The organism is Microbacterium sp. LWH11-1.2 (assembly GCF_038397745.1).
GTDB lineage: Bacteria > Actinomycetota > Actinomycetes > Actinomycetales > Microbacteriaceae > Microbacterium.
Genome location: NZ_CP151636.1, coordinates 1,130,940 through 1,185,828 on the forward strand (window position 1 = coordinate 1,130,940; position 54,889 = coordinate 1,185,828).

At 69.7% G+C, this 54,889-nt stretch carries 57 protein-coding genes and 1 pseudogene (2 of these 58 only partly in view); 32 read left to right on the top strand and 26 right to left on the bottom strand.

Features of this window, described 5'->3' with window-relative positions:
• On the top strand, positions 1-81 hold the end of the coding sequence (locus MRBLWH11_RS05295) for a GAF domain-containing protein (protein WP_341947005.1). It extends 1,251 nt beyond the left edge of the window; only the last 81 of its 1,332 coding nucleotides appear in the window; its start codon lies off the left edge, out of view; the stop codon is at positions 79-81.
• Positions 82-103: 22 nt separating this feature from the next.
• On the opposite strand, the gene MRBLWH11_RS05300 is transcribed toward MRBLWH11_RS05295, so the two are convergent.
• Positions 104-970 carry an alpha/beta hydrolase gene (locus tag MRBLWH11_RS05300; protein ID WP_341947006.1) on the bottom strand — a complete coding sequence of 289 codons (867 nt, stop codon included), beginning with the start codon at positions 968-970 and terminating at the stop codon, positions 104-106.
• 191 nt (positions 971-1,161) lie between these two features.
• Here MRBLWH11_RS05300 and MRBLWH11_RS05305 point away from each other — a divergent pair, with 191 nt between their 5' ends.
• Entirely contained in the window at positions 1,162-2,712 is a 1,551-nt protein-coding gene (locus MRBLWH11_RS05305) for an aldehyde dehydrogenase family protein (protein WP_341947007.1), read from the top strand.
• A gap of 82 nt (positions 2,713-2,794) precedes the next feature.
• Positions 2,795-3,187: a DUF779 domain-containing protein gene (locus MRBLWH11_RS05310; protein WP_116633380.1), complete on the top strand. Its 393-nt coding sequence runs from the start codon at positions 2,795-2,797 to the stop codon at positions 3,185-3,187.
• 261 nt (positions 3,188-3,448) lie between these two features.
• Here the strand turns inward: MRBLWH11_RS05310 and MRBLWH11_RS05315 are convergent, their stop codons facing one another.
• Complete coding sequence (locus tag MRBLWH11_RS05315) at positions 3,449-4,570, bottom strand: hypothetical protein (protein ID WP_341947008.1); 1,122 nt, start codon at positions 4,568-4,570, stop codon at positions 3,449-3,451.
• On the bottom strand, positions 4,567-5,553 hold the full coding sequence (locus MRBLWH11_RS05320; protein WP_341947009.1) for a hypothetical protein: 987 nt from the start codon (positions 5,551-5,553) through the stop codon (positions 4,567-4,569). Before MRBLWH11_RS05320 ends, MRBLWH11_RS05315 begins: the two co-directional genes overlap by 4 nt.
• Before the next feature lie 70 nt (positions 5,554-5,623).
• Here MRBLWH11_RS05320 and MRBLWH11_RS05325 point away from each other — a divergent pair, with 70 nt between their 5' ends.
• From MRBLWH11_RS05325 to MRBLWH11_RS05335, 3 genes are read left to right on the top strand one after another with little or no spacing between them, the layout of a single operon-like run.
• On the top strand, positions 5,624-6,637 hold the full coding sequence (locus tag MRBLWH11_RS05325) for a hypothetical protein (RefSeq protein WP_341947010.1): 1,014 nt from the start codon (positions 5,624-5,626) through the stop codon (positions 6,635-6,637).
• A complete protein-coding gene (locus MRBLWH11_RS05330; RefSeq protein ID WP_116633384.1) occupies positions 6,634-7,230 on the top strand; it encodes a GNAT family N-acetyltransferase in 597 nt (198 codons plus the stop codon). The genes MRBLWH11_RS05325 and MRBLWH11_RS05330 overlap by 4 nt, the downstream gene beginning before the upstream one ends.
• A 22-nt stretch (positions 7,231-7,252) precedes the next feature.
• Positions 7,253-7,609, top strand: a complete 357-nt coding sequence (locus MRBLWH11_RS05335; RefSeq protein ID WP_341947012.1) for a hypothetical protein — start codon at positions 7,253-7,255, stop codon at positions 7,607-7,609.
• A gap of 1 nt (position 7,610) precedes the next feature.
• Here the strand turns inward: MRBLWH11_RS05335 and MRBLWH11_RS05340 are convergent, their stop codons facing one another.
• Entirely contained in the window at positions 7,611-8,198 is a 588-nt protein-coding gene (locus MRBLWH11_RS05340) for an Lrp/AsnC family transcriptional regulator (protein WP_279303198.1), read from the bottom strand.
• 151 nt (positions 8,199-8,349) lie between these two features.
• Between MRBLWH11_RS05340 and MRBLWH11_RS05345 the strand changes: the two genes are divergently transcribed.
• Genes MRBLWH11_RS05345 through MRBLWH11_RS05365 form a run of 5 tightly spaced genes read left to right on the top strand, consistent with a single transcriptional unit; the run spans position 8,350 to position 13,603 of the window.
• Positions 8,350-9,936 (top strand): ABC transporter substrate-binding protein, encoded by a 1,587-nt coding sequence (locus MRBLWH11_RS05345; protein ID WP_341947013.1) that lies wholly within the window; start codon positions 8,350-8,352, stop codon positions 9,934-9,936.
• Between the two features lie 11 nt (positions 9,937-9,947).
• Positions 9,948-11,009, top strand: a complete 1,062-nt coding sequence (locus tag MRBLWH11_RS05350) for an ABC transporter permease (RefSeq protein ID WP_116633388.1) — start codon at positions 9,948-9,950, stop codon at positions 11,007-11,009.
• Entirely contained in the window at positions 11,006-11,914 is a 909-nt protein-coding gene (locus tag MRBLWH11_RS05355) for an ABC transporter permease (protein ID WP_116633389.1), read from the top strand. The genes MRBLWH11_RS05350 and MRBLWH11_RS05355 overlap by 4 nt, the downstream gene beginning before the upstream one ends.
• The gene (locus MRBLWH11_RS05360) at positions 11,911-12,771 is read left to right on the top strand and encodes an ABC transporter ATP-binding protein (protein ID WP_341947014.1); all 861 of its coding nucleotides are present in this window, start codon (positions 11,911-11,913) and stop codon (positions 12,769-12,771) included. The genes MRBLWH11_RS05355 and MRBLWH11_RS05360 overlap by 4 nt, the downstream gene beginning before the upstream one ends.
• The gene (locus tag MRBLWH11_RS05365; protein WP_341947015.1) at positions 12,764-13,603 is read left to right on the top strand and encodes an ATP-binding cassette domain-containing protein; all 840 of its coding nucleotides are present in this window, start codon (positions 12,764-12,766) and stop codon (positions 13,601-13,603) included. Before MRBLWH11_RS05360 ends, MRBLWH11_RS05365 begins: the two co-directional genes overlap by 8 nt.
• A 22-nt stretch (positions 13,604-13,625) precedes the next feature.
• On the opposite strand, the gene MRBLWH11_RS05370 is transcribed toward MRBLWH11_RS05365, so the two are convergent.
• On the bottom strand, positions 13,626-14,273 hold the full coding sequence (locus MRBLWH11_RS05370; RefSeq protein ID WP_341947016.1) for a hypothetical protein: 648 nt from the start codon (positions 14,271-14,273) through the stop codon (positions 13,626-13,628).
• Between the two features lie 129 nt (positions 14,274-14,402).
• Here MRBLWH11_RS05370 and MRBLWH11_RS05375 point away from each other — a divergent pair, with 129 nt between their 5' ends.
• Positions 14,403-14,996 carry an RNA polymerase sigma factor gene (locus tag MRBLWH11_RS05375; RefSeq protein ID WP_341947017.1) on the top strand — a complete coding sequence of 198 codons (594 nt, stop codon included), beginning with the start codon at positions 14,403-14,405 and terminating at the stop codon, positions 14,994-14,996.
• The gene (locus tag MRBLWH11_RS05380) at positions 14,980-16,104 is read left to right on the top strand and encodes a hypothetical protein (RefSeq protein ID WP_341947018.1); all 1,125 of its coding nucleotides are present in this window, start codon (positions 14,980-14,982) and stop codon (positions 16,102-16,104) included. Before MRBLWH11_RS05375 ends, MRBLWH11_RS05380 begins: the two co-directional genes overlap by 17 nt.
• Positions 16,105-16,184: 80 nt before the next feature.
• Here MRBLWH11_RS05380 and MRBLWH11_RS05385 read toward each other — a convergent pair whose 3' ends face one another.
• Positions 16,185-16,889: a hypothetical protein gene (locus MRBLWH11_RS05385; RefSeq protein ID WP_341947019.1), complete on the bottom strand. Its 705-nt coding sequence runs from the start codon at positions 16,887-16,889 to the stop codon at positions 16,185-16,187.
• A gap of 184 nt (positions 16,890-17,073) precedes the next feature.
• Here MRBLWH11_RS05385 and MRBLWH11_RS05390 point away from each other — a divergent pair, with 184 nt between their 5' ends.
• From MRBLWH11_RS05390 to rplI, 7 genes are all read left to right on the top strand, one after another.
• Entirely contained in the window at positions 17,074-18,117 is a 1,044-nt protein-coding gene (locus MRBLWH11_RS05390; protein WP_341947020.1) for an iron-siderophore ABC transporter substrate-binding protein, read from the top strand.
• A complete protein-coding gene (locus MRBLWH11_RS05395) occupies positions 18,114-19,145 on the top strand; it encodes an iron chelate uptake ABC transporter family permease subunit (RefSeq protein WP_341947021.1) in 1,032 nt (343 codons plus the stop codon). Before MRBLWH11_RS05390 ends, MRBLWH11_RS05395 begins: the two co-directional genes overlap by 4 nt.
• Positions 19,142-20,170, top strand: coding sequence for an iron chelate uptake ABC transporter family permease subunit (locus tag MRBLWH11_RS05400; protein WP_341947022.1), 1,029 nt, complete (start codon positions 19,142-19,144; stop codon positions 20,168-20,170). The genes MRBLWH11_RS05395 and MRBLWH11_RS05400 overlap by 4 nt, the downstream gene beginning before the upstream one ends.
• 131 nt (positions 20,171-20,301) lie before the next feature.
• Entirely contained in the window at positions 20,302-20,670 is a 369-nt protein-coding gene (rpsF, locus tag MRBLWH11_RS05405) for a 30S ribosomal protein S6 (protein ID WP_042541520.1), read from the top strand.
• A gap of 5 nt (positions 20,671-20,675) precedes the next feature.
• The gene (locus tag MRBLWH11_RS05410; protein ID WP_116633398.1) at positions 20,676-21,188 is read left to right on the top strand and encodes a single-stranded DNA-binding protein; all 513 of its coding nucleotides are present in this window, start codon (positions 20,676-20,678) and stop codon (positions 21,186-21,188) included.
• Positions 21,189-21,265: 77 nt separating this feature from the next.
• Entirely contained in the window at positions 21,266-21,520 is a 255-nt protein-coding gene (gene rpsR / locus MRBLWH11_RS05415; protein ID WP_017829850.1) for a 30S ribosomal protein S18, read from the top strand.
• Between the two features lie 11 nt (positions 21,521-21,531).
• Entirely contained in the window at positions 21,532-21,984 is a 453-nt protein-coding gene (gene rplI, locus MRBLWH11_RS05420) for a 50S ribosomal protein L9 (protein WP_116633399.1), read from the top strand.
• Between the two features lie 344 nt (positions 21,985-22,328).
• Here rplI and MRBLWH11_RS05425 read toward each other — a convergent pair whose 3' ends face one another.
• Together MRBLWH11_RS05425 and MRBLWH11_RS05430 are read right to left on the bottom strand one after the other, a co-directional pair.
• Positions 22,329-24,008 carry a hypothetical protein gene (locus MRBLWH11_RS05425; protein ID WP_341947024.1) on the bottom strand — a complete coding sequence of 560 codons (1,680 nt, stop codon included), beginning with the start codon at positions 24,006-24,008 and terminating at the stop codon, positions 22,329-22,331.
• Positions 24,009-24,112: 104 nt separating this feature from the next.
• Positions 24,113-25,102 carry a hypothetical protein gene (locus tag MRBLWH11_RS05430; RefSeq protein WP_341947025.1) on the bottom strand — a complete coding sequence of 330 codons (990 nt, stop codon included), beginning with the start codon at positions 25,100-25,102 and terminating at the stop codon, positions 24,113-24,115.
• 521 nt (positions 25,103-25,623) lie between these two features.
• Between MRBLWH11_RS05430 and dnaB the strand changes: the two genes are divergently transcribed.
• Both dnaB and MRBLWH11_RS05440 read left to right on the top strand, forming a co-directional pair.
• On the top strand, positions 25,624-26,997 hold the full coding sequence (dnaB, locus tag MRBLWH11_RS05435) for a replicative DNA helicase (protein ID WP_116633405.1): 1,374 nt from the start codon (positions 25,624-25,626) through the stop codon (positions 26,995-26,997).
• An 81-nt stretch (positions 26,998-27,078) separates the two neighbouring features.
• The gene (locus tag MRBLWH11_RS05440; protein WP_341947026.1) at positions 27,079-29,538 is read left to right on the top strand and encodes an ATP-grasp domain-containing protein; all 2,460 of its coding nucleotides are present in this window, start codon (positions 27,079-27,081) and stop codon (positions 29,536-29,538) included.
• A gap of 14 nt (positions 29,539-29,552) precedes the next feature.
• Here MRBLWH11_RS05440 and MRBLWH11_RS05445 read toward each other — a convergent pair whose 3' ends face one another.
• The gene (locus MRBLWH11_RS05445) at positions 29,553-30,257 is read right to left on the bottom strand and encodes a spermidine synthase (RefSeq protein ID WP_341947027.1); all 705 of its coding nucleotides are present in this window, start codon (positions 30,255-30,257) and stop codon (positions 29,553-29,555) included.
• Positions 30,258-30,351: 94 nt separating this feature from the next.
• Between MRBLWH11_RS05445 and MRBLWH11_RS05450 the strand changes: the two genes are divergently transcribed.
• Positions 30,352-30,651 (top strand): DUF1330 domain-containing protein, encoded by a 300-nt coding sequence (locus MRBLWH11_RS05450; protein ID WP_341947028.1) that lies wholly within the window; start codon positions 30,352-30,354, stop codon positions 30,649-30,651.
• A gap of 2 nt (positions 30,652-30,653) precedes the next feature.
• Here MRBLWH11_RS05450 and MRBLWH11_RS05455 read toward each other — a convergent pair whose 3' ends face one another.
• A complete protein-coding gene (locus MRBLWH11_RS05455) occupies positions 30,654-31,247 on the bottom strand; it encodes a TetR/AcrR family transcriptional regulator (protein ID WP_116633419.1) in 594 nt (197 codons plus the stop codon).
• Between the two features lie 32 nt (positions 31,248-31,279).
• Here MRBLWH11_RS05455 and MRBLWH11_RS05460 point away from each other — a divergent pair.
• Positions 31,280-32,143 (top strand): annotated as a pseudogene (locus MRBLWH11_RS05460) (DMT family transporter); the annotation flags it as partial.
• Between the two features lie 51 nt (positions 32,144-32,194).
• Here MRBLWH11_RS05460 and MRBLWH11_RS05465 read toward each other — a convergent pair.
• From MRBLWH11_RS05465 to MRBLWH11_RS05475, 3 genes are all read right to left on the bottom strand, one after another.
• Positions 32,195-33,085 carry a PhzF family phenazine biosynthesis protein gene (locus MRBLWH11_RS05465; protein WP_341947029.1) on the bottom strand — a complete coding sequence of 297 codons (891 nt, stop codon included), beginning with the start codon at positions 33,083-33,085 and terminating at the stop codon, positions 32,195-32,197.
• Between the two features lie 61 nt (positions 33,086-33,146).
• On the bottom strand, positions 33,147-33,491 hold the full coding sequence (locus MRBLWH11_RS05470) for an L-rhamnose mutarotase (protein ID WP_341947030.1): 345 nt from the start codon (positions 33,489-33,491) through the stop codon (positions 33,147-33,149).
• An 18-nt stretch (positions 33,492-33,509) separates the two neighbouring features.
• Entirely contained in the window at positions 33,510-34,529 is a 1,020-nt protein-coding gene (locus MRBLWH11_RS05475; protein WP_341947032.1) for a LacI family DNA-binding transcriptional regulator, read from the bottom strand.
• A gap of 159 nt (positions 34,530-34,688) precedes the next feature.
• On the opposite strand from MRBLWH11_RS05475, the gene MRBLWH11_RS05480 reads away from it, so the two are divergent.
• The 4 genes from MRBLWH11_RS05480 (at position 34,689) to rhaS (ending at position 39,407) form a co-directional block, all read left to right on the top strand.
• A complete protein-coding gene (locus MRBLWH11_RS05480) occupies positions 34,689-36,224 on the top strand; it encodes a sugar ABC transporter ATP-binding protein (RefSeq protein ID WP_341947804.1) in 1,536 nt (511 codons plus the stop codon).
• Positions 36,221-37,255, top strand: coding sequence for an ABC transporter permease (locus MRBLWH11_RS05485; RefSeq protein ID WP_341947033.1), 1,035 nt, complete (start codon positions 36,221-36,223; stop codon positions 37,253-37,255). Before MRBLWH11_RS05480 ends, MRBLWH11_RS05485 begins: the two co-directional genes overlap by 4 nt.
• Positions 37,252-38,301 (top strand): ABC transporter permease, encoded by a 1,050-nt coding sequence (locus MRBLWH11_RS05490; protein ID WP_341947034.1) that lies wholly within the window; start codon positions 37,252-37,254, stop codon positions 38,299-38,301. The genes MRBLWH11_RS05485 and MRBLWH11_RS05490 overlap by 4 nt, the downstream gene beginning before the upstream one ends.
• A gap of 62 nt (positions 38,302-38,363) precedes the next feature.
• A complete protein-coding gene (gene rhaS / locus MRBLWH11_RS05495; protein ID WP_341947035.1) occupies positions 38,364-39,407 on the top strand; it encodes a rhamnose ABC transporter substrate-binding protein in 1,044 nt (347 codons plus the stop codon).
• 222 nt (positions 39,408-39,629) lie between these two features.
• On the opposite strand, the gene MRBLWH11_RS05500 is transcribed toward rhaS, so the two are convergent.
• The 10 genes from MRBLWH11_RS05500 to MRBLWH11_RS05545 all read right to left on the bottom strand — a co-directional run bounded on the left by MRBLWH11_RS05500 (position 39,630) and on the right by MRBLWH11_RS05545 (position 48,848).
• Positions 39,630-40,349, bottom strand: coding sequence for a creatininase family protein (locus MRBLWH11_RS05500; protein WP_341947036.1), 720 nt, complete (start codon positions 40,347-40,349; stop codon positions 39,630-39,632).
• On the bottom strand, positions 40,346-41,326 hold the full coding sequence (locus MRBLWH11_RS05505) for an aldo/keto reductase (protein ID WP_341947037.1): 981 nt from the start codon (positions 41,324-41,326) through the stop codon (positions 40,346-40,348). Before MRBLWH11_RS05505 ends, MRBLWH11_RS05500 begins: the two co-directional genes overlap by 4 nt.
• A 131-nt stretch (positions 41,327-41,457) precedes the next feature.
• Positions 41,458-42,315, bottom strand: a complete 858-nt coding sequence (locus MRBLWH11_RS05510) for a helix-turn-helix transcriptional regulator (RefSeq protein ID WP_341947038.1) — start codon at positions 42,313-42,315, stop codon at positions 41,458-41,460.
• A 42-nt stretch (positions 42,316-42,357) separates the two neighbouring features.
• A complete protein-coding gene (locus tag MRBLWH11_RS05515) occupies positions 42,358-43,605 on the bottom strand; it encodes a cytochrome P450 (RefSeq protein ID WP_341947039.1) in 1,248 nt (415 codons plus the stop codon).
• A gap of 12 nt (positions 43,606-43,617) precedes the next feature.
• On the bottom strand, positions 43,618-44,790 hold the full coding sequence (locus tag MRBLWH11_RS05520; RefSeq protein ID WP_341947040.1) for an FAD/NAD(P)-binding oxidoreductase: 1,173 nt from the start codon (positions 44,788-44,790) through the stop codon (positions 43,618-43,620).
• Positions 44,790-44,987, bottom strand: a complete 198-nt coding sequence (locus MRBLWH11_RS05525; RefSeq protein ID WP_341947041.1) for a ferredoxin — start codon at positions 44,985-44,987, stop codon at positions 44,790-44,792. Before MRBLWH11_RS05525 ends, MRBLWH11_RS05520 begins: the two co-directional genes overlap by 1 nt.
• 132 nt (positions 44,988-45,119) lie before the next feature.
• On the bottom strand, positions 45,120-45,743 hold the full coding sequence (locus MRBLWH11_RS05530; protein ID WP_341947042.1) for a cyclodeaminase/cyclohydrolase family protein: 624 nt from the start codon (positions 45,741-45,743) through the stop codon (positions 45,120-45,122).
• 85 nt (positions 45,744-45,828) lie between these two features.
• The gene (locus tag MRBLWH11_RS05535) at positions 45,829-47,238 is read right to left on the bottom strand and encodes an HNH endonuclease signature motif containing protein (RefSeq protein WP_341947043.1); all 1,410 of its coding nucleotides are present in this window, start codon (positions 47,236-47,238) and stop codon (positions 45,829-45,831) included.
• A 61-nt stretch (positions 47,239-47,299) separates the two neighbouring features.
• A complete protein-coding gene (locus MRBLWH11_RS05540; protein WP_341947044.1) occupies positions 47,300-48,034 on the bottom strand; it encodes a GPP34 family phosphoprotein in 735 nt (244 codons plus the stop codon).
• On the bottom strand, positions 48,024-48,848 hold the full coding sequence (locus MRBLWH11_RS05545) for a MerR family transcriptional regulator (RefSeq protein ID WP_341947805.1): 825 nt from the start codon (positions 48,846-48,848) through the stop codon (positions 48,024-48,026). Before MRBLWH11_RS05545 ends, MRBLWH11_RS05540 begins: the two co-directional genes overlap by 11 nt.
• 169 nt (positions 48,849-49,017) lie before the next feature.
• Between MRBLWH11_RS05545 and MRBLWH11_RS05550 the strand changes: the two genes are divergently transcribed.
• Positions 49,018-49,653: a small multidrug efflux protein gene (locus MRBLWH11_RS05550; RefSeq protein ID WP_341947045.1), complete on the top strand. Its 636-nt coding sequence runs from the start codon at positions 49,018-49,020 to the stop codon at positions 49,651-49,653.
• Positions 49,654-49,659: 6 nt separating this feature from the next.
• Here MRBLWH11_RS05550 and MRBLWH11_RS05555 read toward each other — a convergent pair whose 3' ends face one another.
• On the bottom strand, positions 49,660-49,887 hold the full coding sequence (locus MRBLWH11_RS05555) for an RNA-binding S4 domain-containing protein (protein WP_116633427.1): 228 nt from the start codon (positions 49,885-49,887) through the stop codon (positions 49,660-49,662).
• Between the two features lie 28 nt (positions 49,888-49,915).
• On the bottom strand, positions 49,916-50,593 hold the full coding sequence (locus MRBLWH11_RS05560) for an alpha/beta hydrolase (RefSeq protein ID WP_341947046.1): 678 nt from the start codon (positions 50,591-50,593) through the stop codon (positions 49,916-49,918).
• A gap of 49 nt (positions 50,594-50,642) precedes the next feature.
• On the opposite strand from MRBLWH11_RS05560, the gene MRBLWH11_RS05565 reads away from it, so the two are divergent.
• The gene (locus MRBLWH11_RS05565) at positions 50,643-51,338 is read left to right on the top strand and encodes a WYL domain-containing protein (RefSeq protein ID WP_341947047.1); all 696 of its coding nucleotides are present in this window, start codon (positions 50,643-50,645) and stop codon (positions 51,336-51,338) included.
• 16 nt (positions 51,339-51,354) lie between these two features.
• Here the strand turns inward: MRBLWH11_RS05565 and MRBLWH11_RS05570 are convergent, their stop codons facing one another.
• Positions 51,355-52,506, bottom strand: coding sequence for an ROK family protein (locus MRBLWH11_RS05570; protein ID WP_341947048.1), 1,152 nt, complete (start codon positions 52,504-52,506; stop codon positions 51,355-51,357).
• 138 nt (positions 52,507-52,644) lie between these two features.
• Between MRBLWH11_RS05570 and MRBLWH11_RS05575 the strand changes: the two genes are divergently transcribed.
• Together MRBLWH11_RS05575 and MRBLWH11_RS05580 are read left to right on the top strand one after the other, a co-directional pair.
• Positions 52,645-54,039: an extracellular solute-binding protein gene (locus tag MRBLWH11_RS05575; RefSeq protein WP_341947049.1), complete on the top strand. Its 1,395-nt coding sequence runs from the start codon at positions 52,645-52,647 to the stop codon at positions 54,037-54,039.
• Positions 54,036-54,889 carry the 5' portion of a sugar ABC transporter permease gene (locus MRBLWH11_RS05580; protein ID WP_116633431.1) on the top strand. It continues 151 nt past the right edge of the window, so 854 of the gene's 1,005 nt are visible here — the first part of the coding sequence; the start codon lies at positions 54,036-54,038; the stop codon falls past the right edge of the window. Before MRBLWH11_RS05575 ends, MRBLWH11_RS05580 begins: the two co-directional genes overlap by 4 nt.

Consider the following 54,889-nt stretch of genomic DNA (forward strand, 5'->3'; position numbering starts at 1 on the left):
CTCGCGCTCGAGATGCTCCCGGCGCGCTCGCCGAAGCGCGCAGCGCTGGTCGCCCGGATCGAGCGGCTCGACCGCGGCTGACCGTCGTCGGGGCCTCGCGGTCTCAGCCCTGGTCGAGCACTTCGCGGAGCCTGTCGGCGAAGGCCTCGGGCTGACCGGCGTAGCCGAACTCGCCGCCCAGGAAGCCGCCGTGGTGGCTCGGGAAGACCGTCGCCTCCTGGCCGAGCTGCTCCGCCAACGCGATCGCAGTGCGGCCGGTGTACACCTTCTTCGACTCCTCGCCCACCGCGATGACGACCCTGGTCGGCGACGCCTTCAGCGCCTCGATGTCCGGCTCGTAGAGGCACACCGCCCAGGATCGCTTCGACAGCAGCGGATCCTCCCTGGTGCCGTCGTCCTCGGTCGGCATCCCGAACGCCGCCGGGTCCGGCGCCGGCTGCGCGAAGTACTCGTCCGTGACCTCGCCCTCCCACGAGGTCATCGCGATGAACGCGGCCATCCCGGCGCCCCAGCCCTTGTCCTGATACACCTGCGTGTACGCCGCGCGCGCTCGCTGGACGGCTTCGGCATCCGGCAGCACGCTGTCGATCGGCGGTTCGTGGGCGACCAGGGTCACGACATCGTGCGGGTACGCCGTGACGAGCGCGAGGGCGGTCACCGCCCCACCGCTGCTCGCGAACAGGTCCACGGGGCCGGCGCCGAGCGCCTCGATGAGCGCGTGGAGATCCTCCGCCTGGGTCTCCGGCTCGTTCGTCACCCCGCCGTCCTTGCGGATGCTCCGGCCCAGACCACGAGGATCGTAGGTGATGACCGTCCGGTCCTCGAACAGCCTCACCTGGTCGCGGAAGCCGCTCGCGTCCATGGGCTGGCCGATCATCAGCAGCGGGGGATGAGCGTCTGTCGCCGGGAGAGGGCCGTGGACGTCGTAGACCAGGTCGACATCCGGGAGCTCGAGCGTGTGCTGCGTCATTGAGGGCCTCCTCCATCGCGGGCGATCTCCCAGGATGCTATGTCGTCGGAGCAGCGGCGCACCAGGGCCCCTGCCGGAGTCGGAGGGCACTGCAACCCCCTGCAACGTTGCGCACCGGGGTGCAACGTCCTGCGACGTAGCTTCGTGACAACAGCCGCCGCACCGAAGCGCGGCCCGTCGAAGGAGTCACGATGACCATCGTCGAAGAAGACGTGTCCACCGCCTACGCGGCCCCGGGACGACCGGGCGCCCTCGCGAACTACCGTGCCCGCTACGGCCACTACATCGGCGGCGAGTTCGTCGATCCCGTCAAGGGCCAGTACTTCGAGAACGTCAGCCCGGTCGACGGCAAGCCCTTCACCGAGGTCGGCCGGGGCACGAGCGAGGACATCGACCGCGCGGTCGACGTCGCCTGGAAGGCGTTCGCGAGCTGGGGCAAGACCAGCCCGGCCGAGCGCTCCGTGATCCTGAACAGGATCGCCGACCGCATCGAGCAGCACCTCGAGGAGATCGCCGTCGCCGAGACCTGGGAGAACGGCAAGCCGGTGCGCGAGACCCTCGCCGCCGACATCCCGCTCGCGGTCGATCACTTCCGCTACTTCGCCGGAGTGCTGCGGGCGCAGGAGGGGGGCATCAGCCAGCTCGACGAGAACACCGTGGCGTACCACTTCCACGAGCCACTCGGCGTGGTCGGCCAGATCATCCCCTGGAACTTCCCGATCCTCATGGCCGTGTGGAAGCTCGCACCCGCGCTCGCTGCGGGCAACTGCGTCGTCATCAAGCCGGCCGAGCAGACTCCGGCATCCCTCCTCTTCCTCTTCGACATCATCGGCGACCTGCTTCCGGCCGGCGTCGTGAACATCGTCAACGGGTTCGGGATCGAGGCGGGCGCCCCGCTCGCGCAGCACAAGCGCATCCGCAAGGTCGCCTTCACCGGCGAGACCACCACCGGCCGCCTGATCATGCAGTACGCCTCGCAGAACCTCATCCCGGTGACGCTCGAACTCGGAGGCAAGAGCCCGAACGTCTTCTTCGAAGACGTCGCGCGCTCGACCGCCGACCCCTTCTACGACAAGGCGCTCGAGGGGTTCACGATGTTCGCGCTGAACCAGGGCGAGGTCTGCACCTGCCCGTCGCGCGCGCTCATCCAGCGGTCGATCTACGACGGCTTCCTCTCCGACGGCCTGGAGCGGGTGAAGAAGGTCGTGCAGGGCAACCCGCTCGACCCGGCGACGATGATCGGCGCGCAGGCGTCGAACGACCAGCTGGAGAAGATCCTCAGCTACATCGACATCGGGAAGCAGGGCGGCGCGCGTCTGCTCACCGGCGGCGAGCGGGTCGATCTCGGCGGCGATCTCAGCGAGGGCTACTACGTCGCGCCGACCGTGTTCGAGGGCACGAACGACATGCGCATCTTCCAGGAGGAGATCTTCGGGCCCGTGCTGTCGGTCACCTCGTTCGACGACTTCGACGATGCGATCTCGATCGCCAACGACACCCTCTACGGTCTGGGCGCCGGTGTCTGGAGTCGCAGCGGCGACACCGCCTATCGCGCAGGCCGCGCGATCGAGGCGGGCCGCGTCTGGACGAACACCTACCACCAGTACCCGGCGCACGCCGCGTTCGGCGGATACAAGCAGTCGGGCGTGGGACGCGAGAACCACAAGATGATGCTCGACCACTACCAGCAGACGAAGAACCTCCTCGTCTCGTACGCGGAAGGCCCGATGGGCTTCTTCTGAGCTCGATCCGATGGGTCGCTGAGCGAGCGGGGCGTTTCGTCTCGCTCCGCTCGCTCAACGACCGACCTCGAAAGGCACGGACATGGTCACCATCGGCACGTACCAGCGGGTGGACGTGACGGATGCCGCGGCATCCCTCGTGCGCGAGCTCAGCGCGCAGCACGGTCCGCTGATGTTCCATCAGTCCGGCGGATGCTGCGACGGCTCGTCGCCCATGTGCTACCCCGTCGGCATGTTCATCACGGGACCGGGCGACGTCCTCCTCGGTGCCCTCGACGTCGGACTCGAGGGCCCGGTCGAGGTGTTCATGTCGGGGTCGCAGTTCGAGTACTGGAAGTACACGCACCTGACGATCGATGTGGTGCCCGGACGCGGTGCCGGCTTCAGCGTCGAGGGGCCCACGGGCATGCGGTTCCTCATCCGATCGCGCATGCTGAACGAGGCGGAGCTGGAGTACTTCGGCCTCACCCCTTGATGCCGGAAGAGACACGCGTGATCCGCAGACCGCATGCGGGTGCATGGACGCAACCGGTTGCAACCTCCGCCGGTATACCATTCACGTATGCGCCGAGCAGCGTCAGTCCCCAGCTGACCGCGGGCGCGGACGGCGCAAGCCGTCATGCGGAGGGAGAGTCGATCTTCTTTCGATCCCGAGGGGGGATGGGGTGGGAGTTCGGTCCCCAGCCGACACCCACCCCCACACTCCCCCTCCGTGTCTCCGGTGCGTCCGGCCGCCTCAGTTCAGCCGGCTCCAGAACCAGAAGAGGGCGAACCCGATCACGACCACGATCGGCAGCCATGTCGTGCTGCGCTTCAGCCGGCGCCCCTGCGGCGCGACGCCCGGCGGAGGTGTGAGAAGGCCGACCGGCGGGGCGAACGGCAGCGGCGCGCTCATCGCCGGAGCAGGGACGGATGCCGTCGCTGCGGGACCCGCGCTCTCGGCGAGCAGGCGCTCGTCACGCCATCGCGCCCACTGATCGAACTTCGTCAGCAGCGCGCCGACCGCACCGAACAACCACGCCCAGGTGGCGGGGTCGAGCGTGGACACCTTGCGCTGCGTGTAGAGGAACAGCCAGTCGTCCACGATCTCGACATCGAGCTGGGCGGCGTTGTCGATGAACCTCGCCATGATGTCGGGCGTGAACAGATAGAGCGCGTCGCGCTCGTACCCCGTGGGGCAGTACAGCGTGAAATAGCGGTCGAAGTCGCCCTCGAGCGAGAGGCGCTGCTCCTTCTGGAACGACGCGGGCAGGTTCGATCCGAAGCTGTTGTTGCCGTTCGCGTCGAGCACGATGTTCGGCAGCGGCACGTCGAGCTTCACGGCCACGTATCCCCAGCGATAGGTCGTCGAGTTCTTCCCCGACTGCACCGTGTACTGGTAGTTGCCGAACTCGACGAAACGGGGGTGCGTGCCGCGGACGAGATCGGTCGACTGACGGGAGCGGCCGAGGCTGAAGATCATGCCGGGCAGCGGGGGATCGGCGATCCTCGCCTCGTACGACATGCCGTTCGCCTGGGCGAAGCGGCTCAGTCGGTACCGCGTCGCCTGCCCGTTCCGCACGCCGAGCCAGATCATCAGGACGACCGCGATCAGCACCAGGCCGATGAGCACCAGGGGGACCGCCGCGATCCCGGGCGACCCGCTCGCGGACGCCAGGCTGAGGATGACCGTCACGAAGATCGGCAGCACCACGACGCCGGCGACCGACGCGGCCACGATGCCGATGATGGTCGACGTCGAGGCGGTCGTCGACTGCCGCGCCCGCAGCTCGGCGGTGAACGCCCGGACGGCTGCGGCATCGACCGGATCGGTGAGCGGTCGGGCGTCGAACGTGATCGGGGGCTGCGGCGACGTCATCGGTTCACCCGGTCGGCGTCCCAGGTCAGGTCGGTGCCCTCGGGGATCTGCGCCGCCTCGAGACGGTCGTCGGCGCAGATCTCGCGGATCAGGGCATCCGGACCCGCCACGATCGTCGAGTCGAAGTCGATCTCGGACACCATCACCCACGCGCGGTCCTCCGGCCAGAGGATGCTGGGGCTCAGGGCAGAGAGCGGGAAGCCGTCCCCTTCGCCCGCGGTCCCTGGGCCTGTCGACGGGTCGCGCCACGGCACCTCCCGCACCCACCCCGAGTCGGCGAACAGGCGCGGCGGCGCGGAGAACAGCACATGGTCGCGGTCGGGCAGCGAGAGACGCGGTCCCTCGGAGACCTCGCGCGAGAGGATGCCGTCCTGCCAGGTGGGCTTGCGGAAGACGTTGTTGAACGGATCCCGCGTGCTGCGGTTCAGCATCGCCTGGTGGTTCGGATCGTCGGTGAAGGGGAGGAACGTCTGCGACGGCGTCTCTCCGAAGAAGCCGAGCAGACCGCCGTAGCCCTCCCAGAGCGCGGCGAATCCCGCATCCGGCGTGCTCGTGCGAGCGACGAGGTGCCCGGCGATCGCGGCCAGCATCTCGGCGCCGAGCCCGCCCTCGATCGGTGCGCTGAACTCGCGGCCGTCGGGGGAGATGCGGGCGCGCCAGTCCTCGCCATCGGGGGTGCGGACGATCCGCCGCCACTGCGCGAAGGGATGCATGGTCGTGCCGAAGGCCGCGGCGGTCTCGGCCCACGTCGCCGGTGCATCGACGAACCGCTCGACGAGACGCTGCCGCTCGGCATCCGGGAGGCCCTCCCACTCGACGGTCGACGGCACGGGGCGATCCGGCAGCGACCGCACGATCGCGGGATGGAAGACCCGGGCATACGCGGGGAAGCCGTGCGGGACGACGCCGTGCATGGTCGAGTGGGCGTCGTCGAGGCGCTCGCGGAGCCATGCTCCGATGCTCGTGTCTGCGATCCACTCCATGCGACCACGGTACCGGCGTTACGGTAAGAGGCGTGCTGCTGACAGTCCACGATCTCGGGGGAGATCCCGCATGGTGAATCAGGTTCAGGTCGCTCCGGGCGAGCGCGTCTTCCGGCGGCATCCGCTGCGCATCCTCCTCGGCGCCGTGCTGCTCGCCGCGGCGCTGTCGGCGGCGACGCTCTTCCTCCTCCCACGGTTCCTCCCGCGGACGATGAACATCTCGACCCGCGGGACCATCGTGCTCGTGGTGGCGATCGCCCTGACCGCGGCGGTCTTCGTCGGTGCCTTCTGGTTCCGGAACATCCGGGTCGTCGTGCGTCCCGACAGCGTCGAGATCGGTCGCGCGGGAAACCGCGAGGCGTTCCCGCGGGCCACGACCGCCTTCCGATCGAAGGTCACCGAACACCGCACGAACGGCCTGCCCAGCGGCACGACACGGGCGCTCGTGGTGTACAGCGGTGACCGGGAGATCACCATCGAGCTGCCCGGGTTCACGAGGGCGACGTTCAGCGAGCTCATGGCCGAGCTCAACCCGATCGCGCCGCCTCCCGTCGGCGACCCGGTCGAGGCCGCTCGCGCACGCGCCCACCTGCCCACGACGTTCACGATCGACGCCACCGGGGAGCGTCGGCTGGCCGCACGGCTCACGATCGGCGCTGTCGTCTTCTTCGCCGTCGCGCTCGGCTTCGGCCTGCTGGCCGCCGTGCCCGGCTTCCTCGAGAGCGAGGTGTCGGCACTGGTGCTGATCGTCCCGATGGCCGCCGTCGCCGGGATCGGCTTCACGATCGGTGCGCTGCAGCGTCGCCGTGTCGCGCGCGGGATCCCCGAGCGCGTGACGGTGAGTCCGCACGGCATCCGCCTCGACGATACCGATCAGCCGTACGCGCAGCTCACCCGCATCTGGATGACGCCGCCGGCGTACCCCGTCCGACGGATCCGGTTCGAACGTGCGGGCGGCGCGCGCAGCACCCATCTGCTCTCGTCGTCGCGCGTCGCGATCACCCCGGACTACGCCGACCTCCTCCAGGCGGTGCGGGCGCAGACCGCGCATCTGCCCGGCCTCCTGTCCCTGGACCTCGAGTGACCGCGGAGACAGCGCGAGGACTCGCGCCCGACTATCCGGTGCGCACCGAACGGCTGCTGCTTCGACCGATCGCGCCCGGCGACGCCGCGGCGATGCACGTCTACAAGTCGGATCCGGATGCCGTGCGCTACGTGCCGTACGAGCCGCTGTCGCTCGCCGAGGTCGAAGAGCGCATCGGGACCACCTGGTCGCGCACGCGCTTCGCCGAACCGGGCGACGCGGTCTGCCTCGCCGTCGAGGAGCAGGAGACCGGCGCCCTGCTCGGCGACGTCGTGCTGTTCTGGCGCAGCGAGACGGATCGCGCGGGAGAGGTCGGCTACATCTTCGACCCGCGGTTCGCCGGTCGTGGATATGCCACCGAGGCGGTCGATGCGCTGCTCGCCCTGGGGTTCGACGGACTGGGCCTGCACCGCATCGCGGCGCGGATCGACGACCGGAACACGCCGTCCGTCGGCGTCGTCGAACGGCTCGGATTCCGCCGTGAGGCACGGCTCGTCGAGAGCGAGTGGTTCAAGGGCGAATGGACCACGATGCTCGTCTACGCGCAGCTCGAAGACGAGTGGCGTGGGAGGAGCGGCGCGGCCTCGGCCTGACGGCATCCCCCATAATCGAGGGGTGACTGCCACTGCGACGCTCCCTTCCCTCGACGGCCGCCGATTCCGGATGGTGTCGTCGACGACCTCGGCCGTCGACCCCGAGGCGCCGAGCGTCTTCGAGTACTTCGAGCGCGACGGAGCGATCTGGGGCGGGTATGAGGGCGACACTGTCACGTTCGGCAAGTTCGTCGGAACCCGCACGGGCGACACCATCTGGGTGTCCTTCGTGCACGTCCTCGTCGCGGACGGCAGCGTCGTGACAGGAGACGGCGAGAGCGAGCTGGAGCTCACCGACGACGGCCGCATCCGCCTCGTCGAGCACTACGAGATGCACGGGCTTCCGCAGCTCAGTGTGTGCGAGGAGATCGCGGACTGACCTAGCGCGGGGGCAGCGCGTCGCGGCCGGGGGAGGCCGGGGTCCAGCGGGTCATCCCGAGCGGCACCTCCAGGCTGCGCTCGGGCAGATCCGCAGGCAGCAGGTACGGCCGCCGGATCACCTCGTCGAGCACGACGACGCTGACGACCGTGCGCACCTCGGGCAGCTGCGCGATCACTCCGGTGGAGAACTCGTGCACACCGCTGACGTCGACGGCCCGGATCAGCAGCATCGCATCGTGCTCGCCCGTCGTGATCGCGCACCACTCGACATCGGGCATCTCGAGCACGCGGTCGCGGAACGACGCCCAGGCCTGGGGGAGGACCGTGACGAACACGAGGGCGCCGATCGAGAGGCCGGCCTTGGCCTGATCGACCCGGGCGCTGAACCCGGTGATGACCCCGTCGTGCACGAGCGACTCGACCCGCGTGTACGCATTCGCCCTCGAGATGCCCACCTTGTCGGCGAGTGCGGCGATCGAGACGCGACCGTTATCACGGAGCACATCGAGGATTCTGTACGCGGTCTCGTCCAATGGGGCGGCACTTCGTCCAGAATGCTTCGACTGTTCCGCATCCTTGCTGGACATATTGCTCCTCACGAGGGATGTTCTGGACAGAGCGTGTCGGTGCGACCCACCCTTGCTGGACACATCGTCGCATATGATGCGAATCTGATCACCGGTCGTCCACATCTGGGTCGACCACACCCGAATGTACTCCTCGCCTCTGGAGGCTCTCATGTCGTCACGTCGCAGCACGTCAGTCATCGCGATCGGAGCGGTCGCGCTCCTCGCGCTCGCCGGTTGCTCGGGAGGCAACTCCGCCAATAACGGCGACCAGTCCTCGGGCTCGGATTCGCTCGTCATCGACACCGCGTTCTCGATCGAGACGGCCGACCCGGGGCACACCTACGACCCGACCGGCAACATGATCGCGAAGGCCCTGTACGAGACCCTCGTCGACTTCGAGGGCTCCGACGTCTCGACCCCCGTCCCCGGTCTCGCGTCGTGGGAGCAGAACGACGCCGCGACGGAGTTCACCTTCACGCTCGAGGGCGACCGCGTCTTCTCCGACGGTTCGCCGATCGAGGCGAAGGACGTCGTCTTCACGCTGCAGCGCATCCAGGGCATGACCGAGGCCAAGCCGAACTTCCTCCTCGGCGGCCTCACCATCACCGAGGTCGACGACAAGACGATCTCGTTCGTCTCCGAGACCCCGCTCCTGCAGCTGCCCGCGATCCTCGCGAACCCTGCGCTCGGCATCGTCAACTCCGACGTCGTGATCGAGAACGGCGGCACCACCGACGGCGCCGACACGGCACAGGGCTTCCTCGACGGCGAGTCCGCCGGCTCCGGGCCCTTCGTGCTCGACACCCTCGACCTCAGCTCGCAGGTCGTGCTGACGAAGAACGACGAGTACAACGGCGACGAGGAGTCGGCCTACTCCCGCGTCGTCGTCCGCAACGTCTCGGAGAGCGCCACGCAGCTCGCCAACCTCAAGGGCGGCGACTCGATGGTCGCGATGGACCTGAACGGCGACCAGGTCGCCGGTCTCGGCGACGACCTCAGGGCCTCGTCCGTTCCCTCGGGCCAGACGATCTTCCTGCTGCTCAACCAGTCGGATGCCGTCGCCGGTGAGCTCGCGAACGTGAAGATCGCCGAGGCGATCCGGTACTCGCTCGACTACGACGCCCTGCTCGAGCTGGCGGGTGCCGGCGCGGTCCAGGCGACCGGCGTCATCCCGCCCGGATTCGAGGGCGCTCTCGACTCCGGCGTGGAGCAGGACCTCGACAAGGCCAAGGCCGCGCTCGCCGAGGCCGGCTACACGGGTCAGACGCTGAAGCTGCAGTTCCCGAACGACTACCCGGTCGGCGGCGTGGAGTTCACGCCGCTCGCGGAGCGCATCCAGGCGCAGCTCGAGGAGGCCGGCATCGCGGTCGAACTCGCTCCCGCACCGTTCGCCACCGAGCTCGACGCCTACGTGAACGGCACCGAGGGCTTCGGCCTCTGGTTCTGGGGCCCGGACTACGCGGACTCCGCGAACTTCCTCCCCTTCGCCCCGGGTCTCAAGGTCGGCCTGCGCGCCGGCTGGGCCGCCGAGGCCAACCCGGAGATCGCCGGGATCGCCGCGGGTGCCGCCAGCGCGACCGATGAGGCCGTGCGTGCCGACGCCTTCACCTCGTTCGCCGAGGCGATGCAGGCCGAGGGCCCGTTCGTCCCGCTGATCGTCCCCGGCCGCAACATCGCGACCGCGGGCGACGTGGCCGGTGCCGTGTACAACTCCGTCTGGGAGATGGACATCGCCGAGATCACCCCGGCCGGCTGAGCGGGATCCCCATGACGACGGTGGCGGTGCAGAGGCAGGCGCAGCGGCGCAGATCGCCTCTGGTCGGGTACCTGCTGCGGCGGGCCGGAACCTCCCTGCTCCTGCTGGTGGGCGTGACGATCGTCACGTTCGCGCTCACCAACCTGGTGCCGGGAGACCCGGTCTCGGCGGCGCTCGGTGAGGGCGCGTCGCAGAACCCGGCGACTCGCGAGGCCTTCATCAAGGCCAACGGACTCGACCAGCCGCTGTTCGTGCAGTACTTCATCTATATGGGGAACCTGCTCCGCGGGGACCTCGGCACGTCGCTGGTGACCGGTCGCCCGGTCACCAGCGACCTCGCCACCGCGGTGCCGGCGACGATCGAGATCGCGATCGGCGCGATCATCCTGAGCCTCGCGGTCAGCATCGTGCTCGGCACCCTCGCGGCCTACCGCCGCGGCCTCGTGACCGACCAGGTCATCCGCGTCGTGACGCTCGTCGGACTGAGCGTGCCGACCTTCTGGCTGGCGCTCGTCAGCTTCTACGTGTTCTTCCTCGAGCTGCGCATCGCGCCGGGGTCGGGGCGCATCTCGCCCTCGATCACCCCGCCGCCGCGGATCACGGGCCTCTACACCGTCGACTACCTCCTGAACGGCGACGGCGTCGGCTTCTTCGATGCACTCGCCCACCTCGCCCTCCCGGTCCTGGTGCTGTCGCTCGTCACGATCGGCCTGCTGACCCGCTTCATCCGCACCTCGGTGCTCGAGGTCCTGGGCAGCGACTACGTGCGCGCCGCACGGGCCAAGGGCCTTCCGGCCATGCGCGTCATCCTCGACTACGTGCTCCGCGGTGCCTCGCTGCCGATCCTCACGATCGTCGGCGTCGCCTTCGGCTCACTGCTCTCCGGAACGGTCCTCGTCGAGTCGGTGTTCGCCTGGCCGGGCCTCGGCACCTACGCCTACAACTCGGCGGCCAACCTCGACCTCCCCGGCATCATGGGCGTCGGTCTCGTGGTCGGCGTCATCTACCTCCTCATCAACTTCGTCGTCGATCTCCTCTACGGCGTCCTGGACCCGAGAGTGAGGATCGCATGAGCCGCATCGCCGCCGCATCCCCGGCCGGGCGCTTCCGCTTCCGCTGGCCCCGCGCCTGGCGCACACCGCTCGGCATCATCGGCACGGTCATCGCGGGTGCCTGGATCATCGTCGCCTTCACGGCGCAGTGGTGGGTGCCCTTCGGTCCGAACGCCCAGGTGCTGCCGCGACTGCAGCCCCCGGGCATCGACACACTCCTCGGCACCGACGGCAACGGCCGCGACATCTTCTCCCGGCTCATGACGGGCGCGACCGTGAGCCTCCCGCTCGCACTCATGCTCGTGATCGCCGCGATGATCATCGGCACCGTGATCGGCGCGCTCGCCGGATACTTCGGCGGATGGCTCGATGAGACCCTCATGCGCATCACCGACCTGTTCATGGCGTTCCCGACGGTTATCCTCGCGATGGTCGTCGCGGCATCCCTCGGCCCGTCCCTGTTCAACGCGGTGATCGCGGCGATCGTCGTCTCGTGGCCGCAGTACTCGCGCGTCACGCGCAGCATCGTGCTCAGCCTGCGCGGTCAGAACTACGTGATCGCCGGTCGCCTCTTGGGGCACTCCCCGCTGCGCACGCTTTTCGTCGACATCCTCCCGAACATCGCCGGCCCCGTCCTGGTGCTCGCGACGCTCGACATCGGCGCGGCGATCCTGCTCCTGTCCGGACTCTCCTTCCTCGGCCTCGGCGCCCAGCCGCCCACGGCGGAGTGGGGCTCCATGATCTCGGGCGCGATGCAGAACTTCGACGCCTGGTGGCTCGGCGTCTTCCCGGGCCTCGCGATCCTCACGGTCGTGCTGGCGTTCAACTTCCTCGGAGACGCGATGCGCGACGTGCTCGACCCGACCGCCGAGGTCACGCACGAGAAGCAGGCCGAGCACAAGGCCTCGGCGGGGGTGTCCGCATGACCGCCGGCACCGTCGAGGCCCGGAACGCGACGCTCAGCATCCGCGATCTCACGATCGACATCGGCCGTCCGCTCGTGCGCGGCGTCTCGCTCGAGCTGCTGCCCGGACGCATCCACGGCCTCGCCGGCGAATCGGGATCAGGCAAGACCCTGACCTCGCTCGCCGTGCTCGGGCTCCTGCCGCGACAGGCGCGCACCGGCGGATCGATCACCCTGGCGGGGGAGGAGCTGGTCGGCCTCGGCCGCCGCGCGCTCAACCGCGTGCGAGGCAAGCGCATCGCCATGGTCTTCCAGGACCCGTCGGCATCACTGCACCCGCAGCTGCCGGTCGGTCGGCAGCTCACCGACCACATGCGCGTGCACCTCGGGCTCAAGGGCGCGGCGGCGCGAGCGCGAGCGATCGAGCTGCTCGAGACCGTGCAGGTGCCGAATCCGACCGAGGCGCTGGGGCGCTACCCGCACCAGTTCTCCGGCGGACAGCGTCAGCGCATCGCGATCGCCTGCGCCCTGGCATGCGACCCCGAGGTGCTGCTGGCCGACGAGCCCACCACAGCACTCGACGTCACCGTGCAGGCCGGGATCCTGCAGCTGCTGCGCGACCTCGCGATCGAGCGGAACCTCGCGGTGCTGCTCGTCACGCACGACCTCGGCGTCATGAGCGCGATCGCCGATGAGGTCGCGGTGATGAAGGACGGCCGGGTCGTCGAGCTCGCCGACCGGGAGACGCTGTTCCGCGACCCCCAGCACGAGTACACGCGCACGCTGCTCGCGGCGCTCCCCGGATCGAAGATCGCGGATGCCGAGCTCGTCGAGCGAGCGGATGCCGAGATCACGGGTGAAGGGGATGCAGATGAGTGAGGTCGCCGTCCTCGACGCGCAGGACGTGGTCGTGCGCTACCCGGGCAACCCGCCCGTGATCGCGGTGAACGGGGTGTCGCTCCAGGTCGCGCCCGGCGAGACCGTGGCGCTCGTCGGCGAGTCCGGCAGCGGCAAGTCGAGCCTCGCGCGTGCCGTCGTCGGCATCGAGAAGACCGCGGCGGGAACCGTGCTCTTCCGCGACGCCCCCGTGTCGCCGCTCGGCATCCGCCGTCGGTCGACCGCGCTGACCGGCATCCAGATGGTGTTCCAGGACCCGTCGACCTCGCTGAACCCGCGTCGCCGCGTCGGCGACCAGATCGCCGACGGCATCGCGACCGCTCGCGCGCGCGGCGCCGAGGGGTCGACCGTGGCCGAGTGGCTGGAGCGCGTCGGCCTCCCCGCCGACGTCGCCTCGCGGTTCCCGCATCAGTTCTCCGGCGGGCAGAAGCAGCGCATCGCGATCGCCCGTGCGCTCGCGGCGCGTCCCTCGCTGCTCGTCGCCGACGAGCCGATCTCGGCGCTCGACGCCTCGACGCAGACCAGCGTGGCCGGCCTCATGCGGGACCTCGTGGCAGAGGCCGGAGCGGGGATGCTCTTCATCTCGCACGACCTCGCCGTGGTGCGACGCATCGCCGACCGCACCTTCGTGATGTTCGCCGGCCGCGTGCTGGAGTCGGGTCCGACCGATCAGGTGTGGTCGGCGCCGCAGCATCCGTACACCCGCGCGCTGCTCGCCGCGATCCCGGAGCCCGACGGCGCCGGACGCATCCCGGCAGCGCCCTCGGTGGGCGACCGCGAGGTGTGGTCGGAGATCCCGCCCGTCCTGAACTGAGGCGGGAACCGGCGGCCGGGGCTCACGGATCGCTGGGCGCCAGCTCCGTCGTCACACCAGAATCGAGTACCCGGTCGCGGCCGTCCGCGTACACGAGGTTGGCTTCGACATCGGGCGGGAGCACGGCCTGAACTGCTCGACTGGCTTCCAGTCGTGCGGGTTCACCTGCAGGCATGTCCTGTTGTGTGAGCACGTCGAAGCTGCACTCGGCGTCGCCGGGTGAGGCCGCCGGCGCTCGGACGGTGAAGACATAAGCCTCGTCACCGTAGAGTTCGACCACGAGGCTCTCGACCTGCTGGGAAATCGTCGTGCATTCCGCTCGAGCGACGCTCTCCCGAGTGTCCAACAGGATGAAGTCCTGGTCCGCCGCGTAGACGACCGTGACTTCCACGCCGCTGCTGAAGGTCTCCTCGAGAAGCGCCTGCAGCGTGCTTCGCAGATCGACTCGCGTCTGATCGTCGACCGCGAGGTCTAGACCGGTGAGCACGTCGAAACTGCACCAGACCTCGGCCTCGCCGGCCCACATTCTGTCGATCTGAGGCGCGTCGCCGTAGGCGGCGTCTACAGCTTCTTCGACCTCTTGCGAGAAGCTCTCGCACTCCGAACCCATCGCGTACTCACCCCATTGGATGCAGCCAGAGGTACCCAACGCTGCCAGCAGAATGACCACCACTAGAGGAGCGCGATGTCGTCGCATGCTCATAACCTAGCCGCGCCTTCCTGTCGCGCCGCCTCGCCTCGACGGAGGCCTATGCTGACGGCGCGTGAACCTGATCGCGCGGGCCGAGGAATATCTGATGTGACTACTGATAGCGAGATCGTTCGACGATCGAGACACGAGGCGGCCGCGTTCGGCGAGCTGTTCGAGAGGCACGCCCGCGCCGTGGCGGGCTTCGCTTCTCGACGGGTCGGACCGGATGTCGCGGAAGACGTGCTCAGCGAGACGTTCCTCGTGGCGTTCCGCCGGCGCGCGAGCTTCGATCTCCGCGTCGATTCCGCGCGCCCGTGGCTGCTCGGCATCGCGACCCGGGTCATCCACCGACACCGCGCGAGCGAGGCCAAGCAGCTGCGGAGCCTGATCGCGCAGCAACCCGAGCGAGCGCTCCCCGACGACTCCGACGGTCTGTCGGACCGTCTCGACGCGAGTGCGGCGCTCCGGGAGCTGGCTCCTCGGGTCGCGGCACTGGCGAAAAAGGACCGCGACACCCTCTTCCTCTTCGCCTGGGGGGATCTGAGCTATGAGGAGACGGCGCAGGCTCTCGGCGTTCCGGTGGGAACCGTGAAGTCGCGCCTCAATCGCGTCCGTCGGCTGCTCGCGCCGGCGCGCGCGGCCGACCGGACATCAATCAACGCACTGCACTCATCGGAGGTCGGATATGGACATCTTGGATAGCGTTCGCGAACTCGGAGTGGAAGACCCCTCCGCCGGCATCGTCGGTGCGCGGAACTCGCTTCATCGGGCGATGGCCGGCGAGGGGCGCCGGCGACGTCGCCGTGGTCTCGGAATCGCATTCGGCACAGCAGGTGGCGTCCTCGGCGTCTCCGCGGTGGCAGCGGTCGTTGCGGGCACGTTCACCGTCGGCGCTGTCGTCGCGCCTCCGGCGTCGGCAGCGGAGACGATCGTCCTGAGTGCTGCCGCACAGCTCCGGGCGTCCGAGATACCGGCCGGCAAGTACCTGAAGACGACCGAGACGTTCGAGCAGGTCATGGGCTTCCACGGGCCGACGGAGGCGGAACCCTTCTCCTATGTGCTGCAGGACGCGACCGGCGTTCTGACGACGAGGTGGATCACGTCGACCTTCCTCTCGTCCGACCCCGAGGTCCCGCCGATCCTGGAGACGAGCGAGTATCAGCCTGTCGGGGCGAACGGCGACGTCCAGGCCGTAGAGGACGCGTGGAACTCCTACTACGGCTCGACCTATGGGCTCTGGGATGAGGTCATCGAAACTCCTCGCCCGTCGGCGGTGTTCCAGATGGATGGTGTCGCGCATGCGCGTCTGTGGAGCAACGATCTCGCGGAGTGGCAGGTGATCGACGACCCCGACGACTCTCGAATCGACGACTGGGGCACGTTCGCGACCGAGCCGCAGGAGTTCCTCGACGACGTCCTGGCGGAGCTCCCCGCCGGGACCACCGAGGAGAAGGCCATCGCCGTGGTCTTCGAGAGCCTGGTCACCGGCGACATCGCCACCGCCTCGGCCGCCTACCGCGCGGTGCTCCTCGGTGTGATCGCGCTCTCGGACGGCCTGCACATCGAGTCGGTGGTGGGAACCGTCACCACTGTCCGCCTCGATGACGACCGGGCTCTGCGTCGACTCGTCTTCGACACGGAGACCGATCAGCTGCTGGAAGTGTCTCAGCATCTGACCGAGGCGTACGATGCCGGCCAGGACGTGCCGGTAGGCACGAGTCCGCTCGTCGAGGACGGAGCGCCGACGACCATCCGACGCTTCACGCACGAGATCGTCGACGCGCCCCCCGCGATCAACAGCGAGGGCTGACGGCTGCTCTGCACCGTCGCGTGCCCAGAAACACGGCGGGCCGAGGCATCAGCCTCGGCCCGCCTGTTCTCAGCTCCGGATCAGACCGGTGCGACGATGTCCTGCTTCACGTCCCACTCGGTGATCTCCATCGTGACCTCGACCGACTGGCCCTCGAGCGAGGCGGTGCTGGTCGACGCGAGGTTGATGTAGTCGCCGGTGACCTCGTACACGACCTGAACCTCGGTGCCCTGCTGCTCGACGGTGCCGCTGAGGAGGAAGACCTTCTGGCCGAGGCGCTCGCCGGTGCCGGTGACCGTGAAGTCACCCGTGATCGCTGCTGCGGCCGCGGCGGGGTCCAGGGCGGAGACGTCGGCGGCGGCGGCGCTGAGCGCGGCGATGATCGGGTCGCTCGACGCGGTGTCGGCGGCCTGCCATGCTCCATCGCCGGACTTCACCCAGACGTCGTCGCCGATCGCGATGACGGATCCGACGGGCGAGATCGACTCGAGGGCCTTCTCGGACGGGTTGAACTTCGCCTGGGTCTCCATGCCCATCACGGTGCTCGTCGCCGCGTATCCCGCGGTGTCCGACATGGCGTCGGCGATGCAGGTGCCGAGGGCCGTTCCGTCGACCGTCGCGCCATCCGACAGCTCGGGGCAATCCGAGGTCGGGGCTTCGGCTTCCTGCGAAGCCCCGGCGCTGGGCTTCGCGTCGGCGGGCTTGTCGGAGCCCCCGGCCGCGCAGCCGGTGAGCAGGACCGAGGCGGCGAGAATCACGCCGACCCCGAATTTGTTGACGCGCATGGCGTCCCCCCTTCGGTCGTATGCCCCGACGACGGTCATCGAGGCACGGCTTCCAGCATGCCAAATGTTTCGCATCTCCTCGGACACCGAGGCCGGGTACCGCTCCCCATGGCGGTCGACGGATGCGCCAAGAGCAGGGCGTCGATAAGCTTAGCCAACCCTAACTTCGACGAACAGGTTCGCCATGTCCTTCACACGCACGAGGGCGCTCACCGCCTTCCTCGCCGTCGCCGTCGCCGCGGCGGCCCTCACCGCCTGCGCGCCCGCCGCTGAGAACGGCGGCGGTACGGCACCCGCAGCCGACGACGGGGCCTTCCCCGTCACGGTCGAGCACGCCTACGGCGAGACCGAGATCTCCGCGCAGCCCCAGCGAGTGGTCACGGTCGGCTACACCGAGCAGGACACGCTCTGGGCGCTGGGCATCGAGCCCGTCGGCGTCACCGAGTGGTACGGCGGATACGACTTCGCCTCGTGGCCGTGGGCGGACGAGGCCCGCGGCGACTCCGAGCCCGAGGTGCTCGGCACCAGCGACGGCCTGGACTTCGAGGCGATAGCGCTGCTCGACCCCGACCTCATCATCGGCACCAACGCCGGCATGACGGAAGAGGACTTCGACCGCCTGTCCGACATCGCGCCGACGATCGCGCACTCGGGCGACTACTCGATGTACTTCGAGCCGTGGGACGTGCAGACGCTGCAGATCGGCAAGGCCGTCGGCCGCTCGGAGGACGCGCAGAAGCTCGTCGACGACATCGACGCGCAGTTCGCCGAAGCCGCCGAGGCGCACCCCGAGTTCGCCGGCGCCTCGGTCGTGTTCCTGCAGAACGCGATCTACGACGGCGCGGCGATCGCCTACCAGGACGGTCTCAGCACCGACTTCCTCACCGACCTCGGCTTCTCGATCCCGTCGGAGATCGACGCCTACGCGCCGGAGGACGAGTCCGGTGGCCAGGCGTACATCCCGGTCGAGAACCTCGACGTGCTGAACGCGGCCGACGTGCTCATCTGGGGCACCGAGTCCGACGACGACATCACCGCCCTCGAGGGCGAGGCCTTCGTGACGGCGGTCGAGGCGATGAAGAGGGGCTCTGTGGTCTACACCGACGGCGTGACGGCCGGTGCGATCTACTTCACCTCGCCGCTGAGCCTTCCGTACGTGATCGACGCCCTCGTGCCGGCTCTCGCAGACGCCATCGCGGGGAACGGTCCCGCGCGCACCGCGGAGTGACCTCTCCCGCACGCACACGACGCGATCCGTCCCGGTCATCCGCCGGGCGGATCGCGCTCGTCGTCGTGCTCGCCACCGCCGCGCTCATCGTGACGGCAGGCATCGGCCTCACCGTCGGCACCAAGCTCGTCGGCATCGACACCGTGATCGATGCGATCGTGCGCTTCGACGGCAGCGACCTGCAGCTCGTGGTGCGGGAGTCCCGCATCCCGCGCACGGTGTTCGGCATCCTCGTCGGTCTCGCCCTCGGCGCCGCGGGCGCCGTGATGCAGGGGCTCACCCGAAACGCGCTCGCCGACCCCGGCATCCTCGGGGTCAATGCGGGTGCCTCGGTCGCGGTCGCCGTCGCGGTCGCGGCGCTCGGGATCGACGACTTCCCGGCACTCATGGCCGCCGCGCTCGCCGGAGCGCTCGTCGCCACCATCGGCGTCGTCCTGCTGGGAGCGGCGGGCGGCGGCAGCCCGGTCACGCTCGTGCTGGCGGGCGTCGCCCTCGCGGCGGTGCTCGGCGGCGTGACCACGGCCCTCGTGCTGCTCAACCCGACCGCGTTCCTGCAGATGCGCAGCTGGGAGTCCGGCGCACTCGCCGGTCGCGACCTGTCGATCCTGACGGTCGCCGGCCCGACGATCGCCGTGGGACTCGTGCTCGCCCTCGCGATCACGAGGAGCCTCGACGTGCTCGCCCTGGGCGACGACACGGCCGCTGCCCTCGGAGTCAGGATCGGACCGCTGCGCACCGGCGCGGTGGCCTCGGTCACGCTCCTCGCCGGAACCGCGACCGCCGTCGCCGGACCCGTCGCGTTCCTCGGGCTCGCCGCACCCCACATCGCCCGAGGCGTCGTCGGCTCCTCGCAGAAGGCGATCGTGCCTCTCGCCGCCGTGATCGGCGCGATCGTCGTGGTGCTCGGCGATGTGGTCGGGCGCGTCGTCATCGCGCCGCAGGAGGTGCCGGTCGGCATCGTCATGGCCTTCGTCGCCGCGCCGTTCCTGATCTGGATCGGCCGCCGGAAGAACCCGGTGCAGCTGTGAACGCCTCGTCGCGGCCCGGCATCCGTCGCCTCCGTCGTCCGCTCGATCGACGCGCGCGCTGGGCGATGGGCCTCCTCGTCGTCGCCGTGCTGGCCTCGTTCCTCGCGAGCCTGTCGATCGGCGACCGCGTGATCTCTCCGATCCGTGTCATCGAGGCCCTGTTCGAGACGCAGGGGGGCGTGCGCATGGTCGTCGTCGACTGGCGGCTGCCCCGCGCGCTCGCCGCACTGTTCTTCGGCGCGGCCCTGGCACTGTCGGGCACCGTGTTCCAGACCATCACCCGCAACCCGCTCGGCAGTCCCGACGTGATCGGGCTCACCACCGGCGCCTACACCGGCGCCCTCCTCATCATGACCACCGGCGGCTCGTCGGGTGTCGCCGTGTCGATCGCCGCGGTCCTCGGCGGCTTCGCGACCGCGGCACTGGTCGCCGCGCTCGTCGCCGGCAGAGGCGCCCTCGGCTATCGCATCGTCATCGTCGGCATCGGGGTGAGCGCCGTGCTTGCGGCCGTGAACGCCTGGATGCTGCTGCGCGCCAGACTCGAGGTCGCCGTCTCCGCCGCCATCTGGGGTGCGGGATCGCTCAACGGCGTCGGGTGGGCGCAGGCGATCGCTCCGATCATCATCGTGTCAGCGCTGATCGTCGTCCTCGTGCTGTCGCGCCGCGGGCTCTGGCTCATCGAGCTGGGCGACGACATCGGCACGAGCCTCGGCGGACGGATCGCCCTCACGAAGGCGGGACTCGTCGCCATCGCGGTCGGTCTGTGCGCCGTCGTCACGGCCGCGATCGGCCCCATCGCCTTCGTCGCCCTCGCCGCGCCCCACCTGGCGAGGCTCATCGTGAAGAACGGCCCACTCCATCTCGTCGCCACGGCACTGATGGGAGCGGTACTGCTGTCGCTGGCCGACATCATCGGGCAGAACGCCTTCCCGGGGCGCGCGCTGCCCGTCGGCGTGGTGACTCTCGTGCTCGGCGGCGTCTACCTCATCTTCCTCGTCGTGCGCACGGCCCGGCGGCGCTTCTGAGCACGCGTTCGCGACGGGCGCGCGCTTCCGCTAGACTGACGAGGTTGTCTGCCTTCTGGCGGACACGTTCACACACCCTCCTGCTTCCGCGAGATACGCGGAAGCCGTTCTAGTCCGAAGGAGGTGGGTAAGTGACGCACCAGTACGAACTCATGGTCATTCTGACCCCCGAGATCGACGAGCGCCAGGTCGCACCTACGCTCGACAAGTTCCTGAAGGTCATCACCAACGATGGTGGCTCGATCGACAAGGTCGACATCTGGGGTAAGCGCCGTCTGGCCTACGAGATCCAGAAGAAGAACGAGGGCATCTACGCCGTCGTCAACTTCACCGCTACCAGCGAGGCCACGCAGGAGCTCGACCGTCAGCTGAAGCTGAACGAGCAGATCATGCGCACCAAGGTCCTCCGTTCGGAAGAAGCTCAGGCGATGGTCGCATTCGAGGCCAAGCGCACCGAAGAGAAGGCTGCCCGCAAGGCCGCCAAGGCTGCGAAGGCCTAAGCGCCATGGCCGGCGAAACCGTCATCACCGTGGTGGGAAACCTCACGGCCGACCCCGAGCTGCGCTACACGCAGAACGGGCTGCCGGTGGCGAACTTCACCATCGCATCGACGCCTCGGAACTTCGACCGTGCCGCGAACGAGTGGAAGGACGGCGATGCGCTGTTCCTCCGTGCGTCCGTGTGGCGCGAGTTCGCCGAGCACGTGGCGGGCTCGCTGACGAAGGGCATGCGCGTCATCGCGCAGGGTCGCCTCCGTCAGCGCTCCTACCAGGACCGCGAGGGCAACCAGCGCACCGCGATCGAGCTGGAGGTCGACGAGATCGGCCCCTCGCTCCGGTACGCGACCGCGCAGGTCACCCGTGCGGCGTCGACCGGCGGTGCCGGTGGTGCCGGCGGCGGACAGTCCCGTCCCGCGCAGCAGCAGGTGTCGGAGGAGCCGTGGTCTACGCCCGGCTCGTCGACCAGCGCGGATGCCTGGAGCACTCCCGGCAGCTTCGGCGACGACACTCCCTTCTAAACTCATCTCCGCGGTCTGAGCCGGGGCCCATGGGCCCCTGAGCTTGTCGAAGGGCCGCTCATCATTAAGGAAAACCAATGGCTGGAAAGTCGAGCGGCGACCGCCGCAAGCCGCGGAAGGGTGGCAAGCCCACCGCTCCCGCGAAGTCCATCCGGGTCGGTGTCATCGATTACAAGGATGTCGCCACCCTCCGCAAGTTCGTCTCGGAGCGCGGCAAGATCCGCGCCCGTCGTATCACCGGTGTCTCGGTGCAGGAGCAGCGTCTGATCGCCACGGCGATCAAGAACGCGCGCGAAATGGCGCTCCTGCCCTACGCTGGCGCCGGCCGGTAAGGGGTATCGAGATGGCAAAGCTGATTCTCACGAACGAGGTCGCAGGTCTGGGTAGCGCCGGTGACGTCGTCGAGGTCAAGAACGGGTACGCCCGTAACTTCCTCATCCCGCAGGGCTTCGCTACGGCGTGGACCCGCGGTGGCGAAAAGCAGGTCGCTTCGATCCAGGCCGCGCGTCAGGCACGCGCGATCCACGATCGTGACGACGCTGTCGCACTGAAGAACGCTCTCGAGGGCACCAAGGTGCGCCTCACGGTCAAGGCCGGCAAGGAAGGTCGTCTCTTCGGCTCCGTCAAGACCGAGCACGTCGCCGACGCCGTCGCGGCTGCCGGCATCGGCACGATCGACAAGCGCAAGGTGCAGATCACCTCGCCGATCAAGTCGACGGGTGACCACGAGGCCACCGTTCGTCTGCACGACGACGTGACCGCGGTCATCACGCTGCAGGTCGTCGCCGCCAAGTAGTTCCCGGTGGGCCACTGAGCCCGTCGAAGTGCGCCCCCTGTTCTCCGGCTTCTGCCGGGACAGGGGGCGTTCTGCGTCTCGGCGTGCAGTGCGTCGTCTGTCCGCCTCGAGTTCTGCGGCCATCTCGAACCTCTGCGGCCTGAATCCACGCTCGAGGCCGCAGAACGTGCGATGGGCCGCAGAACCTGCCGTCCCGAGGGCATGACGGATGCCCCGTGGTTGCGCCACGGGGCATCCGCGCGCCGGCGCGAGAGCGGACGGCGAGCCGTTCGCACTGGCCGCGCCGACGCACCGGCGGTGCGGAGCCTCCTCCCCCGAGGACGAGCGCACCGCCGGCGTCTGCGCTACGCCGTCGTGCGACGGCGTAGCAGGCCCGCTCCTCCGAGGAGGAGCAGGAGTGCGGCGAGTGCGACCAGACCGGAGGCGGTGGCGTCGCCGGTCATGGCGAGGCCTTCCGCTGCGCCGGCTGCCGAACCGGCCGTGGCCGCCCCGGATGCCGGACCGCTTCCCGGCGTCGTGCCCGGGTCGGTTCCGGGGTCGGTGCCGGGGTCGGTTCCGGGATCCGTTCCAGGGTCGGTTCCAGGGTCAGTGCCGGGATCGGTTCCCGGGTCCGTTCCGGGATTCGTCCCAGGTCCGGTGACGGTGCTCTCTCCGACCACCGCGATGGCGTTGCCGCCGACGGTGATCGGGATGCTCACCGGGAGCACGACCTGGCTGCCGCCGAGAAGCCCTCCCAGTCCGGACGTGTCGATCCCGCCGACGGCAGGAACCGCCGGTGCCGGTGCTGCGCCTGCTCCACCGGTCACCGCGCTGGTGCCCAGGACCGAGACGGCGTTGCCGAGCACCGCGACCGGCGCCGTGACGGGCGCCACGACCTGCGTGCCGCCGGCGAGCGAGTCATCCCCGCCCGTCGACGCGTCACCGCCGGATGCCGGTGCCGGGGCTGCGCCTGCTCCGCCGGTCACCGCGCTGGTGCCGAGGACCGAGACGGCGTTGCCGAGGACCGAGACCGGTGCCGTGACGGGTGCCACGACCTGCGTGCCGCCGGCGATGCCGTCGGTGCCGGAGGTCTCCGCATCGGCGGGAGCGCCCACCTGACCGCCGGAGGGCGCTGCGCCCGGCGAACCCGTGACCGTGCTGTCGCCACCGATCGCGATCGCGTTGCCGACGGCGGAGATGGGTGCGCTGACCGGCGCCACCACCTGGGTGCCTCCGAGGATCGAGTCGTCTCCCGACGTCGTCCCCTCCGCTCCGGGTGCGGCGCCCGCCGTCGGTTCGCCCGAGGACGATCCGGTGGCCGCGCTCTCCCCGAGCACGGAGATGGCGTTGCCGCCGACCGTGATCGGTGCAGTGACCGGTGCGACCACCTGGGTGCCGCCGGCGACGGCATCCGTTCCGTCGGTCTCGGTGGCCACGGGCGTCGTCGCTGCGGGGGCCGGTGCCGCGGATCCCTGCGTCGTCGCGCTGCTTTCACCGAGGACCGAGACGGCGTTGCCCGACACGGTGATCGGGACGTCGACCTGCAGCACCGCCTGCGTGCCCGAGAGCACGCCGTCGATGCCGCTGGTCGTCACGGACGGCACCCCGGCGGCGGGAGTCGAGGCCTGGGGAGCCTCGCTCTGGGAAGCCGCGGCCGGGGTGCTGGTCGAGGAGGTGCCGAGAACGCTCACCGCGTTGTCCGTCACGGTGACGGGGACGGTGACGGACACCACGGCCTGGGAGCCGGATGCCGCGCCCGAGTCGCCGCTCGTGTCCGCCGCGGGTGCGGGGGCAGGAGGCGGAGGAGTGGGCGCGGCGTCGTCGGCGGGTGCCGGAGCGGATGCCTCGGCGGTGGAGGTGCCGAGCACCGAGATCGCGTTGTCGACGATCGTGATCGGCGCGGTGACCACGGCCACCGCCTGTGTGCCGGAGAGAAGGCTGTCGTCTCCGGATGTCTCGGCCGCGTTGGCGACCGTCGCGCCGCAGAGCGTGATGCCCCCGGCGATGAGCGTGCCCCACAGGGCCCGCTTCAGATAGGTACGCATGATGATTCTCCTGACTGGACTGGGGGAGTCTGGATGGGTGCGGGCGAAGTGCGCGCGCAGCACAGCATCTGCCGTCCTCGGGGTGAGGGCGGCGCGACTGTCAGTCAGTCAGGAGAGACGTCGGTGGCGAAGACCGGCGACGTCGGCAGGGCGTCGTCGGATGCACCGGCAGCCCGCTCCCAGGCACGGAGCGGAGACGCGCCGACGTCGCTGACGCGAGCGTGGGCGCTGCTGTTCCCTCCGCCGGAACCGGCGAAGGAAGAAGGCGTTCCAGGACCTCCTGGCGGGGCGCCGGAGGACGGCCCGGAGGGCGCGTCCGATGCCCCGCGCTCGCTCACAGTGCCCCTGGGGATGGTAGCGGGGACTACGGGCGAAGCGGAGGCGAGCGCGGGGGTCGTGGACGGGAGAGCGCGGGCGGATGCCGTGGCAGTCACGAGCTGCGCGGCGGAGCCGGCACCCGGTGTCGCGGGTTCGGCCGGAACGGATGCTGTCGGGTCCAGGCTCACGAGGATCGGCGGCACGGTCTCCTCCGCCGCCTCGCCGATCACGCCGGTCGCGGTGTCGACGATGCCGATGACGTCACGGACCAGGTCGGCGGCGCCGACGTCGTCGACGAGTTCTCCGACGATCGGTAGACCGGTGACGGCATCCAGGATCGGGTCGGTGATCTGCGCGACGGGAGCGCGTGTGAGAGCGTCGGTGACCGGCGCGACCGCGTTCTGCGCCGTCTGGGACACCGCCTGGACGATCGGTGCGGCGATTTCTCCGAGAAGCGGGACCTCGGTGGCGATGCTGGTGACCGTGCTCACGACGGCGGGTGCCTCCTGCTGCACGGGAGCGACGACGGTCGTGACGACGGGGGCGACCACCTCGGTCACGACGGGGGCGACCACGTCGGAGAGGACGGGGGTCGTGACGGCCGACACCGTCTCGCCGACGATCGACGTGAGCCCGTCGAGCGGGCCGTCGGACTGCTCGTCGGCGTGCGCTGTGCCTCCGCCGGCGACGACGGTGAGCGTCGCCCAGGCGAGCGCGACGAGACCGCCCCATTTGACGGCGGTGGGGATGCCGCGTCGGGTGGCCCGAACGTTCACGTCAACCTCCCCCTCTGAAGGCAACGCACCATCGACACGAACGTGCGTCGATGGGCCGACGATACTCGCGCTTAAGGCGGTTGTCCAGGGCTATTTCGCGCAGCCGCGAACGCTCATCGCGCGATGACGCGCCCGGCAGAATCTCGGCTTGACTTTCCCCAGGTTCTGCACATGTCGTCCCGTGATGGCAAAACCTTCAATCAACCCTTGAACCCGGTTCTCATCCACAGGCTGGGGAATCGAGAAAACCCAGGTCAGCGCGATTAAGAAAACCGATATGAGATGCCATCCACCGGGTTATCCACACCGGTTCTACACAGACACTCCGGCTTTGTCCGCACGCTCTCCACAGGGTTATCCACAGGCTGTGTTGCACCCGAATCATGCCGCTCGTACCGTGGTCGAGCGACCGAATGTCGGGGGCTCCTGATTCGCTGTGCACGGCGGCCGGAACGGCCGGACGGACACGGCTCCGCCCTCCGGGGCGGCGCATTCGGAAACGTCGCATCGAAGGGAAAAGCGTGTCGATCGCGGACATCTCAGAGGAGCGCCTGGGAGGGCAGCGCCCGCCCGAGCGCACGCCTCCGCACGACCTCCTCGCCGAGCAGAGCGCGCTGGGCGGCATGCTGCTGTCGAAAGACGCCGTCGCCGACGTGATCGAGACCCTCAAGGGCGCCGACTTCTACATCCCGAAGCACGAGCTGATCTTCGAGGCGATCCTGTCGCTGTACTCGCACGGCGAGCCGACCGACGTCGTGGCCGTCACCGATGAGCTCATCAAGACCGGCGAGCTGGGCCGGGCCGGCGGCGCCGACTACCTGCACACGCTCACCTCGATCGTCCCGACCGCGGCGAACGCCGGGTACTACGCGGGGATCGTCAACGAACGAGCCATCCTCCGTCGCCTGGTCGACGCGGGCACGCGCATCGTGCAGCTCGGGTATGCCGGTGAGGGCGACGCGACCGACATCGTCAACAACGCCCAGGCCGAGATCTACTCGGTCACCGGAACCGAGACGGCCGAAGACTACGTGCCGCTGACCACGGCCGTCGATGCGGCGATCGAGGAGATCGAGGCCGCGAACGGCCGCGACGGCTCGATGACCGGCATCCCGACCGGGTTCAAAGAGCTCGACGAGCTCACCAACGGCCTTCACGGTGGTCAGATGATCGTCGTCGCGGCCCGTCCCGCCATGGGTAAGTCGACGCTCGCGCTCGACTTCGCCCGCGCGGCATCCATCGGCCACGACTTCCCGTCGATCTTCTTCTCTCTCGAGATGGGCAAGAGCGAGATCGCGATGCGTCTGCTCAGCGCCGAGGGCGGCATCCCGCTGCAGAACATGCGCAAGGGAACGCTCGACCCGCGCGACTGGACCACCGTCGCCGCGACCCGTGGTCGCATCAACGACGCGCCCCTCTACATCGATGACAGCCCCAACATGACGCTCGTCGAGATCCGCGCCAAGTGCCGTCGTCTCAAGCAGCGCGAGGGCCTGCGCATGGTCATCATCGACTACCTGCAGCTCATGACGTCGGGGAAGCGCGTCGAGTCGCGTCAGCAGGAGGTCTCCGAGTTCTCGCGAAGCCTCAAGCTCATCGCGAAGGAGCTGCAGGTCCCCGTGATCGCGCTGTCGCAACTGAACCGTGGTCCCGAGCAGCGTCAGGACAAGAAGCCCGCGATCAGCGACCTGCGTGAGTCCGGCTCGATCGAGCAGGATGCCGACATGGTCATCCTGCTGCACCGCGACTCGGTCTACGACAAGGACGTGCGTCCCGGCGAGGCCGACCTCATCGTCGCCAAGCACCGTAACGGTCCGACCGCCACGATCACCGTGGCGTTCCAGGGCCACTACTCGCGCTTCATGGACATGGCCCCGGGCGGCGACTTCAACTGAGTCGTCCGTCGGCGTTCGCGCCGTCGATGCGGGGATGTCGGGGGAGAGGTGGCGGTTGTGCGGGATGAGCGTCGCGCGGGCGTGACACCGACGCGCACGGTGGTGCTCACCGGGGCGCGTGCACCTGTCGCTCTCGATCTCGCGCGGCGCTTCGCCGAGTCGGGGTGGGGCGTGATCGTCGCCGACAGCGAGCCCCATCTGACAGCGCGTTCCCGCGCCGTGCGTCGTGCCTATCGGGTGCCGTCGGCGCGGTTCCGGCCGGTGGAGTTCGCGCGTGCGATCGCCGGGATCGCGCGTCGGCACCGCGCCGATCTCATCGTCCCGACCTGCGAGGAGATCTTCTGGCTCAGTGCGGTGCTCAAGGCGGGGGACGCCCTCGAGGCGGACGGGCGGGCGCCCATCGGTGACGGCGTGCAGCGCGATCTCGCCCTGCTTCGGGGGCGGCTGTTCGCCCCGGAGCCCGGGGCGCTCGCGCGGCTGCATCACAAGGGACGGTTCGCCGCGCTGCTCGACGAGCTCGGCCTGCCGCACCCGCGCACCGAGGTGGTCTCGTCGGCCATCGAATGGAGGCGGCGACCTTCGACGCCCGGGGGATGGCTCTGGGGGGAAAGGGTCGTGAAGCCCGCATTCTCGCGGTTCGGCACCCGCACGATAGTGCTGGCCGAGGGAGAGCCCCTTCCGCACGTGGGCCGCATCACAGCCGAGCAGCCGTGGCTCGTGCAGGAACGGGTGACCGGTCGGGAGCTGTGCATCTCCGCGGTGGCGGTCGGGGGAAAGCTCACGGCGTTCGTCCTGTACGAACCGCTGTCGCGGGCCGGGCACGGCGCCGGGGTGGTGTTCCAACGCATCGAGGAGAGCGACCCGGTCCACGGCTCCGCACGTTCTCTGGCCGCGACGCTCGCCGGCGGGCTCGACCTCACCGGTCAGTTCGGCCTCGATCTCCTGCACACGGACGCGGAGCTCACCATCCTCGAGTGCAACCCTCGAGCGACCAGCGGCATTCACCTCTTCGGCCCCGGCGACCGGCTCGCCGACGCGTTCCGCCCTGCCGTCGCCGTCGAACCGGACCGGACGGTCGTCGACCTCGTCACGGCGTCGCGCGAGGTGGTGCGGCTCGGAGTGCCTCATCTCCTGTACGGGCCGAGGGGCGTACGGTCGGCGGGTGACGCGGCGGCCTTCCTGCGGCAGACGAAGGCCCCGGATGTCCTTTCCGAACCGGGTGATCGAGTGGCGCTGCCCACGCTCGCCCGGTCACTCCTCGTGCAGATGCGCACCGCCCGCACATCACGCGTCTCGCTCCTCGGCGCCTCGACTCATGACATCGAGTGGAACGGGGAGGTCGTCCTGTTGCCGTCCGACGAGGCGCAGCCGAACGAGCCGCGACAGGACGAGCCGGATGCGTGCGCGCAGCCCTGGGCGGACGCGTTCGTCGACGCCGTCGCTCACGCCGGTGGCACGCGTGAGGTCGCATCCAATGTCGACGTCGAGCTCTCGGTCGTCGAGATCGGCGGTGCGCGGCTGCCGATGACCGTTCCCCGACCCATGTCTCCGCGCCCGGGCGGGAAGAGCGCGGCCGCCGACCCGCCGAGCTACGTCGTGTCACCCGTCACGCACTACCTGCACTACGCCCGCGAGGAGGTCGGCGAGCTGCGTTCGCGCGCGGCCCGATTCGCCGCGCGAGGGCTGCTGCGCGCCCTCGGGGTGGCACTGGCTGTGTCGCGCGTCGACGACGTCGTGTTCGTGGGCAACGCCTTGGTCTCCACCAATCTTCATCCGCAGGTCGCAGAACACGATCTCGCCGATCTCACCGCGACGCTGCGATCGGCCCATCCCCGACGGGCGATCGGCTGGCGCAGCGTGCACGGCCGCGGGAGCCTGATGCCCGAGATGCTGCGCCGTTGCGGCTATCGCCTCATTCCCGCTCGCAGCGTGCTGTTCACCGACACCCGGGGGAGCGGATGGGCGCGTGTCCGTGACACCACTCGCGACCGCTCCGTCTACGAGAAGTCGGCCTATCGCGCCCGCCTCGCCGTCGTCGATCCGCTGACCGGAATGTCGCCGCTGCCCGTCCGAGAGCGGATCGCCCAGCTCTACGCGCAGCTGTACGTCGACAAGTACTCCCGTCTCAACCCCCGCTACACCGCCGCGTTCATCGGCGCGGCGCAGCAGAGCGGGCTCCTCGAGTTCGTGCTGCTCGAACACGAGGCCGACGCGCGCATCGACGGGGTCTTCGGGTTCCGTGCGGCCGATGGCTTCCTCGCCGCTCCTGTTCTCGGGTACGACACGGCGCTCCCGCAGGAACTCGGCCTCTACCGGATGCTCAGCTACCTGGTCGCCCGCACCGCTCACGAGAACGGGGTCCAGCTGCACAACTCGAGCGGCGTGGCCGAGTTCAAGCGCAACCGAGGGGCGGAGCCGGAGTTCGAATACACCGCCGTGTACACCAGACACCTCCCCTGGCGTCACCGCGTCGGCTGGAGTCTGCTCGAGACGGTGGTGAGAACCGTGGCGGTTCCCCTGGTGCTGCGGGAAGGGCTCTGACGCCTCGTCCGCCGTCAGCGCCGCACGCCCACGTACACCGTGTTCGACGAGACCCCGCCGGTGAGGCGGTTGTCGAAGTCGACGACGTGCGCGCGGCTGTCGTCGAAGATCGCGCCCAGCGTGTTCAGGAACTCCTCATCGGGCGGATCGTCGGACCACAGGGCGAAGACGCCATGGTCGGCGAGGTGCCGGGCGAGCGCGGTGAGCCCCGCCTCGGTGTAGAGGTCGGCGTGCGACGGGTCGAGCGTGTGGCGCGGCGAGTGGTCGACGTCGAGCAGGATCGCGTCGTGATGGCGGGCGTCGGCACCCGGCTCCTGGCGCATGACCGCGAAGAAGTCGTCGTGGGTCAGCGTCGTCCGAGGATCGTCCACGAGCTGCGCCGACACCGGCAGCAGCTTCCGCTCGTGCCATCCGATCACCGCGGGGAGCGCGTCGATCACCTCGAGTCGCGCCACCCGGGCATCGGCCAACGCGGTCACCGCCGTGTACCCGAGGCCCAGCCCGCCGACGAGTACGTTCAGGTGGTCACCCGTCGCGGCGGCGAGCCCCAGCGTCGCGAGTTCCTCCTCGGCCACCGTGAAGAGGCTCGACATGAGGTACTCGTCCTCGAGCTTGACCTCGTAGATCATCTCGCTGGTCGCCGGGTCCGCGCGACGGCGGAGCATGAGCTCGCCCATACGCGTCCTCTGCCAGTCCAGCTCTTCGTATCGTGCGATCATCGCGGAGCCTCTCGTCGGCAGACGTCCCACCCTACGCGCCCGCCGCCTCGACTGATCCGGCCCCGCGCCGTGGAGCCGGTGGCAGACTGAGCGGATGCCGGTCTACTGGGTCAATACCTTCACGAGCATCCGTGATCCGGAGCGTCTCCGTCTGTACGTCGATCTCGCCGGTCCGGCGATGCTCGCCGGGGGAGGGCGTTTCATCGCTCGCGGAGAGCCACTCGCCGTGCTCGAGGGCGAGGCGGCACTGCGCACGACCATCATCGAGTTCCCCGACCTCGAAGCCGCTGTCGCGGCGTATCACTCCGATGCCTATCAGCAGGCGCTGCGCACCCTCGGAGACGCGGCGACCAGGGAGATCCGCGTGATCGACGCGGCACCGCCCGCCGAATAGCGCTATGCCACCTGCTCGAGCAGCGACTTCGCCACCCGTCGCGCCGCGGGGAACGGGTTCGGAAAGGTCTCCATCCCGACGGTGACGATGGCGCCCTCGTAGAGCAGCATCAGCGCTTCTGCCATCGCTCGAGCATCCGGCACCCCGGCCTCCTGGCAGAGGTCTTCGAAGACGTCGAGAAGCCACACCTTCTGGCGCGCCACCTCGGGGAAGACCGGGTGCCCGTCGTGCCCGTCGCCGATCTCGGCGCGGGCGTTGATGGCGCTGCACCCCTTGGAGCTGTTGTCGTCGGACCACGACTCGGCGGCATCGAAGATCGTCAGGATCCGCTCCACGCCTGGTGCCGGTACGCGCGCGAGATTCGCTGCCACGTGGTCGCGCCATCGCGCGTCGCGGTGCTGGAGGTAGGCGACGACCAGCGTCTCCTTCGAGCCGAATCGGTCGTAGAGGGTCTTCTTCGTGACGCCGGCGGCCTCCGCGATCGTATCGACCCCGACCGCATGGATGCCGCGTTCGTAGAAGAGATGCGACGCGGCATCGAGCACCCGGCGGGCGCCGGGGGTCAGCGGGGCGAGTTCCGGGACCGGCTGCTTCATGCCTCGAGTATACCAACCTGTATAGTCGAGGGATGAGTAAACAGATCGGTATAGTATCTGCCTTCCTCACGGTCGCGGCGGCCACGGCATTCGTGGTCACCTGGAGCTCCGGGTTCCTCATCGCGGCGATCGCGACCGTCGACGCCGCGCCGGTGACGCTGCTCGTCTGGCGCTTCGTGCCGCTGGCGGGCGTCCTGCTGATCGTCGCCTTCGCCACGGGGTCCTTCCGCGACACCACGGTGTCCGATCTCCGCTGGCAGGGGGCCGTCGGCCTGTTCGCGCAGTTCGGCTACTGCACGGCGACCTATGCCGCGCTCGCCGCCGGCATCGCGACGGGAACGGTCGCCCTGATCGACGCCGTGCAGCCTCTCGTGATCGCCCTGCTCGTCGGTCCTCTCCTCGGCCTGCACGTGCGCGGCATCCAGTGGATCGGCCTGGCCCTCGGGGCCGTCGGCGTCGTGTTCGTCGTGCGGTCGCAGCTCGGCCAGTCCGACGCGCATCCGCTCGTGTACCTCCTTCTCGCCGTCGCGATGGCGTGCCTGATCGCCGGCACGATCATCCAGCGTCGGCGCGACCCGAGGATCGCTGTGCTCCCGACCCTGGCGATCCACGCCGCGGTGTCAGCGGTCGCGCTCATGGTGCTCGCCGCGGCGACGGGCGCCCTCCTGCCGCCCGCTTCGGCATCCTTCTGGGCGGCGACCGCGCTCGCCGCGGCGTTCCCGACGCTCGCGGCGTACGGGCTCTACTGGTGGCTGCTGCGCCGTATCGGCATCACGGCGCTCAACGCGCTGCTCTTCCTCATCGCCCCGTTCACGGCGGTGGCCGGAGCCGTCGTCCTCGGAGAGACGCTGACCGTCGTGACGCTGCTGGGCTTCCTGCTCTGCGGCCTGGGTGTCGGGATGGTGCTCGCTTCGGAGGCGCGCGCAGGCCGAGAGCGGACGCCCCGGTCAGAGGCGGAGCACGCCCTCGCCCACGATGATCCCCGTTCCGGAGATCGTCACCACGGCACCGTCGACGAGCAGGCCGATGCGGCTGGGGCGGCCGAGGGCCGTGCCCTGCTCCACCGTGATCGGAGTGCCCTCGTGTGCGAGTCCGTCGCGCACGAGGAGTGCGGCGAGCGGACCCGCGGCCGTGCCGGTCGCGGGGTCCTCGACGATCCCCACGGTCGGATTGAAGAACCGTGCGTAGGCGTCGATCCCTGATCCCGGCTCGACGGCGGTCGTGTAGAGGTAGCAGCCTTCGGCGCCGACGTCGGCAAGGAACTCACGCAGGCCCGCGGTGTCGGGCTGGGCCGTATCGACGGCATCCGGGTTCCGCGCGGGAACGAGCAGATGCTCGGCACCCGTGGAGACGACCTGCGCCGCGCGATCGTCGCTGAGGTCGGTCGCATCGAGCCCGAGGACCGCGGCGAGGGCGCCCCGTCGCTCGCCGGTGACCGCCGTCAGGAATCGCGGCTCCGACTGCTGCATCGTGACGACCGCTCGGCCCGCGCCATCGCGCGTGGCGCTGACCGGGAGCAGTTCGTCGCCGATCTGCTGCACGTACCGCCCACCGTTCTCATCCAGCCGACCGGATGCCGCCAGCCACAGCCACGCGCCCATCGCGTTGTGCCCCGCGCCGAGCACTTCGAAGCCGCCGGGGGTGAAGGACCGCAGGCGATGATCCGCGCCGGGCAGCGTCGGACGCACGAGGAAGGTCGTCTCCGACTGGTTGAACTCGCGAGCGATGGCCTGCATCGTCTCGGCCGTCAGCGCGTCGGCGTCCGGGACGAGCGCGAGAGGGTTCCCGGCGAGAGGGGCGGTCGCGAAGACGTCCACCCAGAAGAAGGGCACGTTCATAGGTCGTCCTCCGGCCGTCGCGGTGTGTCCTCCCCATGCTAGGAATCCCGAGGCGGTGCGTCTACGCGCCGGATGCCTCCCGCTGATCATGCAGGTTGAACACCTCGACGAGCGGGGTGGCGGCCTGGTCGGCGCGGCCCTCGAGTCCGACGAAGAACTCGGCCATCGAGGCCTCCCACTTCGCGGCGACCGGTGATGCCGCGAGGTAGGCGCGGGCGGCCTCGTCGTCGTCGGTCTCGTAGTAGCCGAAGAGCCGGCCGCCCTCACCGAGGAAGATCGAGTAGTTGCGGCGTCCGGACGCGGCGATCTCCGCGAGCATCTCCGGCCAGACCGGAGTGTGCCGGGCGACGTACTCGTCGATCATCCCCGGGGCGATCTGCAGCTGGAACGCGATGCGTTCGGTCATGGGTTCTCCTTCGGTTCGTCAGTTCGCACGGGTGGTCGCGGTCGACCGGCGCACGACCAGCTCGGGCTGGAACACGGTCTGCCGGGGGATGAGCTCCGGATCGTCGCACTCCTCGAGCAGCACGCGCAGCGCCGTGCGGCCGATCATCCCGCTCGGCTGTCGGATCGACGTGATCGGCACGGCGGCGGCCGCCGCGAACGCGATGTCGTCGAAGCCGATGAGGGCGATCTCCTGCGGCACCAGCATCCGTCCGTCGAGGATGAGCGACTGCAGCAGTCCCAGGGCGATCAGGTCGTTCGCGGCGAACATGGCATCGGGCCACTCGCGCCGCGGTCGGCTCAGCACGCGGGCGCCGACCGCCACGCCCTCTTCCACGGTCATCGCGTCCGTGGCGAGAACCTCGAGCTCGACGGGATCGAGCGCGTTGTCGGCGGCGACCCGCGCCCCGGCGAGCCGGTCGGTCACCTGCCGCATGTCCATCGGCCCTCCGACGAACGCGATGCGGCGTCGGCCCGTCTCGATGAGGTGCTCGACCGCCATCCTGCCGCCGGCGACCGAGTCGACCGAGACCGAGCTGAACCGGCTGTTGCCGCCGAAGCGGTCGACGAGAACCGCGCGGATGCCGCGGGCCCGCAGTCGTTCGAGGCGCGGGAGGATGTCGCCGTAGGGGGAGATCAGCACGCCCCGGACCTGCTGCTCCTCGAAGAGGTCGAGGTACATGCGCTCGCGGTCGGAGTCCTCATCGGTGTTGCCGTAGAGCACAGCGATGTTGTGGCGCGAGGCCTCATCCTCCGCTCCCCGCACGACGTCGTTGAAGAACGGGTTCTGCCCGTTGAGCACGACGAAGCCGACGGTCGTGCTCACACCGGCGCGCAGCTTGCGGGCAGCGTCGTTGCGCACGTAGCCCAGGTCCTCGATCGCCTTCAGCACGCGCTCGGATGCATCGCTCGACACCGTCTCGGGCCGGTTGAGCACGTTCGACACCGTGCCGACCGAGACGCCCGCCTTCTGGGCGACGTCTCTGATGCTGACGACCATCTGCGCTCCTTCGCTGCGGTGATCTTCGCCGCTCGGTAACCGTCCGGGGCCGAATCCGGACTGTGACTTGACCGGTGGGGATGCGGTGCTTACAGTATCCCTGAATCGAGTTTGAATCGATTCATCATATTCAACCTCGACGAGGAGGCACCAGTGCCCATCGATGCCGCACCTGTGGTCCTCGAACTCTCGAAGGTCGTGAAGTCGTTCGGCGCAGTGGTGGCACTGCGCTCGGGGAGCCTGCGGCTGACGACCGGTTCGATACACGCCCTCATCGGCGAGAACGGCGCCGGGAAGTCGACGCTCGTCAAGATCGTCGCCGGCCTGTATCACCGCGACGGCGGTTCGTTCCAGCTCGACGGCGAGGACGTCGACTTCTCGTCGACCGCGCAGTCCAAGGCCGCGGGGATCGCCGTGATCTACCAGGAGCCCACGCTGTTCCCCGACCTGTCGGTGACCGAGAACATCTTCATGGGCAGGCAGCCGGTCGCGCGGCTCGGCCGCATCGATCGCAAGGCGATGCGCCGCGAGGTCGAGCGCCTGTTCACCCGACTCGGCGTGTCGATCGACCCCGATCGTCCGGCGGAGGGTCTCTCGATCGCCGACCAGCAGGTCATCGAGATCGCCAAGGCCGTGTCGCTCGACGCGAAGGTGCTCGTCATGGACGAGCCGACTGCGGCGCTGTCGGGCGTCGAGGTCGAGCGGCTGTTCGCGATCGCCCGGAGTCTGCGCGACGAGGGCCGGGGTCTGATCTTCATCTCGCACCGCTTCGACGAGGTCTTCGCACTGTGCGACACCGTCACCGTGATGCGCGACGGCACCTACATCTCGACGACGCCGATCGCGGAGACCACCCCCGCCGAGCTCGTGCGGCAGATGGTCGGCCGCGACATCACCGAGCTCTTCCCCAAGCAGGAGACGACGATCGGGGAGCCGCTGCTCGAGGTCGAGAGCCTCACCAGCCCCGGCATCTTCCACGACATCTCGTTCACGGTCCGCTCCGGCGAGATCCTGGGGCTGGCGGGCCTGGTCGGCGCCGGCCGGAGCGAAGTGGCACGCGCCGTCTTCGGCATCGACGACTACCGCGAGGGGACGGTGACGATGAAGGGCCGGCGGATTCCCCGGTCGCGTCCCACCGACGCCATGCGCGCCGGTCTCGCCCTGGTGCCGGAGGACCGTCGCAAGCAGGGGCTCGTGATCGAGTCGGGGGTCGGCCGCAACATCACGACCGCCATCCGGCGCCGCCTCTCCCGCTTCGGCCTCATCACGACGGGCGTGGAGAACCGCGCCGCCCGCGAGTGGGCCAGCCGCCTCGAGGTCAAGGCGCACGCTCTCGACACGGTCACCGCCACGCTGTCCGGCGGCAACCAGCAGAAGGTCGTGCTGGCGAAGTGGCTCGCCACGCAGCCCGACGTGCTCATCATCGACGAGCCCACCCGCGGCATCGACGTCGGCACGAAAGCCGAGGTCCATCGTCTGCTGTCGCAGCTGGCTGCGGAGGGCAAGGGCATCCTGATGATCTCGTCCGAGCTGCCCGAGGTGCTGGGCATGGCCGACCGCGTGCTCGTCATGCGCGAGGGGCGCATCACCGCCGAGCTCGCCCGCGCGGACGCCACATCCGAGAACGTCATGTTCGCCGCGACCCACGCCTCGCCGCAGCACACCACCGGCACCGACGCGGGAGAGAACTCGTGACCATCACCACCTCCACCACCCGCATCCCGGTGTCGGGCCTGACCAAGCGCATCGGCACGCTCGGCAAGGCCCGCGAGTTCGGCATCCTGATCGCCCTGGCCCTCGTCGTCGCCGCGGCCACCGCGAAGAACCCCGCGTTCCTCTTCAGCCCCGACGGCTGGCGCGACCTGCTGCTGACGCCGTCGATCCTCGTGCTCGTCGCGGTCGGACAGGCGTTCGTCATCATCACCCGGAACGTCGACCTGTCGGTCGGTTCGGTGATGGGGCTCTCGGCGTATCTCACCGGCCGCATGTTCATCGACTTCCCGGGCATCCCGATCCCGATCGTCGTGCTGTGCGCGGTCCTGTTCGGCGCCGCGCTCGGGCTCATCAACGGCGCCCTCGTCGCCTTCGCCCGGGTGCCCGCGATGGTGATCACGCTCGGAACGCTGTACGCCTACCGCGGCATCAACGTGATCTGGGCGGGCTCCACCCGGGTCAACGCCTCGGACATGCCCCGGGACTTCCTGGCGATCGGCACCGGCGACATCCTCACCATCCCGATCCTCGCGATCGTCGCCCTCGTCGTGCTCGCGGCAGCGGCCTGGTACATGCGGAACACCCGCGGCGGACGCGAGTACTATGCGATCGGCTCCGACCCGGCAGCCGCCGAGCTCTACGGCCTCCGAGTCGTGCGGCGCGTGCTCACCGCGTTCATCCTGTCGGGTGCACTCGCGGGTCTCGCGGGCGTCTTCTACGCCGCGCGCTACGGCTCGGTGAGCTCGCAGGCCGGCGCCGGCTGGGAGCTGGATGCCGTCGGCGCGGCCGTCATCGGCGGCATCGCCATCACCGGCGGCGTCGGAACCGTCTGGGGAGCGGCCATCGGCGCGATGCTCCTGATGACCATCAACCGGGCGCTCCCGATCCTCGGCATCCCGGACTTCTGGCAGCGGGCCGTGGTCGGCGTGCTCATCATCGGCGCGATCGTGCTGGACCGCTGGCTGGCCGTGCGGCAGAGGCAGCGACTCATCGAAGCGAGGGACCAGTCATGAACTCCGTGACCACCACGAGCACCAACCGCGTCACGCGCGACTTCGAGAAGCCGCTCTGGCGGCGGGTCATCGTGAGCCGCGAGATGGCCGTCGTCGGTCTGCTGATCGTCGTCGTCCTGTACTCGATGGTCGCGGTCCGCGGCTTCGGGCAGCCGATCACCGTGAACTACCTCCTGCTGGACGTCGCGCCGATCCTGCTCATCGCCCTGCCGATGACGCTCATCATGATCACCGGCGAGATCGACCTCTCGGTCGGCAGCATGGTCGGGCTCGCGAGCGTCGTCACCGGCGCCGGCGTGCAGGCCGGGCTGCCGTTCGAGGTGGCCGCGCTCCTCGCGCTGCTCGTCGGGGCTGTCGGAGGCGCATTCAACGGCTTCCTCGTGACGGTGGTCGGACTGCCCTCGCTCGCCGTCACGATCGGCACGCTCGCGCTGTTCCGCGGACTCGCGGTCGGACTGCTGGGCACGACAGCGGTCACCGACTTCCCGGCGCTGTGGACGGCCCTCGCGAAGGCGAAGATCGCGGGCACGACGATCCCGTACATCATGGTGCCGTTCCTGATCCTGCTGGTGGTCTTCATCATCGTGCTGCAGTTCACGCCGTTCGGTCGGGGGATCTACGCGATCGGCCTGTCGAAGGATGCCGCCCGCTTCTCGGGCGTGCACGTCGACCGCACGAAGTTCATCCTCTTCGTCCTCGCCGGCGTGGTCTCGGCGTTCGCCGGGATCTACTACACGCTGCGCTTCGGCAGCGCGCGCGGCGACAACGCCACAGGGCTGGAGCTGCAGGTCATCGCCGCGGTCGTCCTCGGCGGAGTCTCGGTCTTCGGCGGGCGCGGGCAGCTCTACGGCGTCGTCGCGGCCGTCCTCCTCATCGGCGTGCTGTCGAGCGCCCTGCGCCTCGCGAACGTCACCTCCGATGTGATCAACGTCATCACGGGAGTGCTGCTGGTGCTGTCGGTCGTCAGTGCCAGCATCCTCACCTGGTTCCAGAGATCTCGACGTCGTCCCAGCCGACCCCCACGCGTCGCAGCGAGCACAGCCTGACGACAGCTGCGTCCTTCGGCCGACGACATCCGTCCCGGCCGCCCGCACGAAAGGAAGAAACAATGAAGTTTGCACGCAAGCGTGTGGCCGCGGTGGCCGCCATCGCGGTCGCCACCGCCCTCGCCCTCTCCGGCTGCGCCGACACCGGCACCTCCGGCGGAGGCGACTCGTCCGGAGACTCGGGCGGCAGCGACAACCTCGCGATCACGTTCCTGCCCAAGAGCCTCGGCAACCCCTACTTCGACACGTCGAGCAAGGGCGGGGCTGCCGCGGTGGAGGAGCTCGGCGGCACGTTCTCCGAGGTCGGCCCTGCCGAGTCCGGGCCCGACGCCCAGGTGAGCTACATCAACACCGCCACGCAGCAGGGCGTCGGCGCGCTGGTCGTGTCGGCAAACGATCCGAAGGCGATCTGCGACGCGCTCGACGAGGCGCGCGCGGCGAACGTCAAGGTCGTCACGTTCGACTCGGACACGAACCCCGAGTGCCGCGACCTGTTCATCAACCAGGCGACGGCCGATGGCATCGCGAAGATCCAGGTCGACCTCATCGCCGAGCAGATCGGGGATGCCGGTGAGATCGCGATCGTCTCGGCGACCGCGAACGCGACCAACCAGAACGCCTGGATCGACAAGATGAAGGAGCTGCTCGCCGCGGATCACCCCGACATCACGCTGGTCGACGTCGTCTACGGCGATGACGACGAGCAGATCTCTTTCGACAAGACGGCCGCGCTGCTGCAGTCGCACCCGAACCTGAAGGGCATCATCTCGCCCACGACGATCGGCATCTCGGCTGCGGCGCGCTACCTCTCCACCTCGGACTACAAGGGGAAGGTCGCGCTGACGGGCCTCGGCACCCCGAACCAGATGCGCGAGTACGTCGAGGACGGCACCGTCACCGCGTTCGCGCTGTGGAACCCGGAGGACCTCGGCTACCTGTCGGCCTTCGCCGCCGCCGCGCTCATCAAGGGCGACATCACGGGCAAGGAAGGCGACACATTCGAGGCGGGCGAGCTCGGCTCGTTCACGGTCGGCCCTGACGCCACCGTGCTGCTGGGCGACCCGTACGTCTTCGACAAGGAGAACATCGGCGAGTTCGACTTCTGAGTCCGATCCGATCGCGAAGGGCCCGGCCGGGGAGATCCGGCCGGGCCCTTTCGCGCGCAGCATCCGCCTGGCTCGTTCGCCTCTTCTCCCCTTTCGCGGGGAGGCTGGGCGCACGCGATGCAGGAGATCTCACGACAGGAAGGAGCCTGTGGGAGATGGGCTCCTGCGCGACGTGAGATCTCCTGCAATCCGTGCAGGAGAGACCAGCGGATGCCGCGCGGCTCACGCCGTGGCGAGGCCCGCGATCCAGGTGACGAGGTGATCACGCAGGCCGGCGGCGGCCTCGACGTCGAGTCGGCGCGGGTCGGGGCCGAAGACCCCGTGCAGGGGATGGTCGGTGCGGTGCCGGTCCTGCCCGAACGGGTCCTCGTCCGCGGGCGCGGGGAAGGCATCCGGGTCCGGCAGGGCATCGACGTGCACGAGCTCCGGCGCGAGAGCGTGCAGCAGCAGCGATTCGAACCGGCCCGCGTGGTCGGGCGCGACCGGGGGTTGCGGTGCCTGGCCGAGCGTGCGGGCCACGACGTGCAACGGCTCGCCCGTCGCGTTCCACTGCTCGGCGACGCGGGTGATGAGGTCGCGCTGCTCGTCGGCGAAGTGTCCGCTCAGGAGCACCGCACGACGGATGCCGAACTCGGATAGGCGCGACAGCGTCTCGGTCAGCAGCGTCTCGATCGCCGCGGGGGAGTCGCTCATGATCGTCCACGGGTACCGGGAGTGCTCGCCGCCCACTGCCTGGTAGACGGCTGGCAGCACGACCCCTCCGCTCGCCTCGGCCGCGCGCAGGCACAGTCCGTAGGCGGTGAGGGCGTCGAGGCCGATCGGCAGATGCGGGCCGTGGAACTCCAGCGAGCCGAGCGGTAGATACGCGACGGATGCCGCGGCCAGGCGCTCGTCGATCTCCTGCGGGCTGAGCCGCTCGACGGCGGCGGGGCGACTGGTCATATGTAGAAGTTCCTCTCCCACTCGAAGCGTGCCAGGCGGTCGCGGAGCCCTGCGACGAGACCCTGCCCGTCGGCGAACGACAGGTTGCGCGCGATGCGCCGCTGCGACGTCATTCCGACGATCGCGGTCGACACCTCCGGGCGGTCGAGGACGAACCGCACGGCCGCCTCGTCGAGGCCGTCGTAGTACTCCTCGGTGACCTTCTTCATCTCGGCGATGCGCGCCAGCGTCTCGGTGAAGCGCTCGCCGCGGAACATCGTCTTGAGCACGGAGCCGTCGGCCCACTCGTCGTACGAGGCAGCGGTCCAGGCGCCGCTCAGCGATCCGGAGTCCAGCACGACGCGAGCGATGATCGCCGTGCCCGATGCCGCTGCTGCCCCCAAGAGCGCCTGCTCGGGCTTCTGCTCGAAGATGTTGTGGATCACCTGGATCGAATCCACGAGACCCGCCTCTGCGAGAACGACACCCTCGTCGGCACGGTAGTCCCGCAGCGAGACCCCGATCCGGTCGACCTTGCCCTCGGCCTGCAGCTCCTGCAGGGCGTCGAGCCAGCCGCGGTCGTGCATGCCGCCCGGCATCCAGCAGTGCAGCTGCAGCAGGTCGAGGCGCTCCACACCGAGGCGACGCAGCGACTGCTCGGCCTGGGCGCGGATGTACTCGCGGGGATAGGCGATCGCGATGTCGGGGTCGTCGACCGACGGGTGCGGCCACGCGGTGGGCTGGATCTTCGTGGCGACGTAGATGCGTTCGCCGTTCCACTCCCGCAGCGATCGGCCGACGACCTCTTCGCTGTGCCCCGAGCCGTACATCTCCGCGGTGTCGACGAAGTCGATGCCCCGCTCGTAGGCGTCGAGGAGCGCACGGACCGAGGCGTCGTCGTCGACGGGCCCCCACTGCCCACCGAGCTGCCATGCTCCGAAGGAGACCTCGCTGATGTCCCAGCCTGTGCGTCCGAAGGGTCGGCGGTGTACGGCCATGTGCGGGTGCGCTCCTTCACGCTCGGGCGCAGGGGCTGCGCGACCTGCGGTCAAATCTACGGACGATCCCCGCGCGGTTATGTGCGTGAGAACCCGGAAACATGGACTGGGCGATCACTCGCCGCCGGCGATCAGGGGCGGAGCGTCGCGCGGGCGAACCGGCTGGGGGCCACGCCGTACGCGCGGCGGAAGGCACGCGAGAAGTAGAGCGGATCCGGGTATCCGACGAGCTGGGCCACCTCGCTCACGCGCAGTCCGGTCGTCCGGAGCAGCCCGGCGGCCTCGCGGAGGCGCGTGTGCCGGACCCAGGACTGCAGCGACTCGCCCGTGTGCCGGGCGAACAGGCGTTGCGCGGTGGTCTCGCTGCAGCGGGCGGCTTCGGCCACACGGGCGACCGTGAGCGGCTCGGCGATGTGGTGGCGGATGAACGTCATCATCAGCTCGAGCGCGCCGGGGAGCGTCGTCTGCGCCGCGTGCACATCGGCCCAGGAGTCGTTCTCGAGGAGGATGATGCGTCCGAGCGCGCGGAAGTACTCCTCGTCGAACGCGCCTTCTCCCCACCGCTCGATCGCGATGGTGCCGAACTCCGTGATGCGCCGGGCGGCCCCGTTCTGCATGGTCGACAACCCGACCCGGAACGCGGCAGGGTCGCCGGTGCGCGCCGGGTCCTGCAGCAGCGGGTCTCCGGGGAGGTGCGCGACCCGGGGGACGACCGGGGACGACCGGTCGTGGCGCGGGACGATGTGCAGCGTGCCGATGTGGAAAGGCCCCCGCTCCTGGGCGCGGTACTCGACGTGATGACTCCAGGGCAGGCGGATCACGTGCTGCGCGTCGACCGCGAAGCGCTGGCCGCCGGCGCGGATCTCGCCGGCTCCGCTGATGACCCAGATGAAGGACACGCTCTTCACGTGCGGGTTGACGATGCGCTCGCCCGACGTGAACCGGTACCAGTTCGCGCCGACGACGACGGGGTCATCGTCGGAATCCATCGCGGCCCTGCCTCTCTTCGACGATGCTAGCCCGTGCGTCGCTCAGCGGCCCAGGTGCACCGAGACCGTCCCGGCCTCGTAGACGGCGACGGGATGCGCGAACGGCTGCGGTGTCAGCTGCTCCGCCTCGACGAGCGCCAGGTCGGGGAAGCTCTCCAGCAGCGCGGTGAGCGCCTCGCGGATCTCCACCCTGGCGACCTGCTGTCCGATGCAACCGTGGATGCCGTGCCCGAATCCGAGATGTCCGAACGCGTCGCGGCTGACGTCGAACTCCTCCGCGCGCTCCCAGTGGCCGGGATCGCGGTTGGCCGCGACCGGAGAGACGGCCACGGATGTGCCGGCCGTGATGGGGATCCCGTCGACGACCACGTCCTCCGTCGCGGTGCGCGCGAACAGGGTCACGAACATCGCTCCGACGCGCATGAACTCCTCCACCGCCATCCGGATCCTCTCGGGATCGTCGCGGAGGACGGCCAGCTGCGCCGGGTTCGTGAGCAGAGCGACGGATGCCGTGGCGATGAGGTACGCGACCGAGTCGCGACCAGCGCCCATGAGCAGCCGGAGCAGTCCCTCGATCTCGACCTGCTCCAGGTCGGCGCTGCCCAGCAGGTCGGTGATGACGTCCTCGCCGGGAGAGGCGCGGCGCTCCTCGAGGAGCGCACGGATGAAGTCGTACTTCTGCTGCGCGGTCGAGGACTCGACGAACAGCGCGACGAAGCGGTCGTAGTGATGGTCGGGGATGCCGATCACGTGGCAGTGCGTGCGCGCCGAGATCGGCATCGCGTAGTCGCGCCACAGGTCGACGACGGGTCCCCGCGCCTTCAGCTGTGCGATCTGCTCGGCGATCATCGTGCGGATCCACGGCTCGCGCGATCGCGCCTGCCGCACCGAGAACCGGGCGGTGACCGCGCGGCGCAGCCGGGAGTGCACCTCGCCGTCGAGGTTCAGCAGGTTGAGGTCGTCGGAGCGCTGCCCGGCCTCATCGAGGTCGCCCGGGGCCTCGAGCGGCACGGCGGCGCTCTCGGCCTGGTCATCTCCGTGGGCACCGTGGCCGGCATCGCCGGGCCCCACCGGCATCCGGCTCGGGCGCATGCTGAACCGCGGATCCTGCAGGACGCTCACGGCGGCCTCGTATCGCGTGGCGACGAGTCCTTCGTGGCCGTCCTGGAAGTCCAGGGGGACGAACGCGCCCTGCTCCCGCCACTCGGCGAGTTGCGGCGACGGCTTCAGCGGGGTCCCGTCGCCGGGGAGCGCGCGGGCGTGGAACGGGCATTCTGCGGGGATCGTCATCGACCGTCTCCTTCAGGGTTGCGGGGTGAGTGCAGGGGTGGCGGCGAGCACCTCGGCGCGTGCGGCACGGAAGTCCCGAGGGGAGGCGTTCCAGCCGACGACGCCGCGCGCGCCACCGGTCTCGTCTCTGCTCGCGAAGATCGCGCCTCGCGCCTCCGGGTCGGTGGTCCGTTCGACCAGGGGCGTGGCGGGGTCGAACCAGCCGTAGGCGTGGATGCGGGCGCCGTGGATCTCCGACCAGAAGAGGGGCACCGGCTGGGTGCCGTTCTCGCCGCGCGCGATGCGGACCGCGACCGCGACCGCCTGCTCGATCGCGTTGCTCTGGTGCTCGACCCGCACATGGCGTCCGCTGACGGGATCGGCCCATGCGGCGACGTCGCCGACTGCCGAGACGCCGGGAGCTGCGGTGCCGCTGCTGTCGCAGGCGATGCCGTCGTCGACGGAGAGGCCCGACGAGGCGAGCCACCCCGTGCGCGGCATCCCCCCGATCATGACGACGGCCAGGTCGACGCGGCGGACGGCCGTGCCGAGGGTGAGCTCCGCGGCACCGGAAGGCAGCGGCACGGCGGAGGCGATGTCGGCGCGCAGCGCGAGCTCGACGTCATTGTCCTCGTGCAGTCGGCTGAGCTCGTCGCTGAGGAGCGTGCCGACGCCCCCGAAGCCGAGGGCCCCGGACCGGCCGATCAGCAGGGTCTCGGCGCCGTGCTTGCGCGCGGCGCTGGCGATCTCCGAACCGAGGATGCCCGATCCGATCACGGCGATGCGCCGCGCTGCGCGCATTCGGTCGCGTAGTCGCTGCGCGTCGTCCATGGTGCGCAGCGTCGGCGCCCAGGGGAGGAGCGGATGCGAGCGCGGCTCGGTGCCGGTCGCGATGACGAGCTCGTCGAAGGGGATCGCGCCCTGCGCGGTGTGGAGGACGCGGGCCTCGACGTCGAGGCCGTGCGCGGCGCATCCGGTGCGCACGACGATGCCGAGATCGTCGAGCTCTGCGGCGGTGCGGATCGCGGCCTGGTCGGGTTCCCAGTCCCCGAGGAGGATCTGCTTCGAGAGGGGCGGACGCGTGTACGGCAGGTGCGGCTCATCGCCCAGCAGCAGGATCTCGCCGCCGAAACCCTCCTGGCGGAGTGTCTCGGCCGCGGTCAGTCCGCCGATGGAGGCGCCGACCACGACGACGCGAGCCGGCATCAGGGTGCCAACGAGATGGCGCGTGCGGGGCAGAGGCGCACCGCGCGGGTCGCCGCCTCGAGGTCGGAGCCCTGCGGATCGGGCTCCAGGAGCAGGACGATGCCGTCGTCGTCCTGGTCGAACACGTCGGGAGCCACGAGGGCGCACTGACCTGCACCGACGCAGGCGTCTGACTGGACCGTGATGCTCATCGGCACTCCTCTGTACTCGCGGGCTACACGGTCGATTCAACGCGCTGCCTCCCGTCGTTCCTAGACGCAGTGCGCTCAGAACATGGACTCAAGCGCCATCCGTGGAGAAGTCCGCCGTGCCGGTGGAGGAGCTGCCGGTCACTCGCCGGCGCGCGCCGCGAGTTCGTCGGCGATGCGGGCGACCGCGTTCTGCGCCTCTGTCAGGCGTGAGGCCTCGGCGTCGAGATCTGACCGGAGCGGCGCCGGGGCGTCGTGCTTCCGGGCGATCTGCAGGTTCGCGCGCAGGTTGATCGTCGCGCCGGCGAGTCCGGCGCGCAGGGCTTCCGCTGCGACCGCGAGATCCGCCTGCAGGTGCGGATTCCCGATCTCGGTGAGAACGCGCACCTCGGGCAGCAGCCGGATGCCGATGGCGCCGAGCCGCGTCGACGACTCGGCGGCCTCGATCGCGGCATCCCGCACGCGAGCGTCCCGCTCGGAGTCTTCCGCCGGCAGGGCGAGGGCGGCGCCGAAGCCTGCCGAGAGGATGCCGTCGGCCTCGGCGGCGTCCAGAGCCTCCACGCGCATGCGGGCGAGCCGGTCGGCGCACTCCGTCGCGCGGGGATCATCCGGCGTGTACTCCGCGACCATGCGCAGAAGCGACGCGGCGATCCCCAGCATCACCCCCGCCGCCGCGCCCCCGCCGGGCGCCCCGTTCGGCTGACCGAGCTGCGCCAGCCACCCGTCCAGAGGGGTGGACGTCGGCACGTCGGCGTCGTGATCCATGCGCGCAACCCTAACCCGTGCACGCGTTTCCCGGAGCCACCGCAGCCGCGCGATGGCGCGCGGCGCCCGTCCGAAGTCCTTCGTGTCAGGTGAACATGACGCGGTGGGTGGGTCGGTCGGTGTAGGTGCGGCCGAGGGGGCTGTGCCAGGTGATGGTGCCGTCGCGTTCTTGTCGGGCTGTCCATCGGTGCGCGTCCGAGACATCAGGATGTTTGAGGGTGTGGTGGGCGCGGCAGAGGTGGGCGAGGTTGTCGAGCCTGGTCTTGCCTCCTCGGGCGTGGTCGTGGGTGTGGTCGATGTCGCACCGGTGCACGGGCATCCGGCAGCCGGGGAATCGGCAATGCTGATCCCGGGCGCGCAGAAACCTCCGCATACCCTCCGTCGGCGTGTACGTGTCGGTCTCGCGGACCATGCCGTCGGGGTCGAGGAACAGGCGTGACCAGCCGGTGTTCCTCCCGGCGAGGTCGCGGGCGATGTCGGGGTGCAGGGGGCCGTGCCCGTCGAGGTCCGCCGGCCGCTCATCCTCGCCGGCGAGGGTGGTCCCGGCGATCGTCACCTGGATGCGGCCCTGGATGTTGTCCAGCCCGTCGCCGTGGATGGCGCTGGGGTCGGCGGTGAGCAGCAGATCGGCGAGCAGGTCCGCCTGCACCTGATCCCAGGTGCGCGTGTCCGCGGCGACATCCTCGGCATCCGCGCCTGTGTCCGCGTCTGTGTCTGTGTCTGTGTCCGTGTCGGGGTCGGTGGCGAACGTGTCGTCGCTGAAGATCACGCTTCCGGAGTCGCAGGCAGGGCCGGAGCCGGAGCCACTGTCGGCGTCGCGGGCATGAGCACGGTTCCGGATCACCTGCCGGGTCATCTGGCGGAGCCGGTCCGCGATCGCGACAGCGACCCACTCCGGCAGCACCGCCGTCAACAACGCCAGCCCGTCACCGACGGAACGCACCTTCACACACCGCTCCGAGGCCGCCCGCTGGTGCCGGTCCGTGACCGTCTCCCCGACCAACGCCGCCGCGACCTGCGCCGCATGCGCCTTCGTCCGCGCCGCGGTCTCCCGCTCCGCGAACACCAGCACCGCCGCCTCATACAACCCCATCACGTCGGCATCCACCCGCTTGTTCCGGATCGCCTCCGCCACGATCGCACTCTCCCGCACGATCTCCCGCACATGCCCCGCACACACCCGGCCCGCGGCGAACGCCGCCCGCACCTCCGGCAGGGACGTCGACACCACCAGGGCATCCGTGAACGCAAACTCCACAGACCCGGTCGGGATCCGAGCGGCAGCGGAGAACTCCGCAACCATCGACCGATAGATCGCATCCCGATGGAACCCGTTCCCCGCGACATCCGCCTCATGGAACCCGATCTGCTCGACCATCACCTCCATCGCCTCGCACTCCAGCACCGCGATCTGCCGCTTCTTCTCCACCCACGCCTCCAGCACACGACGACGCTTATCGAGGTCGAGGTGAAGATCCGTCTGCCGCTGTGCCATACCCCCAGATTAGAACATATGTACTAATATGGCGGCATACAACCGCCCGCGGGAGGCCGTCTCAGCTCCGCGGCAGCACTGTCGCCGCGACTACCGCATTGCCGATGATGGCGGCCATCGTGCGGGTGACCGCCGAAGAGGCTGCTGCGGCGCCCCAGTCGCCGCGTTCCAGTTCCTTGCCCCGCGTGTAGACGTCGCCGCTCCACAGGATCTCGCGGTGGAACTGCGGAAGCGTGCCGCTCGCGGAGAGCAGCGCGATGCTCGCCGCCGTGCGGGCGTCGGGCGCCTCCCCGTCGACGAGCGCCGCACGCACGCGCCCCATCAGAGCGTCGCGCCGGCCACTTCCCAGCGTGAGCTTCGTCGTCGGGAAGATGCCGAGGGTCTTCCCCTCCTCTCGGTTCAGGTCGCCTCGTGCGACGAGCCGATCAAGGACGGGGCCACGCAATTCCGGCCCGATCGCCGCGAGCGCCGTCTGCACGCCGCGCGGCTTCGGAGCCAGGAACGACCACGCAGGCTCGAGCAGCGCGTCCGGCAGGGCTCCCTCTCCTGTCGCCTGCACCCGCGTCGAGAGGGCTCGCTTCTCCGTCTCGACGCGCCCGGCGAGTGCGAGGTCGCCGAGCACGGCACCACCCAGCACGTAGAAGAGGATGTTCTCGCCCGCGATCGATCCGGAATCCGGCTGGAAGAGCAGCAGCAGCGTGTCTTCGACGAGCAGTGGATCCGGGGAGATCCGTTCGGCATCCCCGGCGGCTGCGCCCGGTGCGGCCGCCGCCTGGGGCTCGAGGTCATCGGTCATGGTGCTCTCCTTCGTGATTCGCGTCGCCCGGGGCGCTCGCGTCGCCCAGGGCGCTCGTGTCGCCCAGGGCGGACGCCGGCTCGGCATCCGCTGCTCTCTTCTCGGTCGCCAGGATGCTGGCGCGCGCCAGGACGTGGAGCTGAGCCTCGTTGTACAGCTCTCTCACCGTGGCGATGAAGGTCTCCTGCGTCACCCGCATGCCCTTCGACAGGTGCTCGGCGGGCTGCATCAGCCAGGGGTAGTCCGCGATGTGCTGGGCGAGCTGCGGCGCCAAGGCCACGGCGATGCGCTCGCGAGTGGCCTCGTCGGCATCGGGCGGGAGTGTGTCGAACTCATCGTTCAGATCGTCGGGCTCATCCTGCACCATTCTCTTCACGTCGGACATGGCGGACTCGTCGTACAACTGCGAATAGACCAGCATGAGCGACCGATTGGGGCCGGAGAGCTTCCCTGCGACATCCTCGAATCCCGGCGGAACGTCGATCCCGGTCGTGCCCTCGAGGATGGCCCGGATCTCGGCACGCGCCCGCTGCAGACGTTCGATGCTGGCGGCGAGGTCGGCGTCGATCGCGAGGAGGGCCTGACCGGAGTTCCCGCCGCTCTCGAATCCGACGGCCTCGATCTGCGCCAGCGGCACGCCGAGTTCACGGAGCCGACGGATCTGCAGCAGGCGCACGAGGTGCCGGGCGCTGTACTGCTTGTATCCGTTGGACAGGCGTTCCGGCTCGTCGAGCAGACCTGTGCGGTGGTAGTGCCGCACGCTGTTGACGGTCGTCCCGGCGAGATCCGCCAGTTCGCTCGTGCTCCAAGCCATCGGGTTCACGTCCTCTCTTCGGGTCCATTCAAGACCCTGTTCACGGAACAGGGTCAAGTACCGCGGTGACGATCACGCCGGGACTTGACCCTGTTCTGAGAACACGGTCTTCACTTCGTGAGGGAAACGGATGCCGATCCGCGGCATCCGTCATCGAGAGAGAAGAGACATGGACAACCCGTACCCCTGGCTGCAGGACTTCATCAACCAGGTCCCGGACATCCTCCAGCCGCTGATGGTCGCGGTCGTCGCCATGATCCCCTACATCGAGGGGGAGGGCGCGGCGGCGTTCGGCATCATCGCCGGCATCAACCCGATCGTCGCGGCGGTCGCCGCTGCTGCCGGGAACATCCTCTGCGTGATCGGAGTGGTCCTGCTCGGCTCTCGCATCCGCGGCGGCGTCGTCGCGCGTCGCCAGGCGCGGGCGGGGTCCCCGGGCGGGGCCGGTGTGACATCGTCGGGTCTCGGCGAGACGGATGCCGCGACAGCAGCGACCGCGACCGTCGTCGCCGAGAACGAGGGCGCCGAGAACGAGGGTGCCGAGAACGAGGGTGCCGACGATGCGAAGCCGACCCACGCCTCCAAGGGGCGGGACAAGCTGCGCCGCTGGCTGGTGCGCTTCGGTGTCCCCGGGGCGAGCATCATCGCGCCCCTCGCCCTGCCGACGATGCTGACCGCCGCCTTCTTCGTCGCCTCGGGCGTGCGCAAGGAGTGGGTCATCCTGTGGCAGGTCGTCGCGATCGTGCTGTGGACCGGGGCCGTGGCTGCCGCCGCGACCGGACTCCTCACCCTCCTGGGCTGGTGATCCGCCTCAGGGCCGGACGCGGACCGTGCGTCCCTCGAACGTCACCAGATCACCGTCGTGGAGCTGCCGGCCGCGGCGGCGATCGACCTCGCCGTTGACCGTCACGTAGCCGTCGATCACGACCTCCTTGGCGTCTCCGCCGGAGTCGAGCAGACCCGAGAACTTCAGGAACTGGCCGAGACGGATCATCTCGCCGCCGATGGAGACGTCGTCGATCGGGCCGTTGTTCGTCATCCTTGAATGCTAGCCGCCGGGTCGGTCATCAGGCGTCCAGGAAGCTACGGATGGCGGATGCCGTCTGCGCGGGCTCCTGCAGCATCGGCAGATGGCCCGTCGGGAGGTCCTCCCTCCCCTCCGCGCCGAGGCGATCGGCGAAGCGCCGCTGCATCGCCGCGGGCAGCTCGCGATCCTGCGTGGTCGTCAGGTACCCGGTCCGCCCGGTCCAGGCGTGGCCGCGCGTCCTGTCGAGGTAGAGCCGTCGCGGTTCCGGGGTGAACTCGGCGACGACCCGGTCGACCTCGGTCTCTTCGAGTCCGTGACCGAGACCGCGACGGATCGCGGACTCCGGCGGCCGGGTCCCGCCGAGTCGGAGCGCCACCGGCAGGATCCACCGGTTCGGCGCCGGCATCGCGGAGACGAAGGACTCCCCGGCGCGCGGGATCACGGCCGACACGGCCAGCAGGCCGTCGACCCGCTCCGGGGCGAGCCGGAGGATCTCGCTGGCGATCACCCCGCCGATCGAGTGGGCGACGATCGTGAAGCTGCGGCCGTCGACGGACGCGATCGCCGCTTCCGCGTGGTCGCTCAGCGACGACGCGCCTGCGGTCGGGCGCGGCGCGACGACCGACGCGACGGCGAGGTCATCACGCACGCCGTCCCAGATCCGGGGGCTGAGCCCCGCGCCGCTGAGGAACAGGATGGTCTCCGATGAAGTGATCATTCTCCGATCCTTCCTCGCCTGAATGTCACTCCTATGTCACTATTTATCCGTGAATCGCACCGATCGGCTCTACGCCATCCGCGAGGAGCTGCGGCGCGCCGGTCAGGCCGGTCGCACGGCCGAGCGCCTGGCGGCGACCTTCGAGGTGAGCACGCGCACGATCAAGCGCGACATCTCGACGCTGCAGCACTCCGGCTTTCCCGCCTGGGCGCGACCGGGGCCGGGTGGCGGCTACGTCGTCGACGCCGAGGCGACCCTCCCGCCGGTCAACTTCACCGAGGCGGAGGTCGCCGGCCTCGCCGCCGCCGCGGCGGTCCATCGGGAGCAGCCGTTCGCCGAGCACCTGCGCGGCGCGCTGAACAAGGTGCTGGGCGTGATGGACAGCGGGGCCCGCGACCGCGCGACCTCTCTCACCGATCGGATCTGGATCGACACGAGCGACGCTCCCGCGACCCCGAAGGTGCAGCGCGCTCTCGAGCACGCCCTGAACGAGATGCGGGTCGTGACCGTCGACTACGTCGACCACCAGGGGGCGGCCACGACACGGAAGGTCGACCCGATCCTCCTCGCGTTCACCCGCGGGCACTGGTACTTCGTCGGCCACTGCCGCCTGGCCGACGGCATCCGCTGGTTCCGCACCGATCGTGTCGTCGGTGCGCGACTGACGAAGGAGCGGGCCGCTGCCATCCCGGTCGAGGCGATCGGCGCCCCGCCGTCGTCCGCCGCGCCGCTCACCGACCGCTAGGCGTCTTCGATCCCCGTCAGGATCGCGCGAGATCCGCGTTGACCGCGGACACCGAGTACTCGCGCTCGACCACCATCGCCGCGAGACCCACCACCGTCGCCTTCTCGCCGAGCGTCGACTGGCTGATGCTGAGGTGCCGGGTCGCCCGGGGGAGCGAACGGGGGTAGAGGGTCTCGCGCACGCCCGCCAGCAGGGGCGGGGAGGCGAGCATCCCGCCGAGCACGACCTCGGAGGGGTTGAGGAGGGACACGACCGTGGCCACGACCTCGCCGATCAGGCGGCCGGCCTCCTGCGTGAGGTTGGCGGCATCCGGATCTCCGTCGGCGAGGTAGGCGCCGACGTCGGATGCCGATGCGGCGGGCTTTCCGAGGGCGGTGAGGGAGCGGGCCACGGCGCGACCGGATGCCGCGGCGGCGAGGCATCCGCGTGCTCCGCACTGGCACAGCAGGTCGCCGTGCCCGGCGATCTTGACGTGCCCGATGTCGCCTGCGCCTCCGTCGGCGCCGCGATACACGCGTCCGCCGAGCACGATCCCCGTGCCGATACCGGACGACACCTTGAGGAAGCACAGCGACCGCGAGTTCGGATGCGCGGCCCGCTGCTCGCCGAGGGCGGCGGCATCCGCATCGTTCGACACCAGGACGGGGACGCCGAGCGCGCTGTTCAGATGGTCGGGGATCGGGTAGGCGTCCCACCCCGGCATGATCGGCGGCTGGCTGGGCCGGTCGGTGTCGGGATCCACGGGGCCGGGGATGCTGAGCGCGATGGCCGCGACGTCGTCGCGCGCGATCCCGGCGCGCGCGAGAAGGTGGGCAGCCCGGTCGGCGATGGCGTTGAGCGTCAGGTCGGGACCGTCGGCGACCGCGACCTCGACGCGCTCCTCGACCGTGATCCGGCCGGCCAGGTCGGTGAGGGCGACGGTGGTGTGGGTGGTGTCGACGCTCGCGGCGATCACGTGGGCGTGCGCCGTGTTGAACTCGAGGCGGCGCGACGGCCGGCCGGCCGAGACCCTCTCGGTGCCGGACTCGATGATCAGGCCGGCGTCCAGCAGGGCGTCGATGCGGGTCGCGACCGTCATCCGCGAGAGGCCGGTCACCTCGAGGACGTCGCCGCGCGTGAAGGCGCGACGCTCGCGGATCAGCTCGAGCACATCGCCGGGACCGGACATCTCCACCTCCATGGGGGTCGTTCTCAGCATAATGCTTGACAGCTATGCGACTTATGTCTAGCTTTTAGTCTTAATGGTCGTGACATTCCGACCGAGCCCCGAAGAGACCTGCAGGACCTCAGCGCAAGGAGGCGCATAGTGAAGACCCGTGCGACAGCAGCAGCAATGGCCGTGGTCGGCCTGACCGCGCTCGCCCTCACCGGATGCACCAGCTCCGGCGACGAGGGAGGCGGCGACGGAGGCGACGGCATCACCTTCTGGCTGCAGGAGGACCTTCCCGACCGCGTCGCCGCGACGCAGGAGATCGTCGACGCGTTCACCGAGAAGACCGGCATCGACGTCGAGCTCGTCTCGGTCGCCGAGGATCAGTTCGCCCAGCTCCTGACGTCGTCGGCCGCCGCCGGCGACCTCCCCGACGTGATCGGCGGCATCTCGCTTCCGCAGGTGCGCACGCTGTCGGCCAACGAGTTCGTCGACACGGACGCCGTGGCTGCGACCATCGACGCCCTCGACCCGTCCACGTTCTCGGAGAACGCCCTGACGCTGACCTCCGACGGTGACACGGCCCTCGCCGTGCCGAGCGAGTCGTGGACGCAGATGCTCTTCTACCGCACCGACCTCTTCGAGGCGGCAGGCCTCGAGGCGCCCGACTCCTACGAGTCGATCCTCGCCGCGGCCGAGAAGCTCGATTCGCCGGAGGTCGCCGGATTCGTGGGTGCCACGGCGCCGGGCGACGCCTTCACGGAGCAGACCTTCGAGCAGATCGCGCTCGGCAACGGCTGCGAGCTCGTGAACAAGGACGGCGACGTGGAGCTCGACTCCGACGCGTGCGTCAGCGCCTTCGAGTTCTACGGCGACCTGACCGAGAACTACTCCGTGCCCGGTGCGCAGGACGTCGACACCACCCGCGCGACCTACTTCGCGGGCGGAGCGGCCATGTTCATCTGGTCGAGCTTCGTCCTCGACGAGATGGCAGGGCTCCGGGAAGACGCCAAGCCGTCGTGCCCCGAGTGCGTGGCCGACCCCGCCTTCCTGGCGCAGAACACCGGCGTGGTGACCTCGATCGCCGGTCCCGACGGCGACGCACCGGCGCAGTTCGGCGAGATCACCTCGTGGACCATCACCGAGGGCGCGAACGCCGAGGCCTCGCAGTCGTTCATCGAGTACATGATGGGCGACGGCTATGAGCCGTGGATCGCGATCGCTCCCGAGGGCAAGGTGCCGGTGCGCACCGGCACCCCGGACGAGCCGACGAAGTTCTCCGACCTGTGGGGCACGCTTCCCGCCGGAGTCGACACCAAGGCGCCGCTGTCGGACTTCTACACGCCCGAGGTGCTCGAGGCTGTGGCCGCCGGTCCGCAGGATCTCGCACGCTGGGGCATCACGCAGGGTCAGGGCAGCCTGCTCGGCGCCCTCCAGGGAGAGCTCCCCGTCTCGACCGCCGTCAGCGATGTCGCGCAGGGCGGAGACCCGGCCGAGGCCGCAGCGACGGCCGCCGAGGCGGTGCGCTCGATCGGCGAGTCGCTCAAGTGACCACTCTCGAGAACGGATCCGGGACCGAGGCCGCGCGCCTCGGTCCCGGGACCACGAAGCCGCGCCGGCGCTCGCGGCACAACCGCGAGGAGAACCGCGCCGGCCTTCTGCTCATCTCGCCGACGTTCATCATCATCCTCGTCGCCGTGGTGCTGCCGATCATCTGGGCGATCTCGCTGGCGTTCCAGGACGTGCGGCTCATCAACATCCGCGGCACCGGCATCATCGGCGAGTACACGCTCGACAACTTCATCGACGTGCTCACCTCGCCCGGCTTCTTCAGCGCCCTCTGGACGACCATCGTCTACTCCGTGTGCGGCACCGGGCTCGCGATCGGCATCGGCCTCATCGCCGCGGTCGCCCTCCGTAAGCCGTTCCGGGGCCGCGGTCTCGTGCGCGCCTCGCTGCTGCTGCCCTACGTCGCCCCGGTCGTCGCCGCCACCTTCGTGTGGTCGACCATGCTCAACCCGCAGTTCGGCATCGTGAACTGGTTCGGCCAGAACGTGCTCGGCTGGGAGGACCCGGTCGCCTTCCTCTCCGACCGCTCCCTGCCGGTCAGCATCTTCGGGTGGCAGGTGGAGCTGCCGATCGCGCTCATCACCGTCATCCTCTTCGAGGCCTGGCGCTCCTTCCCCTTCGCGTTCCTCTTCCTCACGGCCCGTCTCGAGGCCGTGCCCGGCGTGCTCGACGAGGCCGCGCGCGTCGACGGCGCGACGCCCACCCAGCGCTTCCGCCACATCCTCCTGCCGCAGCTGCTGCCCACGATCGCCGTGCTCTGCGTGCTGCGCTTCATCTGGACGTTCAACAACTTCGACGACATCTACCTGCTCACGGGCGGCGGAGCCGGCAC

Coding starts and splice junctions, on each gene's coding strand:
- MRBLWH11_RS05300 (WP_341947006.1), bottom strand. CDS start 970: ATGACGCAGCACACGCTCGAGCTCCCGGATGTCGACCTGGTCTACGAC.
- MRBLWH11_RS05305 (WP_341947007.1), top strand. CDS start 1,162: ATGACCATCGTCGAAGAAGACGTGTCCACCGCCTACGCGGCCCCGGGA.
- MRBLWH11_RS05310 (WP_116633380.1), top strand. CDS start 2,795: ATGGTCACCATCGGCACGTACCAGCGGGTGGACGTGACGGATGCCGCG.
- MRBLWH11_RS05315 (WP_341947008.1), bottom strand. CDS start 4,570: ATGACGTCGCCGCAGCCCCCGATCACGTTCGACGCCCGACCGCTCACC.
- MRBLWH11_RS05320 (WP_341947009.1), bottom strand. CDS start 5,553: ATGGAGTGGATCGCAGACACGAGCATCGGAGCATGGCTCCGCGAGCGC.
- MRBLWH11_RS05325 (WP_341947010.1), top strand. CDS start 5,624: ATGGTGAATCAGGTTCAGGTCGCTCCGGGCGAGCGCGTCTTCCGGCGG.
- MRBLWH11_RS05340 (WP_279303198.1), bottom strand. CDS start 8,198: ATGTCCAGCAAGGATGCGGAACAGTCGAAGCATTCTGGACGAAGTGCC.
- MRBLWH11_RS05345 (WP_341947013.1), top strand. CDS start 8,350: ATGTCGTCACGTCGCAGCACGTCAGTCATCGCGATCGGAGCGGTCGCG.
- MRBLWH11_RS05350 (WP_116633388.1), top strand. CDS start 9,948: ATGACGACGGTGGCGGTGCAGAGGCAGGCGCAGCGGCGCAGATCGCCT.
- MRBLWH11_RS05355 (WP_116633389.1), top strand. CDS start 11,006: ATGAGCCGCATCGCCGCCGCATCCCCGGCCGGGCGCTTCCGCTTCCGC.
- MRBLWH11_RS05360 (WP_341947014.1), top strand. CDS start 11,911: ATGACCGCCGGCACCGTCGAGGCCCGGAACGCGACGCTCAGCATCCGC.
- MRBLWH11_RS05365 (WP_341947015.1), top strand. CDS start 12,764: ATGAGTGAGGTCGCCGTCCTCGACGCGCAGGACGTGGTCGTGCGCTAC.
- MRBLWH11_RS05380 (WP_341947018.1), top strand. CDS start 14,980: ATGGACATCTTGGATAGCGTTCGCGAACTCGGAGTGGAAGACCCCTCC.
- MRBLWH11_RS05385 (WP_341947019.1), bottom strand. CDS start 16,889: ATGCGCGTCAACAAATTCGGGGTCGGCGTGATTCTCGCCGCCTCGGTC.
- MRBLWH11_RS05390 (WP_341947020.1), top strand. CDS start 17,074: ATGTCCTTCACACGCACGAGGGCGCTCACCGCCTTCCTCGCCGTCGCC.
- MRBLWH11_RS05410 (WP_116633398.1), top strand. CDS start 20,676: ATGGCCGGCGAAACCGTCATCACCGTGGTGGGAAACCTCACGGCCGAC.
- rpsR (WP_017829850.1), top strand. CDS start 21,266: ATGGCTGGAAAGTCGAGCGGCGACCGCCGCAAGCCGCGGAAGGGTGGC.
- rplI (WP_116633399.1), top strand. CDS start 21,532: ATGGCAAAGCTGATTCTCACGAACGAGGTCGCAGGTCTGGGTAGCGCC.
- MRBLWH11_RS05425 (WP_341947024.1), bottom strand. CDS start 24,008: ATGCGTACCTATCTGAAGCGGGCCCTGTGGGGCACGCTCATCGCCGGG.
- MRBLWH11_RS05445 (WP_341947027.1), bottom strand. CDS start 30,257: ATGATCGCACGATACGAAGAGCTGGACTGGCAGAGGACGCGTATGGGC.
- MRBLWH11_RS05450 (WP_341947028.1), top strand. CDS start 30,352: ATGCCGGTCTACTGGGTCAATACCTTCACGAGCATCCGTGATCCGGAG.
- MRBLWH11_RS05455 (WP_116633419.1), bottom strand. CDS start 31,247: ATGAAGCAGCCGGTCCCGGAACTCGCCCCGCTGACCCCCGGCGCCCGC.
- MRBLWH11_RS05465 (WP_341947029.1), bottom strand. CDS start 33,085: ATGAACGTGCCCTTCTTCTGGGTGGACGTCTTCGCGACCGCCCCTCTC.
- MRBLWH11_RS05470 (WP_341947030.1), bottom strand. CDS start 33,491: ATGACCGAACGCATCGCGTTCCAGCTGCAGATCGCCCCGGGGATGATC.
- MRBLWH11_RS05475 (WP_341947032.1), bottom strand. CDS start 34,529: ATGGTCGTCAGCATCAGAGACGTCGCCCAGAAGGCGGGCGTCTCGGTC.
- MRBLWH11_RS05490 (WP_341947034.1), top strand. CDS start 37,252: ATGAACTCCGTGACCACCACGAGCACCAACCGCGTCACGCGCGACTTC.
- rhaS (WP_341947035.1), top strand. CDS start 38,364: ATGAAGTTTGCACGCAAGCGTGTGGCCGCGGTGGCCGCCATCGCGGTC.
- MRBLWH11_RS05500 (WP_341947036.1), bottom strand. CDS start 40,349: ATGACCAGTCGCCCCGCCGCCGTCGAGCGGCTCAGCCCGCAGGAGATC.
- MRBLWH11_RS05505 (WP_341947037.1), bottom strand. CDS start 41,326: ATGGCCGTACACCGCCGACCCTTCGGACGCACAGGCTGGGACATCAGC.
- MRBLWH11_RS05510 (WP_341947038.1), bottom strand. CDS start 42,315: ATGGATTCCGACGATGACCCCGTCGTCGTCGGCGCGAACTGGTACCGG.
- MRBLWH11_RS05515 (WP_341947039.1), bottom strand. CDS start 43,605: ATGACGATCCCCGCAGAATGCCCGTTCCACGCCCGCGCGCTCCCCGGC.
- MRBLWH11_RS05520 (WP_341947040.1), bottom strand. CDS start 44,790: ATGCCGGCTCGCGTCGTCGTGGTCGGCGCCTCCATCGGCGGACTGACC.
- MRBLWH11_RS05530 (WP_341947042.1), bottom strand. CDS start 45,743: ATGGATCACGACGCCGACGTGCCGACGTCCACCCCTCTGGACGGGTGG.
- MRBLWH11_RS05535 (WP_341947043.1), bottom strand. CDS start 47,238: ATGGCACAGCGGCAGACGGATCTTCACCTCGACCTCGATAAGCGTCGT.
- MRBLWH11_RS05540 (WP_341947044.1), bottom strand. CDS start 48,034: ATGACCGATGACCTCGAGCCCCAGGCGGCGGCCGCACCGGGCGCAGCC.
- MRBLWH11_RS05545 (WP_341947805.1), bottom strand. CDS start 48,848: ATGGCTTGGAGCACGAGCGAACTGGCGGATCTCGCCGGGACGACCGTC.
- MRBLWH11_RS05550 (WP_341947045.1), top strand. CDS start 49,018: ATGGACAACCCGTACCCCTGGCTGCAGGACTTCATCAACCAGGTCCCG.
- MRBLWH11_RS05555 (WP_116633427.1), bottom strand. CDS start 49,887: ATGACGAACAACGGCCCGATCGACGACGTCTCCATCGGCGGCGAGATG.
- MRBLWH11_RS05560 (WP_341947046.1), bottom strand. CDS start 50,593: ATGATCACTTCATCGGAGACCATCCTGTTCCTCAGCGGCGCGGGGCTC.
- MRBLWH11_RS05570 (WP_341947048.1), bottom strand. CDS start 52,506: ATGTCCGGTCCCGGCGATGTGCTCGAGCTGATCCGCGAGCGTCGCGCC.